The following is a 57146-nucleotide window of genomic DNA, read 5'->3' as shown; positions in this document are numbered from 1 at the left end:
GAAACAAGCTTTCCTGAGTAGTAAACCACTATTCGCGCGCGTAACCGGGCGTTGAGGCGTTCCAGCCTCAGGTAGCCTGTTCTGGATGAACTCCAGGCTTGGAACAGCTGCTTCCAGCATTACGCGGTCCGCACTGCCAACGACGGTGGTGTGGGATCCAGCCATGACTGCCTACAATTTTGGTCCGGGCCATCCCATGGCTCCGCAGCGGCTGGAACTGACAGCCCGCCTCGCAGAATCGTTGGGACTCTTCGGACACCATCATGTGGCGGTGGAGGCACCCAACGTCGCGACCGACGTCGAACTTCTTTCTGTCCACAGCCCCGGATATGTGGCGGCGGTGCGCCGCGTCAGCGAAGACCCGTCCACTCCGGAGGAAGACCGTGGCCTGGGCACCGAAGACGACCCCGCCTTTGCAGGAATGCATGAAGCCAGCGCACGCCTGGCCGGAGGATCGCTTCTGGCGGCTGACACCATCCTTTCCGGCCGCGCTGTGCGGGCCGTGAACTTCAGCGGCGGCATGCACCACGCCGCCCGGGAGCGGGCCAGCGGATTCTGCGTTTACAACGATGTCGCCATGGCCATCCAGCGGCTGCTCGACGGCGGTGTGCAGCGCGTGGTGAGCATCGACGTCGACGCCCACCACGGGGACGGCACGCAGGGTATTTTCTGGAACGACCCCCGCGTCATGACCATCAGTCTCCACGAAACAGGCCTCACGCTGTTCCCCGGAACGGGTTTCGCCAACGAAATCGGTGGGCCGGACGCGAGCGGAACTGCAGTCAACGTTGCGCTTCCGACGTTCACTGGGGACGCCGCCTGGTTGCGGGCTTTCCATGCTGTGGTTCCGCAGCTGGTGGGAGCCTTCCAACCTGAGGTGATCGTGAGCCAGCACGGCTGCGACTCGCATCGGAACGATCCCCTGACGCACCTCAACCTGAGTATCGACGGACAGCGCGAGGCCGCTTCCGCCGTCGCGAGCCTTGCTGCCCGCTATTGCGACAACCGTTGGATCGCCACCGGGGGAGGCGGCTACGACGTCACCGGCGTTGTGCCGCGCGCGTGGAGCCACCTGATCGGCATGGTGACGCAGCGCCCTGTGCCGCTCAGCACCCCGGTGCCGGAAGCCTGGCGGACCTATGTGAAGGAAACGTACGGAGTGACGGCGCCGGAGTCGATGGGTGACGACGTTGACGTCTGGTGGCGCTCCTGGGAGGTTGGCTACGATCCCGCGGACGAGGTTGACCGGACGGTCATAGCGACCCGTAAGGAAATCTTCCCGCTGTATGGATTGGATCCGTGGTTCGACTAAGGCGCGGTTCGTGGGGTCCTTAAGCTAGGGCTCGGTCCTTTCCGTTTGGAAGACCACTCCCGCTGCGCCGATGAGCCAGCCCAGCAGGGACAGGGCGAAAGCACCGATCAGATCCGTGGATGCCTGTCCTTTGAACAACCAGACCACCAGGACCAGCATCCCCATGGTCATGTAGACCATGATGGCGAAAATCACCCGGCCAGAGAGTTTCATGGCCACCTCTGACGGGCGGATCACGGGATTCGGGTCGCCGGCCTTCTGGTTCCCGCTCTTGACTTCGGCGATGGTGAAACCCAAGGCCGACGCCGTCAGGGAACTCAGCGAGGTCGCCAGGACTCCCGCCGCGGTCACCAGGGCGCCGTTGAGTTCGGGGGCTTTGGCGCCGCCGGTGGGCACCCAGGTCCCGACCCGCAGCAGCACAGTAGTCCACACGAGGACGAACAAAGCGAGGAAGACTGCGGCGATGATGTTGAAGATGTGCCGCCGAAAAAAGTCACTCATTGCCACTCACCCCGCGCTCTGGGCGGCCGGGGCCCTGGGAGCCCGGACGGGCCGTGACTCTGTTGTAGCACCAGCCATGGGGAGGGTCAACGAACTGCCGCCGCATCACAACGAAACCCGCCGCATCACAAAGAAACAGGGATGCCAATCGGCGTATATGTCGCTAGGGTGTAAGGCATGGTGACTGACGACGTATTTGCCGTCATAGCTGAGGCAACCAGGCGCGACATCCTGGTCTCCCTCCGCTCTGGGGATAAAGCAGTAGGCGAACTGGTGGAGGAACTGGCTGCGAGCCAGCCCACTATCTCCAAGCATCTGAAGGTGCTCCGCGAGGCCGATCTCGTCAGCATGCGCGCCCAGGGCCAGAAGCGCTTCTACGCGCTCAATCCCAAGCCGCTGGCCGGCGTCGCCAATTGGCTCGAAACGTTCGACGTCGGTCCCTCGGTTCCCGCCGCCGTCGCGCCTGCCGCTGCGCCGGCTGCCGTCGAGCCTGCAGCCGCCCCGGTTGAGACGCCGACCCTTCCCGAGGCAATCAACCAGGCCGCGAAGGTCCACGCAAGCGGCACGCCCGTCTCACTCGATCCGGCGTCCGACGATACCGTTCCCCAGCAAATCGGCCGGACCGTGGGCCGGGCCGCCACCAAGGCTGCTGACCTGTTGGCCAATCTGCCGAATCTGCCCAACCTCCCCAAGTTCGGCCGCAAACGCTGAGAAGCCTCCAGCTAACGTGATCCTCGTCACATTGTGAGTTCTTGTTAACCTTCCGGTTCCTTGATTTATCGGTGATTTTCTACGGTTGTGTTAACTCCATCCGGAGGGTCACATTGGCTCCGGATGGAGATCCTATGTCCTCGGGTGCAACCATGGGCGGGACTGATTCGTCCCGCCGCTGGCCGGCGCACCGAGGTTAGGAAGACGCATGGATTCAAGGCTCGAAGCCGTCCGCGACACTGTTTTGGCGAGGAACCCGGGGGAGAAGGAATTCCACCAGGCCGTCAGTGAGGTCTTCGAAAGCCTTGGCCCGGTGCACGACCGTCATCCCGAGTTCCTGGAGGGTGCCGTCCTGGAACGCCTGTGCGAACCCGAACGCCAGATCATCTTCCGCGTCCCGTGGACCGACGACGCCGGACGCGTCCACGTGAACCGCGGCTTCCGGGTGGAGTTCAACTCCGCGCTCGGACCCTACAAAGGTGGACTCCGCTTCCACCCTTCCGTGTATCTGGGCATCGTCAAGTTCCTCGGTTTCGAGCAGATCTTCAAGAACGCCCTCACGGGCATGCCGATCGGCGGCGGCAAAGGCGGCTCGGACTTCGATCCCCGCGGACGTTCCGACGCCGAAATCATGCGCTTCTGCCAGTCCTTCATGACCGAGCTGTACCGTCACATCGGCGAGTACACCGATGTTCCGGCCGGCGATATCGGCGTGGGTGGCCGCGAAATCGGCTTCCTCTTTGGCCAGTACAAGCGGATCACCAACCGCTACGAATCGGGCGTCCTCACGGGTAAGGGCATTTCCTGGGGTGGTTCCCTGGTCCGTCCCGAAGCCACCGGGTATGGCACCGTGATTTTCGCCCAGGAGATGCTCAAGACCAAGGGCCAGTCCTTTGACGGCCAGCGTGTGGTGGTCTCCGGGTCGGGCAATGTCGCCATTCACGCCATCGCCAAGGCGCAGTCCCTCGGTGCCACGGTGGTGGCCTGCTCCGATTCGGCCGGCTACATCGTGGACGAGGCGGGGATCGACGTCGCGCTGTTGAGCCAGATCAAGGAGGTCGAGCGCGGGCGCCTCACCGATTACGCTGCCCGGCGGCCGGGTGCCAGCCACGTTGCCGGCGGTTCCGTATGGGATGTGAACGGTACTGTCGCGCTGCCGTGCGCCACCCAGAATGAACTCGACGGCGAGGCCGCAGCCAAGCTGGTCAGCAATGGACTGATCGCCGTGGCCGAGGGCGCCAACATGCCCTCCACGCGTTCGGCCGTATCCGTGTTCCAGGAAGCTGGGATCCTGTTCGGTCCGGGCAAGGCCGCCAACGCCGGCGGTGTTGCGACCTCCGCGCTGGAAATGCAGCAGAACGCCAGCCGTGACTCCTGGTCTTTCGAGCACACCGAGCAGCGCCTCACCGAGATCATGGTGGGTATCCATGACCGTTGCGCCGAGACTGCCGAGGAATACGGGGCGCCTGGAAACTACGTGGTGGGGGCCAATATCGGTGGCTTCGTCAAGGTGGCCGATGCGATGCTTGCGCAGGGCCTGATCTAGCCCCTCCCCAAATCCAAAAGCAGAGGCCGTTTTGAATATTCAAAACGGCCTCTACAGCTTTGTGCTCGGGTGTATGTGCTTGGCTGCGCTCAGCGCTGCAGGAGCCGCACGTGGTCCGGGTTCAGGTCCGAGACCTTGCTGACGCCCAGGAGTGCCATGGTCCGGGTCATGTCCTTCTCCAGGATCTGGATGGTCCGGTCCACGCCTTCACGGCCCCCGGCCATCAGGCCGTAAAGGTAGGCACGGCCGATCAGTGCGAAGTCGGCGCCCAGGGCCAAGGTGGCCACGATGTCGGCGCCGCTCATGATGCCGGTGTCCAGGATGATTTCGGCCTGGCTGTTGTCTGCCTTCAATGCCGAGGTGACGTCCGGGAGCAGGTGGAAGGGGATCGGCGCGCGGTCCAGTTGCCGTCCGCCGTGGTTGGACAGGATGATGCCGTCGGCGCCGTGGTCCACTACCTTACGGGCGTCTTCAACGGTCTGGATGCCCTTGACCACCAGCTTGCCCTTCCAGGTTTCACGGAGCCAGTCCAGGTCCTCATAGGTGAGGGTGGGGTCGAACATGGAGTTGATGAGGTCAGCAACCGTACCGGTGTAGCGCGAGAGGGACGCGAATGTGAGGGGTTCGTGCGTGAGGAAGTTGAACCACCACGCCGGACGGTACGACGCGTCCAGGACCGTTTTCACCGTCAGCGCCGGCGGGATGGTCATGCCGTTGCGGACATCGCGAAGGCGCGCCCCGGCCACAGCAGTGTCCACGGTGACCATGAGGGTGTCGTTTCCTGCCTTGGCGGCACGTTCGATCAGTTCGAGCGAGCGGTCGCGGTCGGTCCACAGGTAGAGCTGGAACCAGTTGCGGCCGTTCGGGGCAGCGGTGGCGACATCCTCGATGGAGGCGGTGCCCATGGTGGACAAGGTGTAGGGAATACCCGCGGCCTCAGCGGCCTGCGAGCCGGCGTATTCGCCCTCGGACTGCATCATGCGCGTGAACCCGGTGGGTGCGATGCCGAAGGGGAGGCGTGATTCCTTGCCGAGAATGTCCGTGCGGAGATCGATCCGCGATACGTCCCGGAGGATGCCTGGGCGGAACTCGATGTCTTGGAAAGCCTGGCGTGCCCGGCGCAGCGTGATTTCTTCTTCGGCGGCACCGTCGGTGTAGTCAAACGGAGCCTTCGGAGTGCGGCGCTTGGCGATGTCCCGCAATTCCCAGATGGTGCTGGCGCGCTTCAGCCGTGCGGTCTTGCTGAATTCCGGCTTCTTGAACTGCATCAGCGGGGCAAGGTCCGAGACTTTGGGGATGCGGCGCTTCAGTGCCGGAGGCTGCACGACGGCGGGTCGCGGCTGGGGCGGGCGGCTCACGTTTTCGTCGCTCCCGGCATTTGCGGGGGCGGCGGTGATCTTGGGATCGAGGGTGTCGGTCATGCGGTTCTCCCTTGAATTCTGTGGTCCTGCCACTGTGGTCTAACCACACTGTAATCCATGTGGTCGGACCACATCAACTAGTATTCCGTTATGCGTACCCACGAACTTGTCCTGCAATGGATCGAGAAGCAGCTCTCCGACGGCGACCTCACGCTCGGAGGGCGCCTGCCCGGCGAGCGGACCATGGCGGAGCAGCTGCAGGTGTCCCGGACTTCCGTCCGGGAAGCAGTCAGGATTCTCGAAGCAATGGGTGTGGTCCGCGCGGGCGTTGGTTCGGGGAAGGACGCCGGGACCGTGGTCATCGCGGAACCGGGCTCTGCGCTGGGATCCACCCTCCGGCTTCATGTGGCCACGCGCCATCTCCCCGTGGCCGATATCGTGGAGACGCGGGTCCTTCTGGAATCCTGGGCGGCGGAGCGTGCCAAGACGGGTGTTCCGGCGCTGGAGGAGGCCGCAGGTCTGCTGGATCAGATGGATTCCGAGCAGGATGTCGACGCGTTCCTGGCTCTCGACGCCCGCTTCCACGTTGCCCTCGCCGAGGCGGCGGGAAACGCCGTCGTCAGTGCGATGATGGCGTCGCTGCGGGGCGCGATCGAAAACTATGCGGGTGAGCTGACAGGGAACCTGCCCGACTGGAGTGCCACGTGCGCCAGGCTGAGGGCGGAACACCGGGCCATCCTCGCCGCGGTGAACAACAACGACGGCGGCACGGCGGCTGCGCTGGTGGCGGCCCACATCCAAGGCTTCTACAAAGAAGCCGGAGTGGGCTCGTCCCACGGGTCATAGAGCAACGCGGGGTCACTTATGGCCCATAGAAGCCCCCCGAAAGGGCCATAAGTGACCCCGCGTTGCTTTCTAAGCGGGCTTGAGGGCAGGGGCTGCGGTGCTCTTCCGGATCTCGACCCTGGGCGAGAATTCGTCCTGAGCCTGGACGGGGGCATCGCCGGCCTGCTGGATCTGTTCGCGCATCCTCCGCCAGGCCAGGCTCCCGAGTTCGTTGATGGGCACGGCCGCAGTCGTGAGCGGGGGTGTGGTGTATTTTGCGAACGGAATGTCATCGAAGCCGGTGACCGAAATGTCCTCCGGGACGCGGATTCCGCGCTCGTGCAAGCCACTGAGCAGGCCCATGGCGACGAGGTCGTTGAAGGCCAGGATGCCTGTGGCGCCGCTGGCGATGATGGCATCCGTGGATTCGTGGCCCGAATCGAAGTTCGAACCTCCCGGGAGCATCTGCAGTTCGATCTCCGGGTGCTCCTTCCGGAACTGGTCCAGACCCACCAGCCGCTGCCGGTTTGAAGCGCTGTGCTCGGGCCCGGAAAGGAATGCCAGCCTGCGGTGACCCAGGGATACCAGGTGCTGCGCCAGTTCCTGGATGCCCTGGCCATAGTCCACGCTCAGGCTCGGAGTGTTGGTGGCAATAGTGGTCCGGTTGATGAGTACCAGCGGGTGCAGGGTGGGTGCCAGTTCCTCAAGTTCGGCATCGCCCATGCGGGGCGCGCACAGGACAACGCCATCACAGCGCCGCCGGGCCTCCCCGGCCAGGATCGCTTCTTCGCTGGTGACTTCCGAAGAGTCGGCAATGAGGACACGGTACCCATCCTGGGCTGCTGCGATGCTGAGTCCGCGCAGGATGGCCTGGAAGGTGGGGTTCGCCAGGTCCGGGACCACAATGCCGATGGTGTCGGTTTTCCCGAGTGCCAGGCTTCGGCCCACGGGGTTGGGTTGGTACTTGAGCTCGGCCGCAGCCGCACGGACCCGCGCGGCGATGCCGGGGTCAACCGCGGCGTTACCGTTCATGACGCGTGAAACCGTGGCGTGCGAAACGCCGGCCTTCTCCGCGACGTCGGCAATCCCAACGCGCCTGTTGGTGTTCCTGCGTGCCATGTGGCCCCTTCCCTTTTGCCTGCCGCGCATGTGCTCCGTCGTTGGAGCAGTGGTTGACGTGACCACCTGAGTCTTGATAGAAAGCTTATATCCCTCCGAGAAAACGCTTTCTCAGTTATTCTTCCACACGAACCCGGGCCGTCAAACGGTTCACTCCTGCCTTTTGAAAGGGGCATTCACATGGTCAACGTCGACTCAGCCGAGACCCGGACCCCAGAAGCGGAAACGGCAACCCGGACAGACAGCCGCCAACGGACCAGGATCGCCCTGATTGGAACCGGCGGACGCTCGGAAATGTACATCCGGGCCATCTACGGACAGCACGCGGATGTCGCCGAACTCATTGCCCTTTCGGACGTCAACCAGGGCCGGGTGGACTTTTATCGGGAGCTCATCAAGGAACTCGGTGGAACACAGCCGGTGGCGTCCTTCGAGCCGGGCGAGCTGACCGGCTTCATCCAGGCCAACGGCATCGAACGAGTCATTGTCACCACACCCGATTACACCCACGCGGATTACATCGTCGAGGCACTTGAGGCCGGTGCCGACGTCGTGGTTGAAAAGCCGCTGACCATCGACGTTGAGGGCTGCCGCCGCATCACGGAGGCGGTCGCAAAGACCCGCCGCAACGTGGTGGTCACGTTCAACTACCGCTACTCGCCGCGAAACAGCGCGCTCAAGGAAGTCATCCAGAACGGGGTGATCGGCAAGGTCACGTCCATCGACTTCAGCTGGGTCCTGGACACCGTGCACGGCGCTGACTACTTCCGCCGCTGGCACCGTGAAAAGAAGAACTCCGGGGGCCTGCTGATCCACAAGGCCTCGCACCACTTCGACCTCGTCAACTGGTGGATCAACGACGTTCCGGAGCGCGTGTTCGCATCCGGTGGCCTGCGCTTCTACGGCGACAAGAATGCTGCCGAGCGTGGCTTGGGCTCCCGTCCCGAGCGTGGCACCGTTGATGGCCTTGAGCATGACCCCTTCCGTCTGGACATGCGCGAGGACGAACGCCTGAAGGCCCTGTACTACGACAACGAAAAGTTTGACGGCTACCTCCGCGACCAGGACGTCTTCACCGAAGGCATCACCATCGAAGACAACCTCGCACTGGTGGTGGACTACCAGGGCGGCCCCACACTCAGCTACTCGCTGAACGCCCACAGCCCGTGGGAAGGCTACCGCGTCACCGTCAACGGCACTGAAGGCCGGGCGGAACTCGAAGTGGTGGAACGAGCCGCGGTCGAGTCCAGCACCGACAAGAAGACTGTGGTTGACCCGAGCGCGACACCCATCGAGGAAGAGGACGCAGTCCGCCGTAACGGTGAACGCCTGGTTGTCCAACGACACTGGGAAGCTGCCTACGAGGTCCCCATCATCAATGGCGAGGGTGGTCACGGTGGCGGCGACAACCTGCTGCTCTCGGACCTGTTCAACGGTCCCGGCGAGGACCCGCTGGGCCGCCCGTCCGGCTACATCGACGGGCTTCGCTCGGTGTCCGTGGGAATCGCCGGCAACCAGTCCCTGGACACAGACCTTCCAGTCCGTATCAGCGAGCTTGGCCTCGGGGCTGACCTCAGCCGCAGCCAGGCCTGACCGGTTCACCTACCAACGCAAGGAACAGATCATGAGCAGGATTTTCGTCACCGGTGGTTCCGGCAGGCTTGGCCGCAGCGTGGTGGCCGGTCTCGCCGAAGCAGGCCACGAGGTGATTTCCGTCGACCGGGACGCCATCCCGGCGGAACAGCTGCCAGCCGGAGCCGGGCAATACACCGCAGACCTTCTTGCGCCGGGTGAGGCAGAACGCCTGATCCGGGAAACAGCACCCGACGCCGTCATCCACCTCGCTGCTATCGCCGTACCCTTCAGCGCACCCGAGGACGTCATCTTCAGCACGAACACGCGGCTCGCCTACGCGGTGATCAGCGCGGCCACCGACGCCGGTGTCCCGAAGATCGTGACAGCAAGCAGCCCCACGGCCCTGGGCTACGGCTCGCCGGCCGGGTGGCTGCCGCCGTCGTTCCCCCTGGACGAGCGGACGCCGCCCAAGCCATGGAACGCCTACGCGCTGTCCAAGTTGATCGCCGAGCAAACGGTGCAGATGTTCGCAGCGGCGCAGGGCGACAAGCTCCGGTACGCGGCCTTCCGTCCGTGCTTCGTGATCTCCCCGGAGGAGTGGGAAGGAGCGCTCACGCAGCAAGGCCACACAGTCCGCGAACGCCTGGACGATCCCGCGCTGTCCGCTCCGGCCCTGTTCAACTACGTGGACGCCCGGGATGTCGCCGACTTCCTGGACGTTCTCCTGGACAGGATGGACTCCATCCCAAACGGCGAGGTGTTCTTCGTGGGCGCCAAGGATGCCCTGGCTACAGCGCCCTTGGCGGAACTGTTCCCACGCTTCCTGCCGGGCAGCGGCCCGCTGACCCAACACTTGACCGGCACCAGCCCGGCGTTCTCCATCGACAAAGCCCGCGACCTTTTGGGCTGGGAACCGAAGCGCACCTGGCGCACCGAACTCACCCCGCCCTACGAAGGCCCCGACACTGCCGCAAACCGAGCACCACTCAATGACGAGATCACCGCCGGCCTGGTCCCGGCGGGAGCAACCAAGGAGACACCATGAATTTCGACGGCGTACTGTTCTTCCCCGTCACCCCCTTCGACGAAGACGGCAGCGTTGATGTTGCCCTGCTGAAGGAACACATCACTTCACGGCTCCCGTTCGGTCCGGGCGGCGTCTTCCCGGCGTGCGGCACCGGCGAGTTCCATGCGCTTTCCCTCGATGAGATCCGCACCGTGGTGACTGCCGCCGTCGAGGCCGTTGCGGGTGCCGTTCCCGTGGTCTCCGGTGCCGGCGGCCCGCTGGGCCATGCCATTGCCGCTGCCAAGGTGGCCGAGGAAGCCGGCGCGGACGCCCTCCTGGTGCTCCCGCCCTACCTGGTGACCGGCCCCACCGACGGCGTGGTGGCCTACGTTGAGGCCATCGCTGCGGCGAGCAGCCTGCCCGTGATCGTCTACCACCGCGGAACTGCCAAGTTCACGGCCGAAGCGATCACCCGCCTCACCGCAAACCCGAAGGTAGTCGGCTTCAAGGACGGCATCGGGGACGTGGGGCTGGCCCAGGAAATTGTCTCGGCCATCAACGCGAGCGGGCGTAAGGACTTCGCGCTCTTCAACGGCCTCCTCACTGCGGAATTGACCCAGGGTGCCTACCGTGGCCTGGGCATCCCGCTGTACTCGTCGGCAGCGTTCGCCATGGCCCCCGAAATCGCCAAGGCCTACTACGACGCCTACATCTCAGGTGACGAAGAACGCCGTCACGCGCTGCTTGAGGGCTTCTATGCGCCGCTGGTCCGCCTGCGCGACCAGACCCCCGGCTTTGGCGTCTCCCTTATCAAGGCCGGCCTGAGGCTCGCCGGATTGCCCGTTGGCCCGGTCCGTCCGCCGTTGGTTGATCCCAGCGAGGAACAGCTCCTGGAACTCAAGGCCATCCTGGCCAAGGGCCACGAGCTGGCCGGCAGCTGATGACCGCCCGCATTACGGGCCTCAGCACCCGGCTGATCACGGTGCCGCTGCTACGCAGTTGGGGCGCGGAGGCGCCCGAGAACCACGTGATTGTCACCGAACTGACCACGGACGACGGCGGCACGGGCCACGGCTTCTCATGGACACCGACCATCGGTCCCCAGGCAGTGAAGGCCCTCCTGGACCACGACATCGCCCCCTTCATCCGGGGCGTCGAGGCGAACCCGGAGATTGTGTGGGACCAGCTGTGGAAGCGGCTGCATGAAGCGGGCGGGGGAGGGCTGACCACCATCGCCATGGCGGGCGTGGACCTTGCCCTGTGGGACTTGAAAGCACGCCAGGCGGGAACGTCCGTCACGGGGCTCCTGGGCCTGCGCCAGGAATCCGTGGAGGTGTACGGCTCCGGAGTGAACCTGCACTACTCCCTGGAACAGCTCGTGGAGCAAGCCCAGCGGTGGGTTGCTGCCGGACACAACGCGGTGAAGATCAAAGTGGGCAAGCCCGAGCTCAGGGAGGATGCCGAGCGCGTTGCCGCAGTGCGCCAGGTGATCGGCCCTGACCGGCTGCTCATGATCGACGCCAACCAGCGTTGGGACCTCGCCCACACGTTCCGTGCCTTGGATGTTTTGGGGGAGTACGGACTGGAGTGGCTGGAAGAACCGATTCGTGCCGACGACCTCTGGGCATACCGGCGACTGCGCAAGCACTCGCCGGTTCCCATTGCCCTGGGTGAGAACGTCCACACCATCTACCGCTTCCGTGACTTCATCGAAGCGGAAGCCGTGGACATCATCCAGCCCAACATTGTCCGGGTGGGCGGCATCACCCCATTCCGCAGGATCGTTGAGTTGGCCCGCACCCACAGCATCAGGGTGGCACCGCACTTGCTTCCGGAGCTCTCCGGACAGTTGGCGCTCACCTTGGCTGAGCCGGTCAGCGTGGAGGACGTGGAGGATGCCTCGTTCGGCCAACTCGGGATCCTGGCCGGATCTTCCCCGGTGCGGATCAGCAACACGACAGGCACCATCAGGCTTAGTTCAGCCGGCCTGCCCGGTCTCGGCTTCGAGTTCGCCGGGGCATTGCCGCCGACGCAAGCCACTGACACTTCAGCCCCCGAAAGCAAAGGAAACCGCATTGAGTACAGCAACTCTTGACCTGACCGCCGTCACGGCCGCAGCCACGGCAGCGGCGAAGGTGACCGCAGCAGCTTCCGACGCCGAACGCGCGGCCTGGCTGACCGCCGTCGCCGACGCTTTGGACGCCAACGTCACCGAACTGGTAGCAATCGCCGACTCTGAAACAAGCCTCGGGACCGTCCGGCTCACGGGCGAGGTGGCGAGGACCAGCGGGCAGCTGCGCCTGTTCGCCAACGTCATCACTGAAGGCTCGTACCTCGAAGCCGTCATCGACCACGCTGACCCGTCCGCCACCCCGCCCAAGCCAGACCTGCGCCGCATACTGCGGCCGATCGGTCCCGTGGCCGTGTTCTCGGCGTCGAACTTCCCGTTCGCGTTCTCCGTGGCGGGCGGCGATACAGCGTCCGCGCTGGCTGTTGGCTGCCCGGTGGTCGTCAAAGCACACTCGGGCCACCTTCGGCTGTCCCAGAGGACCGCGGAAATCGTCACCGAGGCGCTGGCCAAGGCCGGAGCCCCGGATGGAACCTTCGCGCTGGTCAGCGGACGCGAAGCCGGCACGGCACTGGTCCAGGACCCGGCCATCAAGGCAGTAGGCTTCACCGGCTCCATCCCCGGCGGCCGGGCGCTGTTCGATCTCGCGACGTCCCGCCCGGAGCCCATCCCGTTCTACGGTGAACTGGGCAGCTTGAACCCGGTGGTCATCACTGCGGACGCGCTCGCCGAACGCGGTCAGCAGCTAGCGGCAGGCCTGGCGGGTTCCTTTACCCAGGGCGCCGGCCAGTTCTGCACCAAGCCCGGACTGGTGTTCATCCCGGCGGGATCGGACTTCGCATCGCACCTTGCCGAGGCCAGCAAGGACAAGCCGACAGCCGCCATGCTGACCGAGCGCATCGCGGAAGCCTATCCGGACGGGCTGCGCAACGTTGCTGAGCAGCCGGGAGTCGCCGTCGTCAGTGGCACGGTGGAGCAGGACAGCCTGGCGGACGGCGCTGCGCCTGTGGTGTTCTCCACCAGCGCCGCAAATGTGCTGGAACGCCCCGATGAGTTGCTGGAGGAATGCTTCGGCCCCACCACGCTGCTGATCGAGTACACCTCCCAGGACGAACTGTCCGCCGCGCTCGCCAAGGTTCCCGGAAGCCTCACGGGCACTGTGCACGCACAACCCGGCGAGGACGTGTCTGCGCTGGTGGAGCAGCTGAGCACTTTGGCCGGCAGGGTCCTGTTCGACGGTTGGCCCACTGGGGTGGCCGTGAACTGGGCCCAGCAACACGGCGGCCCCTACCCGGCCACGACCTCCTTGTTCACGTCCGTGGGCGCCACTGCAGTCCGCCGCTTCCAGCGCCCCGTGGCCTACCAGGACGCGCCGGAGAGCGTGCTGCACCCGGCGCTGCACGACTCCAACCCGCTGGGGATCCCGCGGCGCGTGGACGGCGTCCTGACGCTCGGCTAACGCACCCAACACGAAAGGGGCGGGGTCACCATCACGGTGACCCCGCCCCTTTTCGCGTTACCTGCAGGGTCAGGGACGCAGGGTCAGGGGACGACGGCGGCCGTCCACGTCGGTGGTCGGCCACCGCTCGTCTACGGTCAGGACGCGCAGGCCGGAATCCGTGAGCAGCACGGTGTCCTCGATCTTCACTCCGGGCCCGGACGGGTTCCACGTGAAGGGCTGGTTGAGGACGATGGTGTCCGTGACCTCTGCGGTGACCCGGGGGTCGCGGCCCGCGTAGCCTGCGGGACCACCCTGGTGGTGAAGCGTCCACTGATCATCACCGAATCCGTGGCGGGCGTAAGCTGCCTTGATCCCGGTGAAGACCTCGTTGAGCCGTGCTCCCGGGACCGTGGCCCGGAAAATGTCGGCCTCCACTTCTGCGATGCGGGCCTCGGCGTCGAGCTCCTGAGGAGTGTCCGCGTCGAAAGCCACCCACCGGGTCACGTTGGCAACCAGGCCGTTCCGGCGTGCGCACACCACGGCCATGGCACGGCGGCCGATCGGAGAGTGGGTGGCCAGGGGATGCCGGAAGTCGCTGCGGCCGGCACCGTTGCAGAGGAGGACCAGTGGCTCGGCGCCCACTGACACAATGCGGGCGGCCAGCTGCGAGACCAGTTCGAATTCCGTTGTTTCAGGGGTTGCGGCCGTCAGGACGTCGGTCATCGCCCGCGCCGCATCGACCGAAAGCTCGGAGTACCGGGCTGTTTCGGCGGGGAGCAACTGCTGGCGGGCAGCCCGCAGCTCCGCGGTGACGGCTGCTTCCACCAGCGGGTTGCCGTCGAGGGCCAGGGCCGCCGCTGCCGCATGCAACTGCCCGTGCCACGGCACAGTGTCCAGGCTGACGCCCGCCGGCAATTCTTCGGCAGCTATCCGCGCGGCCTCGTTGTTGAACGTGACCAGGTGGTCGCCGCTGCGGTCCACCAGGAGGGCCGCAATGGGGTCTCCTGCCAAGCTGATGTGCACCCGGCTGCCGTCCAGGTACCAGGTGAGGGCGGTGTTGGACGTGAGCAGCAATGAGTCGTGGCCCGCTTTGTCCAGTATGTCCAGGACACGACGACGCTTCACGGCACGGTCTGCAACGTTTCCCGGAGCTGTCGTTGCCGGAACCGCAGCGGATTGAGTAGGTATGGTCATGACTGTTCCCCCAAAGTGGTGATGAGTTGTTCGATGTCCTGTGTCGCGAGGAACCCGTCCGCGATAAGTACTGTCACTGTCCGGTGGACCGGGCGGCCGGGCTTCGTCGCCACGGGCCGGTCCCACGCCAGGGAGAGCCCGACGCCGGGATAGCCGGCGTGCCGGACGAACCAAGGGTCCGGAGCCTGCGGAGCGGCCAGAAAGACGAGTGTGGCGGGGTGTCCCAGCCCGGGATCGCCCGTGGCCTGCGCCGCGCCGGAGGTCCCGGCGTCGAAAGTTCCCGACCACGCCAGCCACGGTGTAACACTGCCGTGCACGGCGTCCTCGCCCCGGGCTTCCGGGGTCCAGATGGTGGCATCGCCAACCTTCGGCAAACGCCAGAAGAAGCCGCCGTAACCGCCCTGTGGCCGCCCGTTGGAACCCGGGCTGCCCAGCAGCACAGGACGGCCGGTGGCGGACTCCAGTGTGAAGTCCAGCGTCATTTTCCACGCGGAATTCCCGACGGCGGCCCAGCGCCAACTGCGCTGCTCGCGGAGCACAGGAGACCCGTCAGGCCCTACCCAGCTCAGCTGCTCCTGCCTGTACCCGTCGCCCTGTTCCGCGGAATCAAGGACGATCCTGCCGTGGTCCTTCCGCCAGACATAGGCTCCGGCATCACGGGTGTAGGTCCTGCCTCCCCAGAAGTTGACGCCATCCACGTCCTGGAGGGCCACGCCCGCTCCCAGGTGCCACACGTGGTCCTCCGGGATGTGATCGGTCACGACGGTTCCGGCCAGGGTGCGCACAGGGTGGAGGTACGGACGCGGCGAAGATGTTGCCCGGATGAGGGACCCGTCCCGGAGAGTCGCAACGGGGGTTCCGTTGATCTCGAGCGTGGGCCCACCGGACACAGTCCATGGAGCGCCGAGCTCCGCGAAGGTTGATTGGCCCAGTGCTGCCCGTTGGATCAGGGATTCAATGCCGTGGACTACGGGGTGGGCGTCATCGCCGTCGCCCTCCCATGTCACCCGGTCCGGGTGTATCGGCCGTGGCGATTCGGCAGTGCGGATGGCCTCGAGGACCGCCATGTATGCGCCGGCGCCGCTGAGGGGGCTGAGCAGTTCCGCTTCGCTCCGTGCACCCAACAGGTTCTCCAGCAGGTCGGCACGGCCGAATGTTTCGGTCCGGACCCCCTCTGCGGTGGTGATCTCCACGCGGTCTTCCGTGTAGGAGAGCGTGAGCTGGCCCAGCGTGCCGAACACGGTGACCGACGGCTCGGTCTGTACGGGTGCGCAAAGCGTCAGTGCGCAGGTCAGCACGGTGCCGTCCGTTGTCCGCACCCGGACTACGGAGGTGTCGTCGCTTTCGGTGTCGTTTGCCCTGTAGAGGTCCGTGTCCACGGACTGCACATCGGCCACGGTCCGGGCACCTGCAAGTCGCAGTCCGGTTGCCACGGCGTGAGCCAGGGCATTGGTGGCCACGCCGTCCACCACGTCCGTTCCGTTGAGGCTGCGCTTGCCTGCCCAGCGGGAACGCTTGAAGTATGCCTTGTTCCGCAGCCACAACCCTGTGGCGCTGATGCCCCGGACCTCGCCGATTTCGCCGGATGCCACCAGGGCTTCGATCGCGGGAAGGGCTTCTGAACCCAGGCTCTGGAACCCCACTTGCACCAGTCGGCCGGCGCTCGCCGCAGCTGCCATCACTTCCTCGTATTGCGCCATGGACGCCACGGGCGGCTTTTCCAGATACACGTTGGCCCCGGCCTGGAGGGCAGCGAGTGCCAGGGGCGCGTGCGTCTGGATCGGCGTGGAAACGATGACGACATCGGGGGCCGTCCCTGCAGCGAGGAGTTCGTCGAGGGAAGCGAAGACTTCCACTTCGGGGCCGACAGTTCCGTCGGCCGGCGGCAGCGGATCGGCGACGGCCACCAGTTCAAGGACGCCGTCAGCGCCCAGGCGCTCAAGGTTTTCCAGGTGCCTTTCGCCGAAGCCGTGCACACCCACCAATGCGATGCGGGGAGTCCGGGGGCGGGCGTCCACTGTGACGGTGGTTGAGGGTTGGGTCATGAGTCTGTCCTAGTGCGGTCCGGTAAGGGTGAATTGATGCGGTGCCGGGTCTGCAGGGAGGTGGCGAGGAACGCTGCCGCCTCCTCCTGCATGGCCGGGGTGAAAACGTGTGGTTCCTGCCAGAAGCTGCCGGTGTACAGCCCGCGCGGCAGTTGCCGGGACAGGCGGGCGTGGGCGTCGCGCATTCCCTGCTCGGGGAAGAGGGCGTCAGCCATTGCGTACTGGACCAGCACACGGGCCGGGGACCGCGTGGCCAGGTCCGGCCAGTCCCCGAGCTTGGCGAGGCCGGGGGAGTGCAGCAACCACGAGTGCGCATCCAGGTACGCCGGCAGCAGCGAGGCGAAGGTGGTCATCATGCACGTCACCACATAGCTGCGGATCACAGGGCTCAGGGCAGCAAGCATCAAGGCCCGGCCGCCCCCGCCTGAAAACCCGAGGCAGGCTATCCGGTCCCGGTCCACCCCGGGCAGCGTGGCGAGGATTCCCAACGCCGCCAGATCGTCGTGGGCAACGGTCCCGGCAATGGTGGTTCCCATGAGTGCCGCCGCTTTCGCCACGGTTTCCTCATGGAGCGCCGCCGCAGCGTCGTAGCGTTGCTGCGCGGAAGGTTCGACGCCGGCCTCCCGCCAGAGTGCCTGCTGGCCGTCAACTGCGGTAGCCGCCCGCCGCGGCAGGGGATCCAGGACGAACCGGCGGCTGCCCCACATGAAAGCGTCGTGGGCCAGGACCGCGAAACCCTGCTGTGCCAGCCACGTAGCGAGGGCCCGCCCGCCGTAAAGACTGGCCCGGATTTCCAGAGGAGGGATCCCGGCGTCGTGACCGGCGGGCTGACCGGGCTGATTTTGGAGGGCCACCAATCGCTCGGCGCCGTAGAACTTGATACCGCCATGGCAGTGCAGGGCGAGCACCGCCGGAAGCGGGCCGGTAACTTGTGCAGGGCGCACAAACCAAGCGGCTGTCCGGGGCCCGAAGCGCAACTGCCAGGACAGCGAGGAGGTGATGACGCCGTCGTGCTCCGTCTCCCGGTGAGTCGTGTACGAAAGGCCCGAAACTATTGCGGGCACGCCCAAGATATCGGCCAGGTCCCTGCGCTCCGGGGAGTCCGCCTCATGGCGATGGGATGCCAGGTAGACGGGCCAGTCTTCGTAACCACCCAGCGCGGTGGGGCGGGTGGATGGCCCTGCCACGTCAGTTCGGGTCATGGCAGGCGGGGTCGGTGGGAAACAATGGTGTCCTGCCTTGTCGATGCGGAGGGTATGCGAATGCGCACGCCGGGCTTCTTCAGCGTGGAAAACCGTATTGGGCGAGTTCGCAAGAAAACGCTTTCTCAAAAATTAGCAAAAGGCTGTACATGGGTCAAGAAAACGTTTACTTTGGTACGGAGCCGCTGAAACCGGGACCCGCATCCTGGCACTTCGAAGGGGTAGCGCCAGAGCATCGGCGACGTCCCGGCAGGCAAACACCAACCACACTCGTACTCCGTGGATGGCCACGATGACCAAAGGAGACCACATGGCCGCATACGAATACGCGGGGACGCCGCAAGGCGCCCGCGGGACGGCGAGGGGGAAGCAATGAGCGCTATTGGCGAACTCTCAACCATGACGCGCCGCAAGGGCCCCATGACCAAGGAAGAGAAGAAGGCAAACGGGCGCGACAACAAGGCCGCCTACGTCTTTCTCCTTCCGTGGCTGCTTGGCCTGGCGGTCATCACGGTGGGGCCCATGCTCATGTCGCTCTACCTGTCCTTCACGGACTACAACCTCCTCCAGCCCCCGGAATGGGTGGGCCTGGACAACTTCGTCCGAATGTTCGGCGATGCCCGGTTGCACAACTCGCTACGGGTCACGTTCACCTACGTGCTGGTCGGCGTACCTCTGCAGCTGGCGGTTGCCTTGGTGATCGCCCTCGTCCTGGACAAGGGCCTTCGCGGTTTGCCGTTCTACCGTTCCATCTTCTACTTGCCCTCCCTGCTGGGCGGCTCCGTGGCTGTTGCCATCCTCTGGAAGCAGATCTTCGGCACCACCGGTCTGGTGAACCAGGTCCTGGCGATGATCGGAATAGAAGGGCCGGGCTGGATCTCGGATCCCAATACCGCTCTCGGCTCGATCATCCTGCTCCACGTGTGGACCTTCGGCAGCCCCATGATCATCTTCCTGGCCGGGCTGCGGCAGATTCCGGTGATGTACTACGAGGCAGCCAAGGTGGATGGGGCCACCACGCTCCAGCAGTTCTGGCGGATCACCCTGCCCATGCTGAGCCCCATCATCTTCTTCAACCTGGTGCTGCAGATCATCGGTTCGTTCCAGTCGTTCACCCAGGCGTTCATCGTCTCCGGCGGCAACGGCGGACCGTCCGACTCCACCATGTTCTTCACCCTGTACCTCTACCAAAAGGGCTTCGGCCAGTTTGATATGGGCTACGCCTCAGCGATGGCCTGGTTCCTGCTGGTCATCATCGGTGTCTTCACTGCCATCAACTTCATCGCTTCAAAGTATTGGGTGTTCTACGATGACTAAACTCCAGACCCTCCCCGCCGCTAATGGCGGTTCCGCCGAAAAGTCCGGAAAGAACCCACGCCGGCGTGAATCCCGCGGAAGCCTGGCTTTCAGCCGCAGTGCCCGCGTCAAAGGCCTGATCAAGCACGCGATCCTCATCATTGTGGGCGGCGTGATGATCTACCCCTTGCTGTGGATGGTGATCTCTTCCCTGCGGCCGAATGACCTCATCTTCCGTGAGCCCGGACTGTGGCTGAACAACCTTGAAATGAGCAACTACACGGATGGTTGGTCGGCGCTGACCCACCCGTTCGGTCATTACATGATCAACTCGGCGATCGTGGTCCTGGGCTCGATTGTTGGCAACCTGGTTTCCTGTTCCATGGCTGCCTATGCGTTCGCCCGGCTGCAGTTCACCGGCAAGAAGCTGTTCTTCGGCATCATGCTGCTGACCATCATGCTGCCGTTCCACGTGGTGATCGTTCCGCAGTACATCCTGTTCTCGCAGATCGGCTGGGTAAATACTTTCTGGCCGCTGATTGTTCCCAAGCTGCTCGCCACGGATGCGTTCTTCGTGTTCCTGATGGTCCAGTTCATCCGCGGCATTCCGAAGGACCTCGATGAAGCAGCGCGCATTGACGGCGCAGGGCACCCCAGGATCTTCCTCCGGGTCATCCTTCCGCTGATGGTCCCGGCCCTGGCCACCACCACCATCTTCACCTTCATCTGGACCTGGAACGACTTCTTCGGGGCCCTGATCTACCTGACGGACCCGGACATGTTCACAGTTCCCGTCGCCCTTCGCGCCTTTGTCGATTCGCAGTCGGCCACCAGCTGGGGATCGCTGTTCGCGATGTCCATCGTGTCCCTGCTGCCGGTCTTCCTGGTGTTCCTCTTCGGCCAGAGGTTCCTCATCAAGGGCATCGCCACCACCGGTATCAAGTAGACGTGCCGGTCACCATCCGGAGGGGGCGGCCCCCTCCGGGTGAGTGGCCGCCGTCGGACGTCCCGGACAAGAACAAAATGACATCTTGTCATACAAGAATGTGACTTGTACCATAAATACCAAGCAAGAAAACGCTTTCTCAGTCTTTCCATCGCATCAGGATCAACGAAGATCGGAGACATCAGTGCCCGTACATCCAGAGGGTGAAGCAGTCGCCCCCGCAGCAGCAACGTCAACAGGAGGACCCTTGGTGGCCAAGGCCAAACGCACCAAGCGCAAGCTCCGTGCCTCTGCCCTGATCGCCGCTACGGCCGCCGCGGTCCTTGCACTTACCGCCTGTGGCGGAGGTTCGGAACCCAAGAGTGCCGACGGCAAAGTGGAGCTCCGCTTCTCCTGGTGGGGTGGAGACAAGAGGGCCCAGCTGACGCAGGAAGCCATCAAGGCGTTCGAAGCCGAGAACCCCAACATCACCGTCAAGGCTGAGTTCGGCGACTGGTCCGGATACTGGGACAAGCTCGCGACGCAGGTCGCTGCCAACGACGCTCCGGACATCATTCAGATGGACGAAAAGTACATCACCGAATACTCCACCCGAGGCGCCTTGCTCGACCTCTCCAAGTACGACATCGATACCTCCAAACTCGATGAAGCTGCGCTGAACGCAGGCAAGGGCGAGAAGGGCCTCACAGGCATCGCGGCCGGCATCAATGCAGCGACAATTCTCGCGAACCCGGCAGTCTTCCAGGCAGCCGGCGTCCAACTCCCGGACGACAAGACCTGGACGTGGGAAGACTTCGAGCGCATTGCCGCCGAAGTGACCGCCAAGTCTCCCAAGGGGACTTACGGTGCCGCAGCCTACGGCACGGACGAGGCTTCGCTCGGGGTCTGGCTGCGACAGAACGGCAAGTCGCTCTACACCCAGGACGGCAAGCTTGGCTTCGAGCCCAATGACATCAAGGGCTACTGGGAATTCCTCAAGGAGATGAGCGAGAAGAAGGCAGTCCCGTCGGCGTCGGAAATCGTTGAAGCGGAAGCTTCGCCGCTCGACCAGAGCGGGCTGGCAACCGGCAAGAACGGTATGGCGTTCTGGTGGTCCAACCAGCTCCCCGCCCTTGAGAAGGCAGCGGGCGGCGAACTCCAGATCCTCCGGTTCCCGTCCAAGACGGGCAAGGCTGACGATGCCGGGCTTTGGTACAAGGCCTCACAGTTCTGGTCGGCGTCCTCACGGACCAAGCACCCTGAAGAAGCCGCCAAGTTCATCGACTTCCTGACCAACAACGTCAAGGCCGGCGAGATCCTCCTCGCTGACCGCGGCGTCTACCCGAACTCCGAGGTCCGGGAGGCTATCGCGCCCAAGCTGGCCAAGGCAGACGTCAAGGTGGTTGACTTCATCAGCGCCATCAAGGACGAGCTCGGTGATGCGCCGGCGGCTCCGCCGAAGGGTGCAGGTGCCATCCAAGAAATCATCAAGCGCTACACCTCGGAAGTCATGTTCGACAGGCTTTCGGCAGAAGAAGCAGGCAAGAAGGCAGTGGACGAAATGAAGTCCGCCATCAGTTAGCAACGTCGCAGCAGGAACCGTGCCCCGGGCTGATCATTCGTGATCCGTCCGGGGCACGATCTTTTGCGTGCCGGTCAGCTTTCGGCGATGACTGCGACGGCGCCGGCGGGAACCACTCCACTGAAGCGGGCCCCGCTGAGGAGGTCCTCGCCGTCGGCCTTGACGGTGGCGTCCTCGGTGCTGTGGTTGATGGCAAACAGGAAGGTCCGGCCGTCGTCGCACCGCCGGCGTGACAGCTCGACGCCGACGGAGGCCTCGGTCACCGGCCTCACCCCGGCTTCTTCAACCAGTCGTGCGGTCAGCGCTTCAATCCCGGCGGCGTCCGGGAGGGTGGCGAGGTACCACGCCGATCCCGTCCCGACGCTGCGCCGGGTCAGTGCCGGAACGCCCTCCAGCGGGTAGCCGGTGAACGTCGCCTCCACGTGTGTCGCCGGTTCCGCGTGGACGTGTTCGCTCCAGACCGAAGCGTCAGTGCCGTCGCTCAGGGTGATGATGGCGCCGGGGAACAGCGGGTGGAATTCCTCGCTGCGGATTCCCAGGAGATCCCGGAAAGCGCCGGGGTAGCCACCCAGGCGCACATGGTCCCTCTCGTCCACGATGCCGCTGAAGTAGCTGATGAGGACAGTGGCTCCACCTGCCGCGGCTGCGGCGATGGAAGCTGCTGCCGCATCTGTCACGGAGTACAACGTGCACACCAGGATCAGCTCGTAGCCGGACAAATCGGCGCCGGGATGGACGAAGTCGGTGCTGATTCCCTGCAGGTAGAGTGCCCGGTGGAAGGCCCGCATGGTGTCCAGATACTTCAGCGAATTGCTCGGATGCGAGTCCAGTTCCGAAGCCCACCAGGCCTCGTAGTCGAACACGATCGCCACCTTGGAGTCCACCCGTGAACCCTTGACCGGTTCCAGCTTGGACAGGGCTTCTCCAAGCTCCACGACGTTCCGCCACACCTGGGTTTCGCGTCCGCCATGGGGGACCATGGCGGAGTGGAACTTCTCTGATCCGGCTTTGCTTTGCCGCCACTGGAAGAACATGACGGCGTCAGCGCCGCGGGCCACGTGGCTGAGGGAGTTGCGCAGCATTTCGCCGGGCATTTTGGGCTGGTTGTGCGGCTGCCAGTTGACCGCTGATGTCGAGTGCTCCATCAGGATCCAGGGCGCGCCGCCTGCCACGGCGCGGGTGAGATCGGCACTGAAGGCCAGTTCGATGTGGCGCTCGGGGTCGGCGGCCACCAGGTAGTGGTCGTTTGCCACGACGTCCATGTCTTTGGACCAGTCGAAGTAGTCCAGTGACTTGGTAGCGCTGGACACCATGAAGTTGGTGGTGGCCGGAATGTCAGGTGTGACCTCCCGGATGACTGCCAGCAGTTCGCGGTAGTAGTCGATGAACACCCACGAATTGAAACGGGCAAAATCAAGTTGCTGCCCTGGGTTCAGGGTGGTGGGGGCGGCACCCGGCGGGATGATCTCGTCAAAGGACGCGTAGTGCTGGGACCAGAAGGCCGTTCCCCACGATTCGTTGAGTTCTTCAATGGCGCCGTACCGCCGCTCGAGCCAGGCCCGGAACGCGGCTGCGTCTTCTTCGCCGTGGAACTCGCCCACGTGGCAGCCGAGTTCATTGTCCACGTGCCAGAGGGCCAGGGCCGGGTGGTCTTTATAGCGTTCGGCGATGACCCTCGTCATGGTGGTGGCGTACCTGCGGTACACGGCGGACGACGGCGTGTAGTGGCGTCGGGAGCCCCTCTCAAGTCTGGTTCCTTCCGCCGAGACGGGCAGGATTTCGGGGTACTTGCGGGCCAGCCATGCCGGCGGTGATGCGGTAGCTGTGGCCAGGGCAACCTTGATGCCGGCTCCGTGGAGGTTGTCCATGACATCGTCCAGCCAGGCGAAATCGTAGTTGCCCTCGGTGGGTTCAAGCAGGCCCCAGGAGAAGATCCCGACGCTGAGGAAGGTGACGCCCGCTTCCTTCATAAGTCCGATGTCTTCCAAACGGACGTCCTCGGGCCACTGTTCCGGGTTGTAGTCACCGCCGTAAGCGATGCCGTCCAGGCTGCTCCACACGTCGGGGCGGTGGGGTGTTTCGGGGGAGGTCATGGGGACTCCTTGCTCGGGTTGCCGGATTTGGATGGAAGCTGTGTGTGGAAATGGGCGAAACCCACTGTCTTTGGAAAACGCTTGCCCAGATGGTGCATTGAGGATATTGTATCGATTCAGAACGAGTGTAAGCGAGATCACTGCCACGTTGCAGAAACTCGGAAAGCTTGCACCAACTGAGCAAGGAGGCTCTCATGATCGACAGAAGGAAATTCCTCACCACGGTGGCTCTCGGCACTGCATCTGCCGCGTTCCTCTCCGCTTGTGGCCAGTCGTCGTCGTCCAGCGGACAGGCCGGTTCCGCGGACAACCCCGTCACTATCACCTACACCTGGTGGGGCAACGACGACCGTGCCGAACGCACCCGCAAGGCCATTGCGTTGTTTGAGTCCAAGAACCCGGACATCAAGGTCAACGGCAACTTCTCGGACTTCGCGGGCTACTGGCAGAAGCGTGCTACGGAGGCCGCCGGCGGTGGCCTGCCGGATGTGATGCAGTGGGACCTGTCCTATCTGCGCGATTACGGGCAGCGGAACCAGCTCCTGGACCTGGGCACCGTAAAGATCAACACGGACGCCTTTGAGAAGTCCCTCCTTCCGTCGGGCCAGATCCGCGGCAAGACCTACGGCATCCCCACCAGCACCAACGCCTTCGCGGTGTACTACGACCCCGCCAAGCTCGCTTCACTGGGCATTGCGGAGCCGGACGGTTCCTGGAACTACAAGGAATTCAACGCGTTCCTGGCTGAGGTTGGCGCCAAGGGTAACGGCACACTGTTCGGCGGCACCGACTACACGGGCATCTGGTGGAACTTCAACATCTGGCTGCGGCAGAACAACATCAAGGCCTTCACCGACGAAGGCAAGCTCGGTTTCTCCAAAGACGACCTGAAGAAGTGGTGGAACCTCACCGCGGACCTGCGCGGTACCGGTGCGATTGTGGGCGAAGACAAGGCCACCCAGCTGCTGCCCAAGTCCCCGTTCGGTTCGAATGTCACCGCTACCGAAGTCACCTGGGACAACTTCATGGCCGGGTACCTCGCGGACAGCGGCGCCAAGGAACTCAAGCTGGTGCCGGTCCCATCGGATGATCCGGACAACCTGGGCCTGTTCCTCAAGCCGTCCATGTTGATGGTGGCCAGCGCGAAGACCAAGTACAAGGACGCTGCTGCACGCTTCATCGACTTCATGGTCAACGATCCCGAGGTCGGCCAGATCTTCAAGACCTCCCGCGGTGTACCGGCGTCGAAGACCCAGCGCGACGGAACCACCTTCGAAGGCACCGACAAGCTCGTCGTCGATTACGAGAAGTCCATCGAGAAGTACCTCAAGGACGCACCGGAGCCGCCCATCGTTGGTTTCGGCACCCTCGAGTCCACGTTCAAGCGGGTCACCCAGGACCTGAACTACGGAAAGCTCACCGTGGACGGCGCAGTGGATGCGTGGTTCAAGGAAGCCGAAGACCTCATCAAGCAGAACGCCTGATCCAGACCTTCCGTGTCTGATCCTGGCTTCCCAACTGACGGACTGATCTCGTGACTCAAAGCCCAACCCTGAGCAGGCGCACCGCCTCCGCTCCCTCGCAGCCGCGCAAGTCGCGGCGGCGCGGGGCGGACGCCCGCGCCGGCTACACCTTCCTGCTGCCCTGGCTGCTGGGATTCATCGCCTTGACCGTAGGACCGATGATTTCCTCGCTGTACCTTTCCTTCACCAACTACAACCTCTTCGATGCCCCCAAATGGATCGGCCTCGATAACTACACCACCCTCTTCCAGGACGAACGCTTCCTGCAGTCGGTAGGTGTGACCCTGCAATACGTTGTCTTCGGTACCCCGCTGAAGCTCGCGGCGGCGTTGGCCATCGCGATGCTGCTCAACAGCAAACGCAAGGGCCAGGGTTTCTACCGGTCCGCGTTCTACGCCCCGTCCCTGATCGGCGCATCGGTGTCCATCGCAATCGTCTGGAAGGCCATGTTCGGCGATTCCGGCCCCGTGGACCAGGGACTGTCCTTCTTCGGAATCAACCTCGGTGGCTGGGTGGGCAACCCCAACATGACCATGGGCATGATGATCCTGCTGACCGTGTGGCAGTTCGGCGCCCCCATGGTGATCTTCCTCGCCGGCCTCAAGCAGATCCCCACGGACCTTTACGAGGCAGCGTCAATGGACGGGGCCGGACCGGTCCGGAAGTTCCTGAACATCACCTGGCCCATGCTGTCCCCGGTGATTTTCTTCAACCTCCTGATGGAAACCATCCACGCGTTCCAGATCTTCGCCTCGGCCTACATCATCTCCAACGGTGAAGGCGGCCCGGCAGGATCCACCCTCTTCTACACCCTTTACCTGTACTTGCGCGGTTTCTCCGATTTCCGGATGGGTTACGCCTCGGCGATGGCCTGGCTCCTGGTGATCGTGGTCGGCATCATAACGCTGATCTTCTTCAAGACCTCCAAGTCCTGGGTCCACTACAGCGGTGATTCAAAATGACAACCACGGCAACGCCCATCCAGTCCACGCCAAGCACTCCGGCGCCGGCCTACAACCCGAAGTCCGAATCCGTCATGGCCAAGCGGATCAAGAGCGCCATCTTCCACATTATTGCCCTGGCACTGGTGGCCATGGTTCTCTACCCTGCCCTGTGGATGATCACTTCCGCCTTCAAACCGAACTCCGAAATCGGCGGCGCGAACAACGCGTTGTGGTCGAACAACTTCAGCTTCGACAACTTCGCCACGGCCATGGAAGGCATCGGCGGGGTCTCCACCCTGACCTTCTTCACCAACTCGCTGATCCTGGCCGTTGGCGCCGTCGTCGGGACTGTGCTCTCAGCGAGTATCTCCGCCTACGCCTTCGCCCGGATCAACTTCCCCGGCCGCGGACTGTTCTTCGGCATGATGATCGCCACCCTGCTACTGCCTTTCCACGTGGTGATCATTCCGCAGTACATCGTGTTCCAGCAGCTGGGCCTCGTAGACACCTACGTACCCTTGCTGATCGGCAAGTTCCTGGCAGCGGATGCGTTCTTCGTGTTCCTCATGGTCCAGTTCATGCGCGGACTGCCGGCCGAACTGGACGAAGCAGCGCGCATCGACGGCGCAGGACACGTCCGCATCTTCGGTTCCATCATGCTCCCGCTCATGAAACCGGCCCTGATTTCCACGTCGATCTTCTCCTTCATCTGGAGCTGGAACGATTTCCTGGGGCCGCTGCTCTACTTGAACACCCCCGAGAAGTACCCGCTGCCGTTGGCATTGCGGCTCTTTGTGGACCAGACCCAGTCATCGGACTACGGAGCGATGATCGCCATGTCGGTCCTGGCCCTCCTGCCCGTGCTGGTGTTCTTCCTGGTCTTCCAGCGCTACATCGTCGAAGGCGTTTCAACACAAGGCCTCAAAGGCTAGGGGAGAGACAGAAATGAGCACCATGGACGCCACCGGCAAGTCCTCGCCGAAGCCCGGGATTCCGGTCAACCGCTTTGCCCTCTTCGCCGAGACCATCCTGGCGGGAGTCATTGTGCTCCTCCTGTCCATCCCCTTGGTGACGGCGCCGGCTGCCTATGCGGCCGGCGTCGCACACCTGGAGAGGCACCTCAGCGGCAGGGACGATTCGCTCCGCAGCCTGTGGGGGAATTTCCGCCGTGCGCTGCCCGGCAGCTGGAAGATCGGAATCACGACGGCGGCAGCCGCCGTCGTGATTGTCCTGAACCTGCTGCTCGCCCTGGTGGGCCAGTTGCCCGGCCGGGCAGTCATCCTGCCCGCCACGCTGATCCTGGCTGCGGCCGGCGCCGTGCTGTTCCTTCGGATCGTCGCGAATTGGAGCGGGGGAGTGACCTGGGACGGCGACGCCGACCGGCACCCCGCCGATGTCCCCGGACCACAGCGCTGGGCTGCTGCCTACTCCAGCGCCAAGGCTGATTCGCTCCGTGAGTGGAGCGGCTCACTGCTGCTGCTCGCGGCCGTGTTCATGGCAGTGGTGTTCGTCTGGATGTTGCAAGCCTTGTTCGTCATTGTCCCCGGAACTCTGGTCCTGGCCGCTGCGGCCGTCAAAATCCGCTCCCACCACTAGGAGTTTTTGTACAGCTGATGCCCTCAAGAAGCCTTCTTAAAGGCATCAGCTGTACAAAAACTCCCCACCGACCCAGCTGAATCGAGCAGACCCCCAGTGTCGCCGCGCCCCTTTCCACCGCGCCTTTTTCCACGTCGATCCACCCCCACTCAGCTTGCAAGCCCACGGGCCCGCTCGGTCGAGACCTGGCACTATCCGTTGCGGCACCACAACTACCGGATCTTTGTGGCCCTCTCATTAGTGGGCAGCGGCGGGGTCTGGATGCAGCGTTTGGCGCAGGACTGGCTGGTTCTCCAGCTCACGGGCAGCCCGGCCGCCGTGGGTCTTGCCGTCGCGCTCCAATTCCTGCCCATGCTGGTGGTGGGCCCGGTCAGCGGTGTCTTGGTGGACCTATTCCCCAAACGCCGCATTCTCGTTATTTGCCAATCGGCGGCCGCCGTCCTGGCTGCCGGGCTCGCTGTCTGGAACGCGATGGGAGGCAGCGACGTCTGGGTTGTCTACGCCGCGTGCATCGCACTGGGAGTAACCAGCGCCATTGACGGCCCCGCACGGCAGGTTTTCGTCAACGAAGTGGTGGGCGACGCCGGGTTGCCGGCGGCCATCGGACTGAACAGCGCCATCGGCCAACTGGGGGCCATGGCCGGACCCGCGCTGGCAGGCGTTGTCATTGCCCAGGCAGGCCCGGCGGCGGCGTTCGCGGCCAATGCCTGCCTTGGCGTAGCGGTCCTGGTGATGATCGCAGCCATCAGGCCCGGGGAACTCCATCACTCGCCGGTGGTGCCGGATCCTACGGCCCGGAAAGGCCGGGTATTGGCGGGATTCCACTTCGTCCGTGCCCGTCCACGACTCCTCCTCACCATGCTGCTGGCAGGCTTGCTGGGTGCCTTCGGAATGAACGGTCCTGTGGTGCTGGCCGCCTTCGCCGACCGGGTCTGGCACAGCGGTCCCGCGGGCTTCGGTTTGTTCAACACCGTCAGTGCCCTCGGCGCGTTGGCCGGGGCGCTGGTGGCTACCCGGATCAAGCGCTTTGGCCGGAAAGGAATCGTGGCCAGCGCAGGCCTTTTTGGGTTGACACAAGCGATCGCCGCCGTGATGCCAACGCAGGAATGGTTCGTGGCCATGCTCGTGGTGGTTGGCTTCATGACGCTCGTCTTCCTCACCAGCGCGGCTACTGCCGTGCAGCTTGAAGCCGGCGCGCATGTCCGGGGCCGGGTCCTGGCGCTCTACTTTCCGCTGCTCCTGGGTGGTCATGCGTTGGGCGGGCTGCTGGCGGGGTGGCTCACCGAAGACTTCGGCGTGCGGACCGGCCTGGTGGTGACCGGTGCCCTGGGCATGGCCTCCGCCGTGATCATTGGCCTCCTGATGTGGGGCTCAGGGCGTCGTCGCGTCCAGCCGTAACCAAGTCCTCGATCTCCCGCGGATCCAGCAAGCCGTCACTGATCCAGACGGAGTTGGTCCGCGTCAGCGTCTCACCGGCAGCCAACTCGATGGACTCATCCCAGGCCAGAGCCGAGCCAACGGCCGGGTAGCCCCCGCACCTGACGAACCATGGGTCCGCCGACTCCCGGGGTGCGGCGAACACCAAGGTGGCAGGGCCGGCGTCGAACTCTCCCGCCCAGGCCAACCAGGGCGAAACCGAGCCGTGCACGGCGGATTCGCCATCGGCTGTGGAGGAAAAGACGCGCGGCGAGGCGTTTGCCGGAAGCCGCCAAAAGAATCCGCCGTAGCCGCTGCCGGGGGCACCATGCGATCCCGGGCTCCCCAGCGAGGCGTCGACGACGGCGGTGAGCCGGGTCCGGATGTCCAGTCGCCACGTGCGGGCGGTGATGGCGGTCCGTTCGAAGGTCCGGCGTTCCTGGAGGACGAGGCTGCCGTCCGAACCGAACCAGTCGAGGTCCAAGGCGGTGTGGTCGGCAGCGCGGGCAGCAGCGGCGATCTCGATCCGGCCGTGGTCCATCAGGTCCACGTACTTTCCGGCGCTCCGCCGGTAGCTTCGACCTCCCCAGAAATTGCTCCCGTTGACGTCCTGCAGCGCGAAACCAGCCCCCAGGTGCCAGACGTGGTCCGACGGAAGATGGTCCGTCACCACTGTCCCGGACGGGGTGCTGACGGGGTGCAGGTAGGGGCGGGGCGAGAGCCAGGATTCGAGGCCGCTCCCGTTCCGAAGGACAGTGTCGGACGGTTCGTTCGCGAACAACGGTTCGGTGTTCGTCGTTGCCTGTCGTGCCCAGGGGAGGCCCAATTCGGCGAAGGTTGCGTGGGCATGCGTCGCACGTTCGACGGCGTCCTGGATGCCCGGGATCACCGCATGGGCCTGCTGGCCTGTACCCACCCACTCCACGAAGTCCGGCAAGATCGGCTGGGGCGGTTCCGCAGTGCGGATGGCTTCCACAACACGCATGAACGCACCGCTGTGCTGGAGTGGACTGATCAGCGGTACGCCGGTGGCCAGGTGCTCTATCAGGTTCCCGGTGAGGTCGTCGCGCCCGAAGACACGGCTGCTTTCGCCCGCCTCCGTGGTGACGGCCACGCGGTCCTCGGTGTAGTGGAAGACAGCTGTTCCTTTAGTGCCCTGCAGCGTGATGTATGGTTCCACTGATTCGGCCGAGCAGAGGGTGAGGGCGCAGGTTATCGGTAGGCCGCTGGCGGTCCGGAGGCGGATCACGGAGGTGTCGTCGGCTTCAATGTCGTTCGCGCGGTACAGGTCGGTTTCCACCGAGGCCAGGTCATGTGGTTCGCGTGCCCCGGCGATGCGCAGGGCCGTCGCGATCGCATGGGCCAAGGGGTTGGTAGCCACGCCGTCCACCACGTCCACGCCATCCAGGCTGCGCTTTCCGGCCCAGCGCGAGCGTTTGTAGTAGGCCCGGTCCCGGACCCAACGCCCGGTCGCCGCGATTCCCTTGAGGGTGCCAATGCCGGGGAAGTCCGCCGTGGAGTTGCCGGCGGCCAGTTGTTCCAGTGCGGCCAGGGCGTGCGAGCCAAGGCTTTGGAACCCCACCTGGACACTCCGGCCGGTGGCGGATGCCGCTTCCTGCAGCCGCAGGAAATCCGCCATGGATGCCACAGGGGGCTTTTCCAGGTAGAGGTCCGCATGGGAGGCCAGCACGGACAGTGCCAGGGGTGCGTGGGTCTGGATGGGTGTTGCCACGATGATGATGTCCGGGCGGTGGTCTGCGGCAAGCAGTTCATCCAGTGTGCTGTGAACCGCCGTTATGCCCGGCAAGCCTCCTGCAGCAGGGGGATTGGGGTCTGCCACCGCAACAAGTTCCACCATTCCATCGGCGGCGAGCCGCTCAAGGTTGTGGAGGTGGTGAGTGCCGAATCCATGGACCCCTACCAAAGCAACCCGTGCCCGTACCGGAGTGGTTCCCGACGTGCTCTGCAAGGGCCTCGAACCCATGGCGGGCTCGAAAGATGGGGTGTCCATGGCTCTCCTCTGCTGGGGCTGCAACGAAGGCGCGTGACGTCGTCGTCGGAGTCTTTACGGTGTACTGTGCTGGCTAAGACTCTACTTAGCAAGCGCTTTCCAATGGTAGTTACAGATCAGTGTAGCGCGGTGTACGTAAAAATGTAACGATTCAAAAGGGCCGGTTTTGCCCTGTGGCGTCGCCCTTAAAACCATGACGTAGGATGTCCTCATGCCTCTCTTTGACCTCCCCCTCGAGCAACTCCGCGAGTACGTCTCACCAGCGCTCCCGCCGGCCGACCTGGATCAATTCTGGGACCGGACCATCGCCGAAGCCCGCACGGTTCCGCTCGATGCAGCGTTCGAACCGGTGGACAATTACCTCAGCGTGATCGACACGTTCGATGTCACGTTCTCCGGCTTCGGGGGAGACCGGATCAAGGGCTGGCTGCACGTGCCCGCCCGCCTCGAGGCCGGGCAGCAGCTACCGGTCGTGGTGGAATACATCGGCTACTCGGGCGGTCGCGGCCTGGTCAACCAGAACACCCGCTGGGCGCAGGCCGGCTATGCGCACTTCATCATGGACACCCGAGGGCAGGGCTACGGCGGCATTGCCGGGGATACCCCGGATCCCCACCCCTCAGCGGGCGAGGTCAACTATGCGGGCCTGATGACCCGCGGTGCCGACCACCAGGACAACTACTACTTCCGCCGGGTCTACGTCGACGCCTTCCGCGCGGTAGAGGCGGCACAGAACCATCCCGCCGTCGACCCTTCCGCGGTGGTCCTCACCGGCATAAGCCAAGGCGGCGGCATCACTGTCGCGGCTGCCGGGCTGACGGCCGGAAGGCTCGACGGCGTCATCGCCGCGCTGCCCGACGTCCCCTTCCTGCAGGACTTCCCGCGCGCCATCGACATCGCCCCGCGTGGTCCGTACCCGGAGATCGCCGGTTTCCTGGGCCGCCACCGCGACCGTTACGAGCCCATGCTGGCGGTGCTCAACTACTTCGACGGCGTCCACCTTGGCCGGGCGGCAAGCGTCCCGGCGCTGTTCTCAGCAGCCCAAATGGACGATATCTGCCCGCCGTCCACGGTATTCGCGAGCTACAACAACTACGGCACTGACTCCCGGGCGAAGGACAGCGAGCCCGCCAAGGACATCGAGGTGTACCGCTTCAACAACCATGAAGGCGGCCAGGAACACCACTGGATCAAGCAGTTGCAGTTCCTGCGCAAACTTTTGTCATCATGATGAACACGATTTGCCGGGTTTGATCGGGCGCGGTTATGGTGTGGCTATGACAAACCGTTGGTATGCGTATTTTTCGTTGGCTCTGGAGGGGCCCGCGTCTAACTGACACGCATCCAACTTTCCTTCAGAGCCAACAGGGCAGAGATGATTCTCTGCCCTTCGCCATATCCGGCGGGTTCTGAAAAGGGGCCCGCTCCGTATCCCGGACAGGACCCAGACATGACCAGCACCGCCCCCGAATCCATCGAAGCGCTCGATTCCGCAGCCGCAACGGACGCCGCGCAGCCCGCCACCTCCAACCTGCGGGTTGCCCGCTTCGAGCCCCTTCCGGCCCCGCAGGACCTCATCGCCGAGTTGCCGCTGGACGCCCGCTCAGCAGCCGTCGTCGACCGTGGCCGTGACCAGGTCCGCGCCATCATGGACGGGGTCGACGACCGCCTGCTGGTGATCGTGGGGCCCTGCTCCATCCACGATCCCAAAGCCGGACTTGAATACGCCCGCCGCTTGGTCAGCCAGGCCGAGAAGCACAAGGAAGACCTGCTGATCGTGATGCGTACGTACTTCGAAAAGCCGCGCACCACCGTCGGATGGAAGGGGCTCATCAACGATCCCCACCTGGACGGCAGCCACGACATCGCTGCAGGCCTTCGTGCCGCCCGCGGTTTCCTGAAGCAGGTCACCGCCCTGGGCCTGCCCACAGCCACCGAATTCCTGGAGCCCATCAGCCCGCAGTACATGGCTGACTTGGTCTCGTGGGGCGCCATCGGTGCCCGCACCACCGAGAGCCAGATCCACCGCCAGCTCGCCTCGGGCCTGTCCATGCCGATCGGCTTCAAGAACGGTACCGACGGCGACCTCCAGGTTGCCATCGACGCTTGCGGCGCCTCGGCCGCTGAACAGGCCTTCCTGGGAATCGACGACGACGGCCGGGCGGCCCTCGTGGCGACCTCCGGCAATCCGGACACGCACGTGATTCTCCGCGGCGGACGCAAGGGACCGAACTACTCGCAGGACGATGTAGCAGCGGCTTCCGCGAAACTGGCGGCCAAGGGACTCAACCCGCGCTTGATCGTTGATGCGAGCCATGCCAACAGCGGCAAGAGCCACCACCGGCAGGCAGAGGTTGCCCTGGAGATCGGAGCCCAGCTCGAAGCAGGTGCTTCCTCCCCGATTGCCGGCATCATGCTGGAGAGCTTCCTGGTGGGCGGTGCGCAGAACCTGGATGTTGCCAAGCAGTTGGCCGGTGAACAGGAGCTCGTGTACGGCCAGAGCGTTACTGATGCCTGCATGGAATGGGATGTCACCGCTTCGGTGCTGGAGCAGCTCGCGGCCTCAGCCCGGAAGCGCCGGGAAGTCTCGGGGGAGTAGTATCCCACTTCGTCGAAAGGCTTTCACATAGGCCCCATCAGCCTCTAGAGTATCTAGCACATGGTTGTTTGATGGCTCAGCATCGTCACACCGTTTCCTGGGGGTGTCCTAGTCGGCTGAGAGCAAAGGAATATGGGAAATGTCCGCGGAGACCAACTTCTCGAATGCGCGATTCATGACGGTGGCTGAAGTGGCCGACGTCTTGCGTGTTTCCAAAATGACCGTGTACCGCCTGGTCCACTCAGGGGAAATGCCGGCCGTCAGGTTTGGCCGCTCCTTCCGGGTCCCCGAAGAAGCCGTGGCCCAGTACCTCAAAGGTGCTGTGGTGGACGGACAATCCGAGACCGCCTGAGGCTGCCGGGGTCCGTCCAACGGACCGTGGTCATGGGGTACCCCTTTGAAGCGGTACTCTGTTAAGGAACGTTTTACGTCAATGTAAGAATCTGTCAGTTGTACTTGTCTGCTTCCGCGGATGTGTTCCAACAGACAGGAACTTCTAGTTTGTAAGGAACTTTCGTGGGTTCAGTTATTAAGAAGCGCCGCAAGCGTATGGCCAAGAAGAAGCACCGCAAGCTGCTTCGCAAGACTCGCCACCAGCGCCGCAATAAGAAGTAGAGATACTTCATCAAGCGTGAATGCCCGTTGCCTCTCGAGGTGGCGGGCATTTTTGCATCCCTGACGCTTGCTCACATCCCGCGGGTTTGGGTGTGACGCTTGCTCACGTTCCGTGGGTTTGGTGGTGACGCTTGCTCACGTTCCGCGGGTTTGGGTGTGGCGCTTGCTCACGTCCGGGGCCGTGCGAAGCCGGAACGGACTGCGGGGTCTACCCATCCTTGCCGCAACGCCCTCTTTATCTGCCGGGTAGCGTTTGCGAAATTGTCTGCGAGGTCGTCCTTCCCGAAGATGAGAACCGTCCACCCGGCAGCCCCGAACGCTTTATCCCTGCGCCGATCGCTAAAGATCTGCTCCTCCGTGAGGTGATGGCCGCCGTCGTACTGGATAGCGATCCGACGCTCCCGGTAACCGAGGTCGGCAGAAGGAGAGAGGGGATCGGCCGGCCGGAGCCGAAGTTGCAGTTCGGGTTCCGGAAGACCGTCGTCAAGCATCGCAAGACGAAGCAGCGACTCGGGGGCTGAGTCAGCGCCTACCCGCATCAGGTCGATTGCTTCCCGAGCCCGCACAACACCTTGAAGGTTCTTGTGGAGCTCCACCATCGAGCGGAGGGAAGCAATGGTTGCAAACGCTGTGTCCCGTTGTTCAAATTCGGGCCTGGGTACGCGGATGAGTTGGTCTCCGACGCAGACGAGTTCCTTCAACGGCAATATGCGGGCCAAATCCAGCCAGGTCCGGGACCGGGTGCTGATCCAAAACCCTCGGACCAACTCGACCTCGCTCTCCGCCACTACGACGCTATGCCCGGAGACGCCCTTTCGCCGCACGGCCGGCAGATTTCGAGGCTTGCTCAGGTGCAGCTCATTGGAACCGGCGAGCCACGGAGGGAGCGGCAAGCCGTGCAGCCGGGCGGCAGTGACGTGGGAAATCCAGGCCCCTGGACTCGCGACCGAGAGCGATCGGGCAGCTGCTTCAAGGTCGAAGTCCCAATCCGACGGTCGGTAGATACCTTTACTCACTGCTTCAATGCTGACGCGGTTCCAGAGATTGCGCGGCGCGAGACCGGCAGCCTTGGCCTCGTCAAGAGTGAACGGAGCGGATCCCAGTTGGGACGGAACGGGTTTCGGTATCTGCATACGGCATTGTTACCCGGATCCGGCTGTGAGCGCAGAAGTTATCCACAGGCGGGTCTGCCCGCATGAGGGGACGTGAGGGAGGGTTTGGTTCAAGCCGTGGGGATGTGAGGGAGGGTTTGGTTCAAGCAGTGGGGATGTGAGGGAGGGTTTGGCGACGCTAGAGGCGGGGGCCGCGGAATCGTGAGAAGCCGCGCCACAGGCCGTAGATCGCCCCTCCGACGGTGGCGGCTTTGAGGCCGAGGGTTGCCGCGCGTCGACCGGACCGGAAGTCGTATACGGGCCAGTTGTTGTCGCGGGCATGGCGTCGCAGCTTGGCGTCAGGATTGATGACGACGGGGTGCCCCACCATTGTCAAAAGCGGGATGTCGTTGGCGGAATCGCTGTAGGCCCAGCAGTGGTCCAGATCCAGGCCCTCCCGGTCGGCGACCAACTGCACGGCGACCGCCTTGGCCGGTCCGTGCAGGATGTCTCCGACCAATTTCCCCGTGTACATGCCCTCATGCACTTCACCCACGGTCCCCAATGCACCGGTGAGCCCGAGCCGGGTGGAAATTACGGTGGCAACCTCGATCGGCGTCGCCGTCACCAGCCAGACCTTACGGCCCACCCGGAGATGTTGCTCTGCGAGAGCCTTCGTTCCGGGCCAAATCCGGGACTCGATCATTTCGTCGTAGACCTCTTCGCCCAGGGCTTTGATGTCATCTACGGTGATGCCGGCCGCCAGGGTCAAGGCCGAGTCGCGAACGGCATGGACGTCCTCCATGTTCTCGCCGCGCATCACGAACTTAAATTGCTTCCAGGCGAACCCGGCCGCTTGCGGCAAGGTAAAGGCTTTGCGTTCATACATTTTGCGTGCGACGTGGAAGAGGCTCGCACCCTTCATCAACGTGTTGTCGACGTCGAAGAAAGCAGCTTCGCCGCTGTGCTTCTGCGCTTGGGCAGCAGCGGCAACGGCGACGTTCTTCTCCTCGGGCATGCCTTGAGTCTAGTCAATGGCGGGTACCCCGCGTTGAGGGCGCACTCGAAGGCCCTTACCTGTGGGGTGTGAGGGAGGGTTGGGTTGAAGGGGGTGGGGTGTGATGGAGGGTTGGAATTGAAGGGGGTGGGGTGTGAGGGAGGGTGGGGTTGAAGGGGGTGGGGTGTGAGGGAGGGGTGGGGCGGTTACCGTTAATCACATGGCTACTCCCGACGTCGTCCTCCTCACCAAAGCTGACTGCCACCTCTGCACGGACGCCCGCGCCGCCGTCGAACGCGTTACTGCGGGCCTCGGCTTGAGCTGGTCTGAACAGCGCATCGACGCCGATCCTCAACTTCAGGAGCGCTACGCGGAAGAGATTCCGGTGGTGCTGGTGAACGGTGTCCAGCGCGATTTTTGGAAGATCGACGAGGCCCGGCTGACCCGCACCTTGAAGAAAGCCCTGGAGGGCTGAGGGTGGCCTTGCCCGTATGTAGCGGCTTTTGTTGAGTCCGGCCGGGGGTCATAGAGTGGAACAACAAAGCGACGCAATGGAGAATACCGTGACTGCGCTGGAACCGTCCGCGGAAGCACTATCCGGGGACAACGAACCTGCGGCAAAGCAGATCCCGCCCGCGGCTGTGGCCCGGATGACCCTCTATTTGCGTGCGCTGAACTCGCTCTTGGCCGAAGGAGTTGAGCGCGTCTCCTCCGAAGCGCTGGCCGAGGCGTCAGGCGTCAGTTCCTCCACGCTCCGCAAGGACCTCTCGTACGTAGGCTCGTATGGCACGCGCGGGGTCGGCTATGAAGTCCAGTACTTGAGCCGTCACATCGCCGCGGCGCTGGGTCTGACCCATGACTGGAAAGTCGCCATCGTCGGTGCCGGCAACCTCGGCAAGGCCCTGGCCCGGTATGGCGGCTTCGAGTCCAGGGGATTCGACGTCGTAGCCATCTTCGACGCGGACCCCATGGTGATAGGCAACGAGGTAGGGTGGCTGCGCGTCAGCGACTCAGCCGAGCTTGAGCGGGTCCTGGAGCGAACCCACACGAACATGGTGGTGCTTGCCCTGCCGGCCACGGTGGCGCAGGCAGTGTGTGACCGGGTTATTGCCGCCGGCATCAGGAGCATCCTGAGCTTTGCTCCGGTGCTCCTGCAAGTTCCGCCGCACGTGAATCTGCGGAAAGTGGACATGGCCACGGAGCTGCAGATTCTTGCCTACCACGCACAACGGGCGCAGACCCCGGGCCAGGCTGTTTAGCCTTCGCCGGGTCCGCGCCCGTAGTGGTGTGTTTGGAACCCTGTCGCTTTAGCGTCCGGAGGGAGTCTGGTACGGGTTTCCGAACTGCGGTGTCTTGCGGAAGTACGGAGCCGACGCCGGCAGGTACAGCAGGACGATGGCTACGATTCCGAGCAGTGCTGAAAGCGTCGCCAGGCTGAGCGGCACGAGGGCAAAGATCGAGAGCGCGGCGAGGACCGTGCCGAGGATGCGGGCCCAGTTCTTGCCCTTGCGGACGTTGATGGCAACGAGTGCGTACAGGCCGGCACCAATGACACCGAGTGCAATCATGACGCCGACGATGAAGCCCTGGACGTCTTCAAAGCGGACATCCGCGGCGCCGCCGGCCGACATCTGGTCTTCGAACATGCTCCTGAAGGAGGGGTCGTTCAGTGCCGCCATGGAAATAAGGATGGAGATCAGCCAGATTGCGCCTGCGCCGACAATCAACCAGAAGGCGATGTTGACCATTTGCGGGACTGTGGCAGGACCCGGCTGCTGGCTCGGCCAGTTGGTGTCCTGACCGTACTGGGGCGCCTGGCCATAGGGCGAAGCGCCGGTCTGGCCGTACTGTGGGGCCGCTGGCGGCTGGGACTGCTGGCCGTACTGCGGTGCTGCAGGCTGGCCGTACTGCGGTGCTGCAGGCTGGCCATATTGCGGAGCTGCCGGCGGTGGGGACTGCTGGCCGTACTGTGGTGCAGCGGGCTGCGTGCCCGGCTGCTCAGGCTGGTTGGAGTCGCCCGGGTTCGACGGCGGGTATGGAGGGTTGCTCATGGCATTCCTTTGCTTGTTCGACTGCAGGTACGGCCGCCGGGATCAGCAAAGTGACCCTGCCCCCAGCGTGGTTCTGCTTCCACCGTACCCCCAGGGTCCCGCGCCGCTGCATACCACACGCAGGAATTTCAAGAGGGCAGGGAAAATCATCATGTTGGCGTACGTCTTCATGATGAAGGCCGCGGGAATCCCTGGGGATCCGGCCGCGGCCTTCATGCTCAGCAAGTGCTAAACGAAGTGTTTCTGCGATTCCGGGAGCCACATCATGATTGCTGCGGCAACAGCGGCCGCAGAACTGAGCAGCCCGAGGTTGAAAGTGATCAGGAGGAACAGCAGGGAGAAGACCGCGAAGCCGCCCAAAATGGAGAGGACCAGCCGGGCCCACCGGGCGCCCTCCTTCATGCGGATGGCGATGAAGGCGTAGACGGCGGCCATGATGATGCTGAAGACGAAGTTGAAGATCCCCGTCCCGATGGCCAGGGCTCCGAAGTAGTCGCGGTAGATGAAGATATTGGCGAAGTTGGCGATGACGCCCAGTGCCGCTGCGGCAATCCACAGCCAGTAGGACGTGGTGAGGGTCTTAGGGACGCCCGTGGTGTCACGGAATCTCTGGGCGATGTTGTTGAAGTCGAAACCGAAGACGTTCCGCGGAGGCGCGTTATAGCCGAGTCCGGCGGGCGGTGCGGGGTTCGGGCCGGCCGGTGCTGTGTAGGCGGGTTGTCCCGGCTGCTGGTAGGCAGGGGGAGGTTGGTAACCTTGCTGCCCTTGGTAGCCACCTGGCGGAACAGATCCGCTTTGGGGAGGCTGGTAACCGCCGGGAGGTTGGTAGCCCGCAGGAGGAACATTGCCTGGCTGCGGTGGCTGGGGGCCGGGCTGCTGTGGCTGAGGTGCTTCATCTGGGGTACTCATGGCATCACTGTAGACCGCAGGTTGAAGGTTGCATAGGAAATTCCGAGCCAACTCGCAGCTAAATACAGGGTGTTTGCCGAACAATGGCCGGGTGACTCATGTGTATGCGAAACGGCGCCCCTGCAGCGCGAAGCTGGGCAGGGACGCCGTCCGGGGTGTTCTGGAATCAGGCTGCGGCCGGAGCGATGAACGCGAGTTCGAGGTTGATGACGACCTTGTCGCTGACCAAGACGCCACCGGCTTCAAGGACTGCGTTCCAGGTAAGGCCGAAGTCCTTGCGGCTGATGGTGGTTTCGCCCGAGACGCCTGCGCGGGTGTTGCCGAACGGGTCTACTGCAACGCCGTTGAATTCGGTCTCGATGGAGACCTCCTTGGTGACGCCCTTGATTGTGAGATCGCCCACGAGGTCGAAGCTGTTTCCGTTGGCCTTGACGTGGCGGGACACGAAGGTGATTTCCGGGAACTTCTCGACGTCGAAGAAGTCTTCGCCCTTGACGTGGCCATCGCGGTTGACATCGCCGGAGTCGAAGCTGGCTGTCTGGATGGTTGCGGAGACCTTGGAGTCCGTCAGGGTTTCGCCGACTTCCAAAGTGGCCGAAGCGTCCTTGAACTGGCCGCGGACCTTGCTGATGCCTGCGTGGCGGACGGTGAAGCCGATCTCGCTGTGGGAAGCGTCGAGGGTCCAGGTGCCGGTGGTGACGGAAGCGGGGAGGGTCATCATGGTTGTTGCTCCTATAGGTAGTGGAAGGTACTGCGTGCTTGCCCGGTTGAACCAATTGCTTGAAGCGTCAACCGAGCTTCGTGTCTAGTATAAACATGCATATGCATCTTTTATTCCAACTCCACGGAACATTTACGGAAAACTTTGAGTTCTACTTGCGGTAGAAGATTTCGGATCGCCCCGCTTCTTTGAGAAACTGGTAAACATGCCCCAAGCAACTGTCCATCTGCTTCGCCATGGCGAGGTCCACAATCCCGACGGCGTCCTCTACGGTCGCCTGCCGGAGTTCCACCTCTCCGAGCGTGGCCGGGAGATGGCCCGTATGCTGGCCGACCACTTTGTTGCCCGCGCCGCCGAGGGTGCGAAGATAGTCCATCTGGTGGCCTCTCCGTTGACGCGTGCCCAGGAGACGGCCATGCCGACGGCGGAAGCACTGAACCTCGAAATCACGGTCGAGCCGCGCATCATTGAAGCCGAGAACCACTTCCAGGGACTCCACCCCACCAAGAGCGAGTTCCTGAAGCCCAAGCACTGGTTCTACTTCCGGAATCCAATGCGGCCCTCCTGGGGCGAGCCGTACAAGGAGCAGGCAGCCCGCGTGCTGGCTGCAGTTGAGGATGCCCGCGTCAAGGCAATCGAACTTGGCGGGGACGGCGCCGAGGCCATCCTGGTCAGCCACCAGCTGCCGATCTGGTCAACACGGCTCACGGCTGAGGGCCGTCGCCTGGCGCACGATCCCCGCAAACGTGAATGCACTTTGACGTCGCTTACGTCCCTGACGCTCGACGACGACGGCCGAATTATCCGGGTTGAGTACAGCGAACCTGCCGCCGCGCTGCTTCCCGGTGCGGCCAGCACTCCGGGGGCATAGGAAGACATGGACAACAACCTTTCACGTCGAGGCGTTCTTACCGCCGGCGGTGTCCTGCTGGCGGGACTGACCATGGGACTTTCCGCGTGCGCCCAGAAGGACTCCCTTGCGGAGCAGGCAAAGGCGGGCGACAACAAGAACTATGTGGCCGGCGACGGCTCGGTGACGGAATTCGCCAAAGCCGACCGTGCAGCGCCCGTAGCCCTCAAGGGCACTCTGTTCAACGGAAATGAAGTCAAGCCCGAGGACCTCAAGGGCAAGGTCACGGTCCTGAACTTCTGGTTTGCTGCGTGCGCTCCCTGTCGGATCGAAGCGCCGCAGCTTGAAGCGCTGCACCAGGAATTCAAGGACCAGGGCGTCCAGTTCTTCGGCGTGAACCTCCGCGATGAAAAGGCCACCGCTGAGGCCTTCGACAAGACGTTCAACCTCACCTACCCGAGCTTCAACGACAAGGACGGGTCCGTGCTGCTGTCCGTGTCCGGCATCGTTCCGCCCGGTGCCGTCCCCACAACCCTGGTCCTTGATAAGGAAGGCAAAGTTGCCTCCCGCGTGCTTGGCGAGATTGAAAAGAGCACCTTGAAAGCCCTCATCACCTCAGCCGTGGCCGAGTAGTCGCCGTGAACAGTCCTTTCGCCGAGACCATCCTCAACGGTTCCCTGCTGCTGGCCGTGCCGGTCGCATTGCTGGCCGGGCTGGTTTCGTTCCTCTCGCCGTGCGTGCTGCCGTTGGTACCCGGGTACCTGGGGTACGTCACCGGGCTGACCGGCGTCGACCTGCAAAAGCAGCGGCGTGGCCGGATGCTGGCGGGGATCGGGCTGTTTGTCCTCGGGTTCTCCGTAATTTTCGTGCTCCTGGGCGGCGCCTTCGGCCAGCTCGGGACGCTGCTGACGGGCCCGCAGAACGCCTGGATCACGCAGCTGCTGGGCCTTTTGGTGATCGTCATGGGTGTCGTGTTCATGGGCGGCTTCGGCTGGCTTCAGCGTGATGCCAAGATCCACGCCAAACCGCCGGCCGGACTGTGGGGTGCGCCGCTGCTTGGACTCACGTTCGGTTTGGGCTGGGCACCATGCATTGGCCCGACCTACTCCGCGGTACAGTTACTGAGCTTGTCCGGCGGATCGTCGGCGGCCAAAGGTGCGCTCCTGGCGTTCATCTACAGCCTTGGCCTGGGCATCCCGTTCCTCCTGATCGCCTTGGCCGTCCGCCGGGGCATGGGTGTCATGTCCTTCTTCCGCAAGCACCGTTTGGCCATCCAGCGGATCGGCGGAGGCATCCTGATTTTGCTCGGCATCCTGATGGCCACCGGTGTGTGGGGCCAGTGGGTGACCGGGTTGCAGTACTGGTTCCAAAATGACGTGAAGTTGCCAATCTGATGAGCGAGTCCGTGAAAGCCAAGAAGAAGTCACCATCCGCTGAAGGCGCCACCACAGCGGAAGGAAAACTCCAGCAGGCCAAGTCTGAGGCCGCGGTACCCGTGCTCGGATTCAAGGGCATGCTCAGGTGGGCCTGGACCCAGTTGACGAGCATGCGTACAGCGCTGTTCCTGCTGCTCCTGCTGGCCGTCGGTGCAGTGCCGGGTTCGCTGTTCCCGCAGCGCGCCGCCAACCCTGTCACGGTCACTGAGTGGATCAAGAACAACCCTGCAACCGGGCCGTTCCTGGATGCCCTCCAGATGTTCGACGTCTATTCGTCCGCCTGGTTCTCGGCCATCTACATTCTGCTGTTCATTTCGCTGATCGGCTGCGTGACCCCCCGCGCCATTGCGCACTACAAAGCCATGAAGTCGCAGCCGCCGCGCACTCCCAAGCGCCTTTCGCGGCTTCCGGAGTACGGCACCCTGGCGCTGCCCGCCGACGCCGGGATCCCGGCGTCGAAAGCCATCAACGATGCCGCCGGGCTGCTCAAGAAGCGCGGTTACCGCGTCGACGTACGCGACGCCGACGGCGCCCTGCCGTCCCTGGGTGCTGAGCGTGGCTTCCTGAAGGAAGTCGGCAACCTGGTGTTCCACACCTCGTTGATCGGCGTGCTGGTGTCCGTGGCCATCGGCGGCCTGTTCGGATACAGCGGCCAGCGCATCCTGGTCGAAGGCGAAACTTTCGTCAACACCCTGGTTGGCTATGACCAGTTCACCCCGGGCACCAACTTCCAAAGCAGCTCGCTGCAGCCGTACTCGGTCCGTTTGGACAAGTTCCAGGCAACGTTCGACCGGGAGTCGCCAAAGAAGACCGGCCAGCCGATCGACTACACGGCCGAGGTCACCACCAAGGAAAACCCGGGCGCGCCCGAGCAGAAGGAAGTGCTGAAGGTCAACGACCCCATTTCCCTGGGCGGAACAAGCCTGTACCTCACGGGCAACGGCTACGCACCCGTGGTCACGGTCCGGGACGGCGACGGCAACGTGGCTTTCCAGGGTCCCGTCACCGCGAAGGTGCAGGGAGCCAACTACTACTCGTCCGTGGTCATCAAGGTCCCGGACGGCACTCCCGACCAGCTTGGCTTCAACGGCTTCTTCCTGCCGACCGCCTTCGAGTCGGAACAAGGAATCTCCTTCAGTGCCGACCCCGCTTTGGCGAACCCGCAGTTGAACCTGGATTCCTACTACGGCGACCTGGGCCTGGATGAGGGAACGCCCCAGAATGTCTTTGAACTGGACGTCAAGAACCTTACCCAGCTGAACGGGCGCAAGCTTGAGGCCGGCGGCATCGTGCTCGGTTTGGGCCAGACCGCAACTCTGCCCGAGGGTAAGGGAAGCATCACCTTCGACAGTGTTAAGAAGTACATCGGCGTTGACATCCACCACAACCCCGGCCAGCTGTACGCCCTTATCTTCGGCCTGCTGGCGGTGGGTGGCCTGATGGTTTCCCTTTACGTCAACCGCCGCCGGGTCTGGGTCCGCACCGGAACCCACCAGGACGGGCGCACCATGGTGGAGTACGGCTTGCTGGCACGCGGTGAAGACCACCGCCTCGCCGGAGAAGCCGCAGCACTGCGTGAAATCTTTGCCCGCGAATGGAACCTCCCGGAATCACCGGAGCCTCCCGCACCTCGAACCGTCTCTTCCTCAACCTCGAAGGACCAGTAATGCCAGCCATCAACGAAACCCTGGGCCAGTACAGCGAGCTGTTCATGCTGTTGGCCGCCGGCACGTACACCGTGGCGTTCATCGCCTTTGCCTGGGATCTGGCGAAGAGCAGCAAGACCTTCCAGGCAGTGGATTTGAAGGCAGCAGCCAGGTCCACCAGCGAAAAGGTCAGCGTTGCAGCCGGTCGCGTTGGGGCTGCCCTGTCAGGTCCCGACGCCGGCGGGCCGGCCGGCCGGGCCGAGCGTCCGACGTCGGGCCCCACCCATGCAGGCGGGACTGCGGCAGGCGACATGCGGTACACGGCCGAACGGCGCGTTCCCGCTCGCGTGGCAGTGGCCTTGACGGTGCTTGGCGTGCTGATTCACGGCGCAGGAGTGGTGACCCGGGCATTGGGCGCCGGCCGCGTGCCGTGGGGCAACATGTATGAATTCCTCACCACGGGCGCTTTCGTTGCCGTGGCCGTCTTCCTGATCACGCTGATCCGCCGCGACCTGCGGTTCCTCGGCACGTTCGTGCTGGGCTTGGCTATCATCATGCTGGTGGCTGCGTCGGTGTCCTTCTGGACCCCGGTTGGCCACCTGGTCCCCGCATTGCAGAGCTACTGGCTCATCATCCACGTCTCCATCGCGGTCCTGTCATCCGCTTTGTTCACCCTGACCTTCGCCATGTCCGTCCTGCAGTTGCTGCAGTCGTACCGGCAGAAGAACCTGGCGGCCGGCCGCGCAGACAACCTGGCCTTCATGCGCGTGGTTCCCAACGCCCTGAGCCTGGAGAACCTGTCCTACCGCATCAACGCGATCGCGTTCATTGGCTGGACGTTCACGCTCATGTTCGGCGCGATCTGGGCCGAGAAGGCCTGGGGCCGGTTCTGGGGCTGGGATCCCAAGGAAGTCTGGACCTTCGTGATCTGGGTTGTCTACGCAGGCTACCTGCACGCCCGTGCCACCCGTGGTTGGACAGGCACCCGTGCAGCGTGGTTGTCAATCGTCGGATACGCCTGCGTCATCATCAACTTCACGTTGGTAAATACCGTTTTCAACGGCTTGCATTCCTACTCCGGCCTCTAAGGTCCAATCCGGCGCTGAGCAGGAGCTTTACTTCAATAGTCATCAGCGGCCTCGGGAAATTGACAATTCGGTGTAGCAATTAAGCCTTTTGCGTGTCCGGAGCAGGTGCTAACTTGTTCAGGACCCGCTAGTGAAGCAGCTCGCTTGCGTCGTGCCATGTGAACTTTCGAGGTACCCATGAGCTATGTTCTCGCCATTGATGTCGGGACAAGTTACACCGCCGCAGCTCTTATCAAGCCTGGGCGGAGCGCCGCACCCACGCCTGAAATCCTGCCCCTTGGGATCCATGGAAGCACTGTGCCTTCGGTGCTTTTCTACGCGGACGACGGCCGGATATTGGTGGGCGAGGCGGCTGAACGCCGGGGCCTGGACGATCCCCGGCGGATGGTCAGGGAATTCAAGCGCCGTATAGGCGACTCCGTTCCACTCGCTGTGGGTGAGGGCTGGATGTCGCCCGAGGACGTGTACGCCACCATGGCCCGATGGGTGGTGGACAGGGCCGAAGAGCGGGAGGGGAGTCTGCCGTCGTCGATCATCATGACGCACCCCGCAGCGTGGGGCGCGCACCGTACCTCGACGGTCCTCGCCGCCTTGAACGTTGCGGGCCTGCACGATGTCACCCTGATCAGCGAACCAGTTGCCGCCGCCCTGCACTACGCCACCCAAACCCGCGTGGAGGACGGCAGCACCATCGCCGTGTATGACCTTGGCGGCGGAACGTTCGATACCGCGGTCCTGCGCAAGGCGGGCGCCGGCAGCTTCGAACTCCTGGGCCGTCCCGACGGCATTGAAACCCTTGGCGGCGCCGATTTCGACGCCGCCGTTCTGCGCCACGTCATGGGTCACCTCGGGGACGCCTTGGAGGGACTCGAGCCGGAGGCGCCGGAAAGCAAGGCAGCGTTATCCAGGCTGCGGCGGGAGTGCCGCGAAGCCAAGGAAGCGCTGTCCATGGACAGCGAGGCCAGTATCGCCGTCGCGCTGCCGGGAACCCAGCGGACCCTGCGGCTGGTGCGGTCCGAGTTCGAGGCCCTGATCGAGGCGTCCATCCGGGAAACCGTGCACGCTCTCGAGCGGAGCCTGCGCAGCATCCACCTTGAGCCCGGGGACCTGAGTACCGTGCTGCTCATCGGCGGCTCGTCCCGCATTCCTTTGGTGGCGGAAATGATTTCGGTGGAACTGGACCGTCCGATCGCCGTCGATGCCGATCCCAAGTCGTCCATCTGCCTTGGCGCCGCTGTCGCGGGTCTGGGTACCGCAACTGCAGCAGACCTGGAAGCGGCCGAAGCTGAGGCTGCCCCGGCGACGGTGATGGAAGGACGTGGCGTTGCCAAGCGGGCGAAGACCGCGCGGCCGCACGTCGCCGGCTCCAGGCCCCACCTCGGTGCCGTCAAAGCCGCGGTCGCTCCCGGGGGCGCACACCGCTCCCACGTCCGCCTGGCCGCAGCGGCGGTTGCAGCAGCAACTGCGCTGACCATTGCCACCGCCACGGCGGCGCAGAGCCCTGAAGGCAGCGGCATTCTGGCGTCCATGTTCGGAAACCAGGCTGCCGACGTCATGCGCGGCGACGGCTCGCCGGTTGCCGCAGCCCAAGCCAACGGCGGGGGCGGTGCCGCCCCGGGTGCGGCACCGGCAGTGGAAGGTCCGACGGCGGGACTTGAGGCCAGTGCCCGCGCTGGAGTGACGCGGGCGGGGACCGGGACCGGAAAGAGCCCGGCACGGTCGGGAAGCACGGGAAGCGGCTCAGGTGCGGGATCGGGGGCTGCCCAAGGCCAGACAGCCGGTACCGGCGGAGCAGGCAGTGCGGCCGGGACAGGCAGTGCAGCCGGGACAGGCGGGGCTGCCACTACAGGCGGGGCTGCCACTGGAACCACGACGCCGGAGACTCCCGGAAACGGCTCCAGCAACCCTCCGGCGGCGACGCCCACCCCGGAGCCTACAGGCGGGGCCGCCAGCGGACCCACACCACCACCGGCAACGACGCCACCCACTCTGCCGCCGCCGGTAACCGATCCTTCCACGCCACCTGTCATACCGACGGACCCGGTTACCCCATCGCCGGTACCCACGGTGCCGCAGCCAGAACCCACAGTGACCCAGGACCCTGCTCCACCGTCGCCTGAACCAACAGTGCAGCCTGAGCCCACCATCCCGCCGGCCACAGTCGCCCCGGAGCCCCTGCCAACAGAGACAAGTCCGGCCCCGGATCCAGCACTGACTCCGGCGGTCTGACCCATGACGGGACAGGACCACCGGCCGCGGCATTTTCCGCCCGGGCGGGATGAGCAGCCGTCCGGCCTCCCGGCCGACGCCCCGGGGGAGGCGTCGGGCCCTGAACTGCCCGGTCAGCCCGCCGCAGTCCAGGAGTTGCTGCTGGCGCTGTCCTTGGGTTTTTCCCTCCACTCCCTTCTGCCCGGCAGCCTTGAACACCGCGAAGACCTGGACTCGGTCATCCACGTGGCAAAGGACGCCGGGCTGATATCACCTGATGGATCAGTGGTTGGGACCGTCCACTATGCCTTGCTCTCGAGCACACCGCCGGCGCGCATCCGGGCCCTGCAGAGGGAACTGGTGGACAGGACCGCGGCAGAGGGCCGTCCCTTGGGCGACGTCGCCCGGCAGCTTGCGCAGAACGGGTTCCAGGATCCACGGATCGTCGCGGAGCTGGAGCGTGCCGCGGAGGGGGTTCTGGACTCCGAGCCCGGCCTGGCGGCCGAACTCTATGCAGAAGCACTTCTCGCCGGAGGACAGGAGACCACCACGGCGGCCAGGCGGGCGCAGGCAGCGGCGGCCTTGGGCGATCTGGACACTGCCGGCAGGATAGTGGACCGGCTCCTGGCAACGCCGGAGGCCCCTCACATCCGCCTGGGAGTTGACGTTGCTGCGGCTGTTTGGGCACAGCGGGGCATGCTCTCCCGGAGCGCGGACACCTACACCTGGCTGGGGCGGGATAGGATCGACGGTTCGGCGCCCCTTGCAGCCGTGGCCATGATCGGTTCAGGCAACGTTGCGGGCGCCGGTCAGTTGGCGGCTGCTGCCTCGCCGGAGGGCTCACCTACACTCCTGGCTGTGGCTCTGTCATTGACCCAGCAGGGACTTCGTCAAACACTGGCACCCACGCCGCAAATCGCACTGCCCGAGCTCATCAGGGCCTCCGACATGATGAACGCGGCCGGCACGTCGATTCCCCTTGTGGAGACACCGGCGGCCCTTGCCGCGCTGTGCGCCCTCCACACCGGGGAAGCCGGCATCGCCGATATGGTCCTCAAGGCAGCGCTTGCCGCCGGACAGGGCGGCAATACGGCCCGTCCCAGGCTGTTCCTGTTGCAGGCCTGGACCGCCATGCAGCAGGACAACCCGGACGAAGCCCGCTTGGCCATCAACGAAGCAGTGAAAGCGAACCACTGGCCCCTGGCGCCGAGGGATGATTTCCTGCTGGCTGCATTGGATGTCGGTTTGGCACGCCGGGGCAGCGAAGTCCACGAGCTGCTGCTGGCGTGGGAGCGGGCCCGCGAGGCAATGATGCATGTGTCAGTGGACCTGTTCAGTCTCCTGCCCTGGGGAGAGCTCATGATCGCCGCCGCACGGTTGCGGGAGACCCGCCGGGTGGGGCATTACCTGGACGGTGTCTGGCACTTCCTTGGCCGGCTGGGGGATGCCCCATTATGGTCGGTACCCATGCATTGGGCTGGAGTGCAGGCAGCCCTTCTTAGCGAGAGTCCGGCCGAACTCGCTCCCCACGCTGCTGCGCTGGTGCGTGCCTCCGAACACAGCCACCTGGCGTCCGTGCTCGCCGCAGCGGGCAAAGCCTGGGTTTCGGTCCTGGCCGCACGGTTTGAAGCGTCCGACGTCGAAACCGCCGCCCGTGGTTTGGCCTCGGTCGGATTGCCCTGGGAAGGCGCACGGCTGGCCGGCCATGCCGCTGCGCACGCCGAAGAGCGGCGGGACATGGTGCGGCTCCTTGCCTGTGCCCGGGACATCCACCCCCAGGGGGTTTCCCCATCGGCCCCGCCTCCGGAACGGGCCGGCGCTTCACAAGCTGACGTCTCCTTGCATGCACTTGCCGGGGAGTACGGGAGTCCGGGGGTTCAGGATTCGTCCGGGCTCAGCCCCAGGGAGCGCGAGGTCGCCCGGCTCATCCTGGAAGGCAAGACCTACCGCGAGATCGGCGAGGCCATCTACATCTCGCCCCGCACCGCGGAACACCATGTGGCGCGCATGCGGCGTCGCCTGGGAGCGGAAAACCGTTCAGAGCTGCTGGTCCGCCTGCGCCTGGCGTTGGGGGAGGGGTACCCCCCTCCGTAAGCGGGACCCCCTCAGCCCCCTAACGGAAAATCCGGCAATCCCCTAACGGCAGGGCATGGGGTAGGGGGACCACCCCCGATGCCCGGTCTTCGGTCCCGGCAATACGTTGAATGCAAGCCCGGCAAAGGCGCCGGGCCAATTTCGAAAAACCACAGAATTTGAGGGAGCACTCCAATGCCAACACTCGCACAACAGCTCGTGCAGTTCCTGATGAGCCTGTTCAACGATCCTGACGCCGCAGAAGACTTTGTACGCGATCCCGAAGCGGCCCTCGCCGCTGCGGGCCTGCGGGATGTCTCCTCCGCAGATGTCGACGCCGTCCGCCCCGTGGTCCTCGACTACGCACCGATCAATGCCCGGTCGTCCTTCGACCGTGAATACAACACCGGAGGAAACCACGCTACGACCGGCGGCGGACGGCCTGAGCACGATGGCGGCGGCTGGAGTGGCGGCGGACGCCCGGAGCACGATGACGATCACGGCGGCGGCGGTGGCGGTGCCGGCGGTGGCGGTGGCGGTGCCGGCGGTGGTTGGGATGGCGGGCATGACGGTCATGACCACGATGACGATCACGGCGGCGGCGGTGGCGGTGCCGGCGGTGGTTGGGATGGCGGGCATGACGGTCATGACCACGACCACGACGACCATGCACATGCGGTCCAGCAACTCGTCCACGTGGTGAACAACTACTCCTACACCACCACCATCGATGACCGCGACACGATCACGGACCAGTCGGTGAACCAGAACATCTGGGCCAACGGAGATGTCTCCCAGATGTTCAACCAGGACGCAGTGATCGCCTCCGGTGATGGTGCCATTGCCGCCGGCGACGATGTCACGAATTCCGGAAACACCACGACCACAACCACCACCACGAACAACGATGACCACACCGTGGACAACTCGGTCAACGTCAACACCAGTGGCAACAACAACGATGTCTCGGTGGGCAACGACTACTCGGATCATTCGGTGACCAAGGACTCGTACAACACGGACGATTCCTACAACACAGAGGATTCGTACAATACCGATGTTGATGTGGATGTGGAGATCGAGGATTCGTTCAACGAGGACAACTCCAACCACACAACGAATACCACCAACACAACGAACACGACCACCACAACCAACACCACCAACACGGCCACGGACTCGTTCAACGACAACTCCACGGACGTGGATGTCGATCTGGAGGACGTACAAGTGGTGAACGATTCCGTGGTGGTCCAGGACAACGAACTGGACCTGGAATACTCGCCGGACTACTCCACCAACGTGGAAGTGGACGACGTCAACGTCATCAACGATTCCATCGTTGTGGCCGACAACGAGTTGACCTACACCGAGGACAACTCCACCACCGTAGGCGACGTCGACGTTGACTACACCAACGTCGAGGACAACGTTGTTGTGGCGGATAACGAACTCGATGTCGAGTACAACGACATTGATGATTCGGTGGTGGTTGCCAAGAACGACGTCGACATCGACTGAGGCAGCACCCTCCGCGCAGGAGGTGCAAGCACAAGCGCGAAACCCCAGCAGTGCCCGGCAGGTGGACCCCCTCCTGCCGGGCACTTCGTGGCCCCCGGACAAGGGGCGGCATGTGAGCAAAGGAAGAACCGTGGCGGAAACAGTACGCATGACCACCCTTGTGGAGCACGGGATAGCACTGGCAGGTGAGCGGAACGACCTCAGGCGGCGCTTGGACAACACGCTCCGACGCCTGCAGGACCCCAACGTCAGGGTGATTGTGGTGGGCGAGTTCAAACAAGGGAAGAGCCAGCTCATCAACGCTTTGGTCAACGCCCCTGTGTGCCCGGTGGATGACGACATCGCCACCACCGTTCCCACGCTGATAAGGCAAGGTGATCCGGCGTCGGCGGTTGTCCTTGTCCCCGCGGCCGATCCCCCCGGGCCGGACAGCTTTACGGACATCGACGGCGGTGAATCGCGCCTTGAGCGCAAGCCCGTGCCGTTGGCCGAATTGTCGGACTTCGTCTCCGAGAAGGGCAACCCGGGAAATGCCAGGAACATCGTTGCAGCGGAGGTGGCCCTTCCCAGGAAGCTCCTGTCAGGCGGGCTCTGCATTGTGGATTCCCCGGGAGTGGGAGGACTTGGCTCAAGCCACACCCTGACCACGCTCACGGCATTGCCCTCGGCACATGCCATGCTGTTTGTCTCCGATGCGTCCCAGGAGTACACAGAACCGGAAATGCGCTTCCTCCGGCAAGCCATGCGCGTGAGTCCCAACGTAGCCTGCGTGCTGTCCAAAACAGACCTCTATCCGGCATGGCGCCAGATCGCTGAGCTGGACAAGGGCCACCTGGCCGACGTCGGGCCGGAAATCCCCCTGTTTCCTGTCTCTTCGGAGCTGCGGCTCGAGGCCGCGAGGCTCCAGGACGCCGAATTGAACAACGAATCCGGGTTCCCGGAGCTGGTCTCCTACCTGCGAAACGCCATTGTTGCTGAGGCGGCCCTCATTCAGCGCCGGTCCGTAGGCAACGACCTCGTGTCGGTTACGGGGAACCTCATGCTGGCGTTGCGGTCGGAACTTGGGGCCTTGGAAAATCCCGAAGACACACCGCAGATGATCGCGGGCCTGAAAGCGGCCAAGGACGATGCCGACGCGCTCCGGAAGAAGTCCGCCCGATGGCAGACCACCCTGAATGACGGCATTGGCGATCTCATCGCGGACATGGAATATGACCTCAAGGACCGTCTTCGGCGAATACAACGCGAAGCCGAGGCGGCCATTGACCAGGGCGATCCCGGTCCCGCGTGGGAACAGTTCGCCAAGTGGCTTGAACAAAGCGTTGCCGCCGCCGTTTCCGACACTTTCGTGTGGACCAGCGAGCGGGCACAGTGGCTGGCCGGACAGGTGGCAGAGCATTTTTCCGAAGACGAAGTGGCTTTGCCTGCCCTCCACGTTGCCGACACCGGCGGAGTGCTTGACCCCGTGGCAGAAATCCAGGACATGGAAGATGGCCGTATGGGACCTGTGCAGAAGGTTCTGATCGGCATGCGCGGGTCCTATGGCGGGGTGCTGATGTTTGGCCTCTTGACGGGTTTGTTTGGCTTGGCCCTGATCAACCCGCTGTCTGTGGGGGCCGGGCTCATGCTGGGCCGGAAAGCGTATCGGGAGGAGCAGGAAGCACGGCTGAAACGTCGGCAGGCAGAGGCCAAACTCCTGGTGCGGAAGCAGGTGGACGACGTCGTGTTCCAGGTGGGCAAGCAACTCAAGGACCGGTTGCGGCTGGTTCAGCGGGCCACCCGGGATCACTTCACGGACATCGCAGAGGAACACCACCGTTCCCTCACCGAATCCGTGGCTGCGGCGCAGAAGGCGGCAGCCACCTACGCTGCCGAGCGGGACCTGCGGATCAAGGAGATCAAGAACCAGCTCAAAGCCGTGGAAACCTTGCACGCGGTTGCCCGGCAACTTCAGGAAGAAGGGGCCGGAGGACAGCACGCCGTTCCGGCGTCGTCCGCGGTTCCGGCGGGATGATCGAATCGGGAATCGCCGGCGCAGCGGAGCTGCTCCGGCAAGCGCGGGAGGTCTTCCAGGGGGACCCGGCTGCCCTGGCTGTCCTGGACGACCTCGACCAACGCCTTGCCGGGCCGTTGCGCATTGCGGTGGCCGGAATGGTTAAAGCCGGAAAGTCCACCCTTCTCAATGCCATCATCGGCGAGGAGATCGCTCCTACCGACGCCGGTGAGTGCACGAAGATCGTCACGTGGTACCGCTATGGGCACGCTCCCCGTATCACCCTGCACCCCTTGGCAGGCGGGCCGCAGGCGCTGCCAGTGCACCGTGAAGATGGCCGCTTGGTGTTTTCATTGGGGGAATTCCAGGCGGAGGACGTGGAAAAGCTCGTGGTTGATTGGCCGGCAGCCAGCCTCCGGGATCTCACCTTGATCGACACCCCGGGCATCGCTTCCCTGTCCAAGGATGTATCCGGGAGGTCCACGGCCTTCCTGCTTCCCGAAGACGCTCCCACCGCTGCGGATGCCGTCATCTACCTGATGCGTCATTTGCACGCCTCGGATGTCCGGTTCCTAGAATCCTTCAAGGACACCGCCGCCGGGAAGTCCGGGACGGTCAATGCCCTCGCTGTCCTGTCACGCGCGGATGAGATAGGTGCCGGCAGGATAGATTCGCTCATTTCCGCTGCCGTGATTGCCGACAGATACAGCCGGGACGAAAACCTCAAACCGCTCGCGCTGGGAGTGGTACCCGTGGCGGGACTGCTGGCGCAGAGCTCCAGGACCATGCGCCAGGGCGACGTGGACGCCCTCATGCTCCTGGCGCGCATGGACCGGAACCAGCGCGAAAGGATGATGCTTTCTGTTGACCGCTTTGTCCGCGCGGCCGGACCGGAAGGCGTGGAGCCCGGCCTGAAGGCTTCCCTGGTCCAACGGTTCGGGCTGTTCGGGATCAGGCTGGCAGTGGCCCTGATCCGGGGCGGAATCACCAACCCGACGGAACTGGCGCACGAACTCGCGCGACGCAGCGGACTCGGCCGCCTGCTGGACACCGTGGCCTCCTTGTTCCAAACGCGGGCCGACGCACTCAAGGCGCGTGCCGCCGTCGTGGGTTTGGAGTCACTGCTGAGCGGCTCCCAACCCGGCCAGTCAGCAGTCCTCGAACCGGCGCTGGAGGAGTTGCTCGCCGGCGCGCACGAATTCCGCGAACTCAAGCTCCTGGGCTCGCTGCGGACAGGTGGTGTGGTCCTGCCACCCGGGCAGGCGGAGGACGCGGAACGACTGGTGGGCGGCCGCGGCAACCTTCCGTTCCAGAGGCTGGAGCTTCCCCCGGAAGCGGACGCGGAGGAGATCGCGCGCGAAACCCGCAGGGCCCTTGACCGTTGGCGGCAGATCGCGGAAAACCCGTTGTTGGTCGAGCCTTCGGCGGTGGAAGCCTGCCGGGTTGTCCTGCGCAGTTGCGAAGGTATCCTGGCGGCTATGCCCGCCGCCCGCTGAGCAGCCAGGCTGTCGTCGACGGCAGGAAAAGCAGAATCAGGCCGGCTGCAGCGAGGATGAATTGCGCGGCGAGAAGCACCATGGCCATGACGCCGTCATTGCCCGGAGCCACCACATAATCAGCGGTGATCACGGTGACGACGGCGTGGAGGAGGAGCAGGGGAGCCAAGGCCCAACGGGGCCACGTGCGTCGCCTGAAAAGGATCGTCAAGAGGACGGCTTCCATCGCGACCACCACGGCGATCATGGCCAGGCTGCCGAGGAATACGACGGCGGCGGCCCCCTCGACGGAGTTAGCGTCGCCGTCCGGGACCATGGACTGGATAACGCCCTTCAAGCGTTCAAAGTGGGCGTCGCGGCCAAGGAACCCCGTGAAGACCACGGCGATGCCGGCCACGAAACTTGCCAGCCACAGAGAACGGGACACCCGGGCCGGGCCGGGAGGCTTTACCGCTGCAGGGATGGGCGGCGGAGTGGAAAGGGACATGCCCGGGCGCTGGGGTGGCGCCGGTGGCCCGCTGACTGATGGCGTGGAGGGTGACTGCCGTGAACCATCAGCTTGCTGGGCCATGTTTGCCTACTTCAGCTCGTCGGTATCATGCGTATCCGGCTCACCGCGTTGGGCATCGTCCGTGCCTGGTGACGTGTCCCGGAGTTTGCGTTCCTTGGCTTCGAGATCCGCCTTGAGCTTCTTCAGGCGGTCCTCTTCGGCTTGGTTGCGACGGCGGGTCTCCAGGTTGCGGAGGAACTCGGGGTCGTCGTCCGGTGCGATGGGGTGGCGCCTTACGGGGGTGGCCGTGGGCTTGTTGTAGGGACGGCCGAAAATGAACCACAGAACGGCACCCAGCAACGGCAGGACGATCATCACGATGATCCACGCGGTCTTCGAAATGCCGCGGGTCTGGTGCCGGTCAGTGCGTATGACATCCACCAGGGCATAGACGAAGACAACAAGAACGACGACGACGCCTATAACGCGGAGCATGCATCAAGTCTAGTGCCCGGAAGCCGTTCGCTGGACGCCCTCTTTGGGCCGTGACCAGAGTGCAACCATTCGGGCGGCTAAACTTGGATGGTGGCTTTCCTGAAGTATTCCCTCATCCGCCTGGCGCTGTTCGTGCCGTTGTTCATCATCTTCGCCCTTTTGCAGGTGGGTCTGCTGCCTGCGGCCATCTTCGCAGGGCTCATGGCCTTCGCCATCAGCTACCTGTTCTTCCAGAAGCAGCGCGACGAAGCCACGGCGGCGATGCGCGAGCGTTTCTCCGGGCGCGCCAAGCCCATCCGCACCGCCGGCGAGGTTGAAGACGCCGAAGCTGAGGACAGCCTGGTGGAGAAGAACCCGGACATTGCCGTCAATAACGACAAGCGCCCCGGCGCGGCCTAAGAATTGAAACAGCGAACGCCCCTCAGCATATTGCCGGGGGCGTTCGCTTTTTGTGGAGCCTAGAAGCCGCGGCTCAGAATGAGCCCGAGCGAGAACAACAGGCTGTAGCCGAGGTTGATCAGGCCGGTCTGCTTGAGCACCGGGATGAGGCTCTTGCGCTTCTTGCCGTTGACCATCAGCCATGCAGGCATGAGGCAGGCGGGGATCAGCAGGAGCACGATCAACATCCAGGGCTTCGTGGGCGCCAGGACGATCACCAGCAGGATGGACACGGCCAGCATCAGCACGTAGCTTTCGCGGGCATGACGGTCGCCCAGGCGCACTGCCAAGGTCCGCTTTCCGGCCGCGGTGTCCGTGGGGATGTCCCGTACGTTGTTGGCCATGAGCAAGGCGCAGGCGATGAGGCCGGTACCTATTGCGCCGATGACTGCGGCCAGGCTCACCTGGCCGGCCTGCGTGTAGGTGGTACCCAGGGTGGCGACCAGTCCGAAGAACACAAAGACGAACACATCGCCCAGGCCCAGGTAGCCGTAGGGGTTCTTGCCGCCCGTGTAACCCCACGCTGCCAGGACGCAGCCGATGCCCACCAGGATGAGCCACCACGTTTGGGTAATGATCACCAGGATGAGGCCGCACAGCATGGCAGCGCCGAACAGGGCGAAGGCCGCCCACTTCACCTGTTCCGGCTTCGCTGCCCCGGAACCCACCAAGCGCAGCGGGCCGACCCGATCCTCATCGGTTCCGCGGATGCCGTCGGAGTAGTCGTTGGCGTAGTTGACGCCGATCTGCAGCAGAAGCGCGACAAGCGCCGCGAGGATCGCGTTCGGCAGCCGGAAAGCATGGAGCTCGTACGCCGCTGCCGAACCGATCAGGACCGGCGCTATTGCCGCGGGCAGGGTGCGGAGCCGGGCTCCTTGGATCCATTGTGCAGCTGTCGCCACGTGTAGTACCTCGTGTGTTTCGCGTTTGATCTCAGTTGGGGGGGAAGAACTTGTCTATTGTCCCTGATGCAGATTGGAAAGCTGTTCAATCATGGCCAGCCTGTCCGGTTTTCCGTTCGGCAGCATCAGCAATTCCTTGTCGGCCAACACTGTTTTCGGGGCCAGGACGCCCAGGTCGGCCTCCCGCCGGGCCGTGAAACCCTTGATTCCTTCAGGGCTGGGATCCTCCACGGCC

51 protein-coding genes (1 of these 51 only partly in view) are annotated in these 57146 nt (G+C 64.1%); 34 read left to right on the top strand and 17 right to left on the bottom strand.

Annotation, left to right across the window (positions count from 1 at the left end):
- Positions 1-85 precede the first annotated feature (85 nt).
- On the top strand, positions 86-1312 hold the full coding sequence (locus PV760_RS02445) for an acetoin utilization protein AcuC (protein ID WP_354627081.1): 1227 nt from the start codon (positions 86-88) through the stop codon (positions 1310-1312).
- Between the two features lie 24 nt (positions 1313-1336).
- Here PV760_RS02445 and PV760_RS02440 read toward each other — a convergent pair whose 3' ends face one another.
- On the bottom strand, positions 1337-1813 hold the full coding sequence (locus PV760_RS02440; RefSeq protein WP_354627080.1) for a hypothetical protein: 477 nt from the start codon (positions 1811-1813) through the stop codon (positions 1337-1339).
- Between the two features lie 177 nt (positions 1814-1990).
- On the opposite strand from PV760_RS02440, the gene PV760_RS02435 reads away from it, so the two are divergent.
- Both PV760_RS02435 and gdhA read left to right on the top strand, forming a co-directional pair.
- Positions 1991-2524: an ArsR/SmtB family transcription factor gene (locus PV760_RS02435; RefSeq protein ID WP_018777009.1), complete on the top strand. Its 534-nt coding sequence runs from the start codon at positions 1991-1993 to the stop codon at positions 2522-2524.
- A 208-nt stretch (positions 2525-2732) separates the two neighbouring features.
- On the top strand, positions 2733-4070 hold the full coding sequence (gdhA, locus tag PV760_RS02430) for an NADP-specific glutamate dehydrogenase (RefSeq protein WP_079580957.1): 1338 nt from the start codon (positions 2733-2735) through the stop codon (positions 4068-4070).
- Positions 4071-4159: 89 nt separating this feature from the next.
- Here the strand turns inward: gdhA and PV760_RS02425 are convergent, their stop codons facing one another.
- Positions 4160-5491: an alpha-hydroxy acid oxidase gene (locus PV760_RS02425; protein WP_354627079.1), complete on the bottom strand. Its 1332-nt coding sequence runs from the start codon at positions 5489-5491 to the stop codon at positions 4160-4162.
- Between the two features lie 90 nt (positions 5492-5581).
- Between PV760_RS02425 and PV760_RS02420 the strand changes: the two genes are divergently transcribed.
- On the top strand, positions 5582-6277 hold the full coding sequence (locus PV760_RS02420) for a FadR/GntR family transcriptional regulator (protein ID WP_110503688.1): 696 nt from the start codon (positions 5582-5584) through the stop codon (positions 6275-6277).
- A gap of 69 nt (positions 6278-6346) precedes the next feature.
- On the opposite strand, the gene PV760_RS02415 is transcribed toward PV760_RS02420, so the two are convergent.
- Positions 6347-7375 (bottom strand): LacI family DNA-binding transcriptional regulator, encoded by a 1029-nt coding sequence (locus PV760_RS02415; protein ID WP_039242795.1) that lies wholly within the window; start codon positions 7373-7375, stop codon positions 6347-6349.
- Between the two features lie 180 nt (positions 7376-7555).
- Here PV760_RS02415 and PV760_RS02410 point away from each other — a divergent pair, with 180 nt between their 5' ends.
- The 5 genes from PV760_RS02410 to PV760_RS02390 are packed head-to-tail and all read left to right on the top strand — an operon-like array spanning position 7556 to position 13483.
- Positions 7556-8968 (top strand): Gfo/Idh/MocA family protein, encoded by a 1413-nt coding sequence (locus PV760_RS02410; protein ID WP_354627078.1) that lies wholly within the window; start codon positions 7556-7558, stop codon positions 8966-8968.
- 31 nt (positions 8969-8999) lie between these two features.
- On the top strand, positions 9000-9995 hold the full coding sequence (locus PV760_RS02405) for an NAD-dependent epimerase/dehydratase family protein (RefSeq protein ID WP_275776076.1): 996 nt from the start codon (positions 9000-9002) through the stop codon (positions 9993-9995).
- Entirely contained in the window at positions 9992-10897 is a 906-nt protein-coding gene (locus PV760_RS02400; RefSeq protein ID WP_354627077.1) for a 5-dehydro-4-deoxyglucarate dehydratase, read from the top strand. The genes PV760_RS02405 and PV760_RS02400 overlap by 4 nt, the downstream gene beginning before the upstream one ends.
- Entirely contained in the window at positions 10897-12051 is a 1155-nt protein-coding gene (locus PV760_RS02395; protein WP_354627076.1) for a mandelate racemase/muconate lactonizing enzyme family protein, read from the top strand. The genes PV760_RS02400 and PV760_RS02395 overlap by 1 nt, the downstream gene beginning before the upstream one ends.
- On the top strand, positions 12032-13483 hold the full coding sequence (locus PV760_RS02390; protein WP_354627075.1) for an aldehyde dehydrogenase (NADP(+)): 1452 nt from the start codon (positions 12032-12034) through the stop codon (positions 13481-13483). The genes PV760_RS02395 and PV760_RS02390 overlap by 20 nt, the downstream gene beginning before the upstream one ends.
- A gap of 69 nt (positions 13484-13552) precedes the next feature.
- On the opposite strand, the gene PV760_RS02385 is transcribed toward PV760_RS02390, so the two are convergent.
- Genes PV760_RS02385 through PV760_RS02375 form a run of 3 tightly spaced genes read right to left on the bottom strand, consistent with a single transcriptional unit; the run spans position 13553 to position 17906 of the window.
- Complete coding sequence (locus PV760_RS02385; RefSeq protein ID WP_354627074.1) at positions 13553-14659, bottom strand: M24 family metallopeptidase; 1107 nt, start codon at positions 14657-14659, stop codon at positions 13553-13555.
- Positions 14656-16704: a DUF6807 family protein gene (locus PV760_RS02380; RefSeq protein WP_354627073.1), complete on the bottom strand. Its 2049-nt coding sequence runs from the start codon at positions 16702-16704 to the stop codon at positions 14656-14658. Before PV760_RS02380 ends, PV760_RS02385 begins: the two co-directional genes overlap by 4 nt.
- Positions 16701-17906, bottom strand: coding sequence for a dienelactone hydrolase family protein (locus PV760_RS02375; protein WP_354627072.1), 1206 nt, complete (start codon positions 17904-17906; stop codon positions 16701-16703). Before PV760_RS02375 ends, PV760_RS02380 begins: the two co-directional genes overlap by 4 nt.
- Positions 17907-18278: 372 nt before the next feature.
- Between PV760_RS02375 and PV760_RS02370 the strand changes: the two genes are divergently transcribed.
- The 3 genes from PV760_RS02370 to PV760_RS02360 all read left to right on the top strand — a co-directional run bounded on the left by PV760_RS02370 (position 18279) and on the right by PV760_RS02360 (position 21709).
- Complete coding sequence (locus PV760_RS02370; protein ID WP_026267057.1) at positions 18279-19223, top strand: carbohydrate ABC transporter permease; 945 nt, start codon at positions 18279-18281, stop codon at positions 19221-19223.
- On the top strand, positions 19216-20148 hold the full coding sequence (locus PV760_RS02365) for a carbohydrate ABC transporter permease (RefSeq protein WP_018776995.1): 933 nt from the start codon (positions 19216-19218) through the stop codon (positions 20146-20148). The genes PV760_RS02370 and PV760_RS02365 overlap by 8 nt, the downstream gene beginning before the upstream one ends.
- Positions 20149-20332: 184 nt before the next feature.
- The gene (locus tag PV760_RS02360) at positions 20333-21709 is read left to right on the top strand and encodes an ABC transporter substrate-binding protein (RefSeq protein ID WP_354627070.1); all 1377 of its coding nucleotides are present in this window, start codon (positions 20333-20335) and stop codon (positions 21707-21709) included.
- Between the two features lie 74 nt (positions 21710-21783).
- Here the strand turns inward: PV760_RS02360 and PV760_RS02355 are convergent, their stop codons facing one another.
- The gene (locus tag PV760_RS02355; protein WP_354627069.1) at positions 21784-23802 is read right to left on the bottom strand and encodes a beta-galactosidase; all 2019 of its coding nucleotides are present in this window, start codon (positions 23800-23802) and stop codon (positions 21784-21786) included.
- Between the two features lie 194 nt (positions 23803-23996).
- Here PV760_RS02355 and PV760_RS02350 point away from each other — a divergent pair, with 194 nt between their 5' ends.
- From PV760_RS02350 to PV760_RS02330, 5 genes are all read left to right on the top strand, one after another.
- The gene (locus PV760_RS02350) at positions 23997-25286 is read left to right on the top strand and encodes an ABC transporter substrate-binding protein (RefSeq protein ID WP_110503697.1); all 1290 of its coding nucleotides are present in this window, start codon (positions 23997-23999) and stop codon (positions 25284-25286) included.
- A 50-nt stretch (positions 25287-25336) separates the two neighbouring features.
- Positions 25337-26287, top strand: coding sequence for a carbohydrate ABC transporter permease (locus PV760_RS02345; RefSeq protein ID WP_354627068.1), 951 nt, complete (start codon positions 25337-25339; stop codon positions 26285-26287).
- The gene (locus PV760_RS02340) at positions 26284-27201 is read left to right on the top strand and encodes a carbohydrate ABC transporter permease (RefSeq protein ID WP_018776990.1); all 918 of its coding nucleotides are present in this window, start codon (positions 26284-26286) and stop codon (positions 27199-27201) included. Before PV760_RS02345 ends, PV760_RS02340 begins: the two co-directional genes overlap by 4 nt.
- Positions 27202-27214: 13 nt before the next feature.
- On the top strand, positions 27215-27865 hold the full coding sequence (locus tag PV760_RS02335) for a Poxvirus protein I5 (RefSeq protein ID WP_502921420.1): 651 nt from the start codon (positions 27215-27217) through the stop codon (positions 27863-27865).
- Between the two features lie 96 nt (positions 27866-27961).
- A complete protein-coding gene (locus PV760_RS02330) occupies positions 27962-29263 on the top strand; it encodes an MFS transporter (protein ID WP_354627067.1) in 1302 nt (433 codons plus the stop codon).
- On the opposite strand, the gene PV760_RS02325 is transcribed toward PV760_RS02330, so the two are convergent.
- Positions 29214-31292 carry a DUF6807 family protein gene (locus PV760_RS02325; protein ID WP_502921419.1) on the bottom strand — a complete coding sequence of 693 codons (2079 nt, stop codon included), beginning with the start codon at positions 31290-31292 and terminating at the stop codon, positions 29214-29216. The two genes, PV760_RS02330 and PV760_RS02325, sit on opposite strands and share 50 nt — an antisense overlap.
- 211 nt (positions 31293-31503) lie before the next feature.
- On the opposite strand from PV760_RS02325, the gene PV760_RS02320 reads away from it, so the two are divergent.
- The 4 genes from PV760_RS02320 to PV760_RS02305 all read left to right on the top strand — a co-directional run bounded on the left by PV760_RS02320 (position 31504) and on the right by PV760_RS02305 (position 34506).
- Positions 31504-32523: an acetylxylan esterase gene (locus PV760_RS02320; protein ID WP_354627066.1), complete on the top strand. Its 1020-nt coding sequence runs from the start codon at positions 31504-31506 to the stop codon at positions 32521-32523.
- 219 nt (positions 32524-32742) lie between these two features.
- Positions 32743-33891, top strand: a complete 1149-nt coding sequence (locus PV760_RS02315) for a 3-deoxy-7-phosphoheptulonate synthase (protein WP_039242783.1) — start codon at positions 32743-32745, stop codon at positions 33889-33891.
- A 139-nt stretch (positions 33892-34030) separates the two neighbouring features.
- On the top strand, positions 34031-34243 hold the full coding sequence (locus tag PV760_RS02310; RefSeq protein WP_017199160.1) for a helix-turn-helix domain-containing protein: 213 nt from the start codon (positions 34031-34033) through the stop codon (positions 34241-34243).
- Between the two features lie 164 nt (positions 34244-34407).
- Positions 34408-34506, top strand: a complete 99-nt coding sequence (locus PV760_RS02305; protein WP_003792170.1) for a 30S ribosomal protein bS22 — start codon at positions 34408-34410, stop codon at positions 34504-34506.
- Positions 34507-34673: 167 nt separating this feature from the next.
- Here PV760_RS02305 and PV760_RS02300 read toward each other — a convergent pair whose 3' ends face one another.
- Together PV760_RS02300 and PV760_RS02295 are read right to left on the bottom strand one after the other, a co-directional pair.
- Positions 34674-35639, bottom strand: coding sequence for a DUF559 domain-containing protein (locus PV760_RS02300; protein ID WP_354627065.1), 966 nt, complete (start codon positions 35637-35639; stop codon positions 34674-34676).
- A 157-nt stretch (positions 35640-35796) separates the two neighbouring features.
- Positions 35797-36615 (bottom strand): HAD family hydrolase, encoded by an 819-nt coding sequence (locus PV760_RS02295; protein ID WP_018776983.1) that lies wholly within the window; start codon positions 36613-36615, stop codon positions 35797-35799.
- Between the two features lie 199 nt (positions 36616-36814).
- Here PV760_RS02295 and PV760_RS02290 point away from each other — a divergent pair, with 199 nt between their 5' ends.
- Together PV760_RS02290 and PV760_RS02285 are read left to right on the top strand one after the other, a co-directional pair.
- Positions 36815-37069 carry a glutaredoxin family protein gene (locus PV760_RS02290; RefSeq protein WP_018776982.1) on the top strand — a complete coding sequence of 85 codons (255 nt, stop codon included), beginning with the start codon at positions 36815-36817 and terminating at the stop codon, positions 37067-37069.
- A 76-nt stretch (positions 37070-37145) separates the two neighbouring features.
- On the top strand, positions 37146-37853 hold the full coding sequence (locus tag PV760_RS02285) for a redox-sensing transcriptional repressor Rex (RefSeq protein ID WP_039242779.1): 708 nt from the start codon (positions 37146-37148) through the stop codon (positions 37851-37853).
- A 48-nt stretch (positions 37854-37901) separates the two neighbouring features.
- On the opposite strand, the gene PV760_RS02280 is transcribed toward PV760_RS02285, so the two are convergent.
- The 3 genes from PV760_RS02280 to PV760_RS02270 form a co-directional block, all read right to left on the bottom strand.
- Positions 37902-38645, bottom strand: coding sequence for a hypothetical protein (locus PV760_RS02280; protein WP_018776980.1), 744 nt, complete (start codon positions 38643-38645; stop codon positions 37902-37904).
- A gap of 228 nt (positions 38646-38873) precedes the next feature.
- Entirely contained in the window at positions 38874-39554 is a 681-nt protein-coding gene (locus PV760_RS02275; protein ID WP_354627064.1) for a hypothetical protein, read from the bottom strand.
- A gap of 166 nt (positions 39555-39720) precedes the next feature.
- The gene (locus PV760_RS02270) at positions 39721-40272 is read right to left on the bottom strand and encodes a YceI family protein (protein ID WP_026267054.1); all 552 of its coding nucleotides are present in this window, start codon (positions 40270-40272) and stop codon (positions 39721-39723) included.
- A 208-nt stretch (positions 40273-40480) separates the two neighbouring features.
- On the opposite strand from PV760_RS02270, the gene PV760_RS02265 reads away from it, so the two are divergent.
- From PV760_RS02265 to PV760_RS02220, 10 genes are all read left to right on the top strand, one after another.
- Positions 40481-41146 carry a histidine phosphatase family protein gene (locus tag PV760_RS02265; protein ID WP_026267053.1) on the top strand — a complete coding sequence of 222 codons (666 nt, stop codon included), beginning with the start codon at positions 40481-40483 and terminating at the stop codon, positions 41144-41146.
- A 6-nt stretch (positions 41147-41152) separates the two neighbouring features.
- A complete protein-coding gene (locus tag PV760_RS02260; protein ID WP_055971202.1) occupies positions 41153-41758 on the top strand; it encodes a TlpA family protein disulfide reductase in 606 nt (201 codons plus the stop codon).
- Between the two features lie 5 nt (positions 41759-41763).
- A complete protein-coding gene (locus PV760_RS02255; protein ID WP_018776973.1) occupies positions 41764-42519 on the top strand; it encodes a cytochrome c biogenesis CcdA family protein in 756 nt (251 codons plus the stop codon).
- Positions 42519-44228 carry a cytochrome c biogenesis protein ResB gene (resB, locus tag PV760_RS02250; protein WP_039242776.1) on the top strand — a complete coding sequence of 570 codons (1710 nt, stop codon included), beginning with the start codon at positions 42519-42521 and terminating at the stop codon, positions 44226-44228. The genes PV760_RS02255 and resB overlap by 1 nt, the downstream gene beginning before the upstream one ends.
- Positions 44228-45295 carry a c-type cytochrome biogenesis protein CcsB gene (gene ccsB / locus PV760_RS02245; protein WP_018776971.1) on the top strand — a complete coding sequence of 356 codons (1068 nt, stop codon included), beginning with the start codon at positions 44228-44230 and terminating at the stop codon, positions 45293-45295. Before resB ends, ccsB begins: the two co-directional genes overlap by 1 nt.
- A gap of 177 nt (positions 45296-45472) precedes the next feature.
- Positions 45473-47524 carry an Hsp70 family protein gene (locus tag PV760_RS02240; RefSeq protein WP_354627062.1) on the top strand — a complete coding sequence of 684 codons (2052 nt, stop codon included), beginning with the start codon at positions 45473-45475 and terminating at the stop codon, positions 47522-47524.
- A gap of 3 nt (positions 47525-47527) precedes the next feature.
- Positions 47528-49597 carry a LuxR C-terminal-related transcriptional regulator gene (locus PV760_RS02235; RefSeq protein WP_354627061.1) on the top strand — a complete coding sequence of 690 codons (2070 nt, stop codon included), beginning with the start codon at positions 47528-47530 and terminating at the stop codon, positions 49595-49597.
- A 174-nt stretch (positions 49598-49771) separates the two neighbouring features.
- Positions 49772-51097, top strand: a complete 1326-nt coding sequence (locus PV760_RS02230) for an IniB N-terminal domain-containing protein (RefSeq protein WP_354627060.1) — start codon at positions 49772-49774, stop codon at positions 51095-51097.
- 130 nt (positions 51098-51227) lie between these two features.
- On the top strand, positions 51228-53111 hold the full coding sequence (locus PV760_RS02225) for a dynamin family protein (protein WP_354627059.1): 1884 nt from the start codon (positions 51228-51230) through the stop codon (positions 53109-53111).
- Positions 53108-54586, top strand: coding sequence for a dynamin family protein (locus PV760_RS02220; RefSeq protein ID WP_354627058.1), 1479 nt, complete (start codon positions 53108-53110; stop codon positions 54584-54586). The genes PV760_RS02225 and PV760_RS02220 overlap by 4 nt, the downstream gene beginning before the upstream one ends.
- On the opposite strand, the gene PV760_RS02215 is transcribed toward PV760_RS02220, so the two are convergent.
- Together PV760_RS02215 and PV760_RS02210 are read right to left on the bottom strand one after the other, a co-directional pair.
- Positions 54567-55157, bottom strand: coding sequence for a hypothetical protein (locus tag PV760_RS02215; protein ID WP_354627057.1), 591 nt, complete (start codon positions 55155-55157; stop codon positions 54567-54569). The genes PV760_RS02220 and PV760_RS02215 overlap by 20 nt on opposite strands.
- 6 nt (positions 55158-55163) lie before the next feature.
- Complete coding sequence (locus tag PV760_RS02210) at positions 55164-55571, bottom strand: PLD nuclease N-terminal domain-containing protein (protein WP_354627056.1); 408 nt, start codon at positions 55569-55571, stop codon at positions 55164-55166.
- Between the two features lie 87 nt (positions 55572-55658).
- On the opposite strand from PV760_RS02210, the gene PV760_RS02205 reads away from it, so the two are divergent.
- Positions 55659-55970 carry a DUF4229 domain-containing protein gene (locus tag PV760_RS02205; RefSeq protein WP_018776963.1) on the top strand — a complete coding sequence of 104 codons (312 nt, stop codon included), beginning with the start codon at positions 55659-55661 and terminating at the stop codon, positions 55968-55970.
- 59 nt (positions 55971-56029) lie between these two features.
- On the opposite strand, the gene PV760_RS02200 is transcribed toward PV760_RS02205, so the two are convergent.
- Together PV760_RS02200 and PV760_RS02195 are read right to left on the bottom strand one after the other, a co-directional pair.
- A complete protein-coding gene (locus PV760_RS02200; protein WP_079580932.1) occupies positions 56030-56911 on the bottom strand; it encodes a 1,4-dihydroxy-2-naphthoate polyprenyltransferase in 882 nt (293 codons plus the stop codon).
- A gap of 54 nt (positions 56912-56965) precedes the next feature.
- On the bottom strand, positions 56966-57146 hold the 3' portion of the coding sequence (locus PV760_RS02195; protein WP_354627055.1) for an AMP-binding protein. The gene runs 959 nt beyond the window's last position; 181 of the gene's 1140 nt are visible here — the last part of the coding sequence; its start codon lies off the right edge, out of view; it ends in the stop codon at positions 56966-56968.

The sequence above is a fragment of the Paenarthrobacter sp. CC6 genome, from assembly GCF_040560085.1.
Taxonomy (GTDB): domain Bacteria; phylum Actinomycetota; class Actinomycetes; order Actinomycetales; family Micrococcaceae; genus Arthrobacter; species Arthrobacter nicotinovorans.
The sequence above is the reverse complement of the archived record's forward strand: the minus strand, read 5'-3'. Positions and strand labels throughout refer to the sequence as shown.

Excerpts from the sequence above, each read along its gene's own strand:
- PV760_RS02370 (WP_026267057.1), top strand. The coding sequence starts at position 18,279 with ATGAGCGCTATTGGCGAACTCTCAACCATGACGCGCCGCAAGGGCCCC.
- PV760_RS02220 (WP_354627058.1), top strand. The coding sequence starts at position 53,108 with ATGATCGAATCGGGAATCGCCGGCGCAGCGGAGCTGCTCCGGCAAGCG.
- PV760_RS02275 (WP_354627064.1), bottom strand. The coding sequence starts at position 39,554 with ATGAGTACCCCAGATGAAGCACCTCAGCCACAGCAGCCCGGCCCCCAG.
- PV760_RS02300 (WP_354627065.1), bottom strand. The coding sequence starts at position 35,639 with ATGCAGATACCGAAACCCGTTCCGTCCCAACTGGGATCCGCTCCGTTC.
- PV760_RS02270 (WP_026267054.1), bottom strand. The coding sequence starts at position 40,272 with ATGACCCTCCCCGCTTCCGTCACCACCGGCACCTGGACCCTCGACGCT.
- PV760_RS02335 (WP_502921420.1), top strand. The coding sequence starts at position 27,215 with ATGAGCACCATGGACGCCACCGGCAAGTCCTCGCCGAAGCCCGGGATT.
- PV760_RS02205 (WP_018776963.1), top strand. The coding sequence starts at position 55,659 with ATGGTGGCTTTCCTGAAGTATTCCCTCATCCGCCTGGCGCTGTTCGTG.
- gdhA (WP_079580957.1), top strand. The coding sequence starts at position 2,733 with ATGGATTCAAGGCTCGAAGCCGTCCGCGACACTGTTTTGGCGAGGAAC.
- PV760_RS02295 (WP_018776983.1), bottom strand. The coding sequence starts at position 36,615 with ATGCCCGAGGAGAAGAACGTCGCCGTTGCCGCTGCTGCCCAAGCGCAG.
- PV760_RS02285 (WP_039242779.1), top strand. The coding sequence starts at position 37,146 with ATGGAGAATACCGTGACTGCGCTGGAACCGTCCGCGGAAGCACTATCC.
- PV760_RS02355 (WP_354627069.1), bottom strand. The coding sequence starts at position 23,802 with ATGACCTCCCCCGAAACACCCCACCGCCCCGACGTGTGGAGCAGCCTG.
- PV760_RS02385 (WP_354627074.1), bottom strand. The coding sequence starts at position 14,659 with ATGACCATACCTACTCAATCCGCTGCGGTTCCGGCAACGACAGCTCCG.
- PV760_RS02240 (WP_354627062.1), top strand. The coding sequence starts at position 45,473 with ATGAGCTATGTTCTCGCCATTGATGTCGGGACAAGTTACACCGCCGCA.
- PV760_RS02320 (WP_354627066.1), top strand. The coding sequence starts at position 31,504 with ATGCCTCTCTTTGACCTCCCCCTCGAGCAACTCCGCGAGTACGTCTCA.
- PV760_RS02375 (WP_354627072.1), bottom strand. The coding sequence starts at position 17,906 with ATGACCCGAACTGACGTGGCAGGGCCATCCACCCGCCCCACCGCGCTG.
- PV760_RS02235 (WP_354627061.1), top strand. The coding sequence starts at position 47,528 with ATGACGGGACAGGACCACCGGCCGCGGCATTTTCCGCCCGGGCGGGAT.
- PV760_RS02230 (WP_354627060.1), top strand. The coding sequence starts at position 49,772 with ATGCCAACACTCGCACAACAGCTCGTGCAGTTCCTGATGAGCCTGTTC.
- PV760_RS02365 (WP_018776995.1), top strand. The coding sequence starts at position 19,216 with ATGACTAAACTCCAGACCCTCCCCGCCGCTAATGGCGGTTCCGCCGAA.
- PV760_RS02325 (WP_502921419.1), bottom strand. The coding sequence starts at position 31,292 with ATGGACACCCCATCTTTCGAGCCCGCCATGGGTTCGAGGCCCTTGCAG.
- PV760_RS02260 (WP_055971202.1), top strand. The coding sequence starts at position 41,153 with ATGGACAACAACCTTTCACGTCGAGGCGTTCTTACCGCCGGCGGTGTC.
- PV760_RS02445 (WP_354627081.1), top strand. The coding sequence starts at position 86 with ATGAACTCCAGGCTTGGAACAGCTGCTTCCAGCATTACGCGGTCCGCA.
- ccsB (WP_018776971.1), top strand. The coding sequence starts at position 44,228 with ATGCCAGCCATCAACGAAACCCTGGGCCAGTACAGCGAGCTGTTCATG.
- PV760_RS02400 (WP_354627077.1), top strand. The coding sequence starts at position 9,992 with ATGAATTTCGACGGCGTACTGTTCTTCCCCGTCACCCCCTTCGACGAA.
- PV760_RS02380 (WP_354627073.1), bottom strand. The coding sequence starts at position 16,704 with ATGACCCAACCCTCAACCACCGTCACAGTGGACGCCCGCCCCCGGACT.
- PV760_RS02435 (WP_018777009.1), top strand. The coding sequence starts at position 1,991 with ATGGTGACTGACGACGTATTTGCCGTCATAGCTGAGGCAACCAGGCGC.
- resB (WP_039242776.1), top strand. The coding sequence starts at position 42,519 with ATGAGCGAGTCCGTGAAAGCCAAGAAGAAGTCACCATCCGCTGAAGGC.
- PV760_RS02405 (WP_275776076.1), top strand. The coding sequence starts at position 9,000 with ATGAGCAGGATTTTCGTCACCGGTGGTTCCGGCAGGCTTGGCCGCAGC.
- PV760_RS02420 (WP_110503688.1), top strand. The coding sequence starts at position 5,582 with ATGCGTACCCACGAACTTGTCCTGCAATGGATCGAGAAGCAGCTCTCC.
- PV760_RS02395 (WP_354627076.1), top strand. The coding sequence starts at position 10,897 with ATGACCGCCCGCATTACGGGCCTCAGCACCCGGCTGATCACGGTGCCG.
- PV760_RS02415 (WP_039242795.1), bottom strand. The coding sequence starts at position 7,375 with ATGGCACGCAGGAACACCAACAGGCGCGTTGGGATTGCCGACGTCGCG.
- PV760_RS02440 (WP_354627080.1), bottom strand. The coding sequence starts at position 1,813 with ATGAGTGACTTTTTTCGGCGGCACATCTTCAACATCATCGCCGCAGTC.
- PV760_RS02280 (WP_018776980.1), bottom strand. The coding sequence starts at position 38,645 with ATGAGCAACCCTCCATACCCGCCGTCGAACCCGGGCGACTCCAACCAG.
- PV760_RS02425 (WP_354627079.1), bottom strand. The coding sequence starts at position 5,491 with ATGACCGACACCCTCGATCCCAAGATCACCGCCGCCCCCGCAAATGCC.
- PV760_RS02265 (WP_026267053.1), top strand. The coding sequence starts at position 40,481 with ATGCCCCAAGCAACTGTCCATCTGCTTCGCCATGGCGAGGTCCACAAT.
- PV760_RS02350 (WP_110503697.1), top strand. The coding sequence starts at position 23,997 with ATGATCGACAGAAGGAAATTCCTCACCACGGTGGCTCTCGGCACTGCA.
- PV760_RS02410 (WP_354627078.1), top strand. The coding sequence starts at position 7,556 with ATGGTCAACGTCGACTCAGCCGAGACCCGGACCCCAGAAGCGGAAACG.
- PV760_RS02290 (WP_018776982.1), top strand. The coding sequence starts at position 36,815 with ATGGCTACTCCCGACGTCGTCCTCCTCACCAAAGCTGACTGCCACCTC.
- PV760_RS02340 (WP_018776990.1), top strand. The coding sequence starts at position 26,284 with ATGACAACCACGGCAACGCCCATCCAGTCCACGCCAAGCACTCCGGCG.
- PV760_RS02310 (WP_017199160.1), top strand. The coding sequence starts at position 34,031 with ATGTCCGCGGAGACCAACTTCTCGAATGCGCGATTCATGACGGTGGCT.
- PV760_RS02215 (WP_354627057.1), bottom strand. The coding sequence starts at position 55,157 with ATGGCCCAGCAAGCTGATGGTTCACGGCAGTCACCCTCCACGCCATCA.
- PV760_RS02210 (WP_354627056.1), bottom strand. The coding sequence starts at position 55,571 with ATGCTCCGCGTTATAGGCGTCGTCGTCGTTCTTGTTGTCTTCGTCTAT.
- PV760_RS02315 (WP_039242783.1), top strand. The coding sequence starts at position 32,743 with ATGACCAGCACCGCCCCCGAATCCATCGAAGCGCTCGATTCCGCAGCC.